63 protein-coding genes and 2 pseudogenes (1 of these 65 running past the window's edge) are annotated in these 55,600 nt (G+C 69.9%); 13 read left to right on the plus strand and 52 right to left on the minus strand.

Translation table 11 applies throughout. From position 1 onward, the window contains the following. Positions 1-419 (minus strand): hypothetical protein (locus A4R44_RS48925; RefSeq protein ID WP_198545245.1); only part of this gene is annotated, 419 nt, incomplete at its 3' end. Between the two features lie 326 nt (positions 420-745). Between A4R44_RS48925 and A4R44_RS10835 the strand changes: the two genes are divergently transcribed. Further along, positions 746-3,715: a PDZ domain-containing protein gene (locus A4R44_RS10835; protein ID WP_067578902.1), complete on the plus strand. Its 2,970-nt coding sequence runs from the start codon at positions 746-748 to the stop codon at positions 3,713-3,715. A gap of 20 nt (positions 3,716-3,735) precedes the next feature. Here A4R44_RS10835 and A4R44_RS10840 read toward each other — a convergent pair whose 3' ends face one another. From A4R44_RS10840 to A4R44_RS10865, 7 genes are all read right to left on the minus strand, one after another. After that, entirely contained in the window at positions 3,736-4,107 is a 372-nt protein-coding gene (locus A4R44_RS10840; protein WP_067578904.1) for a VOC family protein, read from the minus strand. Between the two features lie 48 nt (positions 4,108-4,155). Next, positions 4,156-4,752, minus strand: coding sequence for a GNAT family N-acetyltransferase (locus A4R44_RS10845; RefSeq protein ID WP_067580097.1), 597 nt, complete (start codon positions 4,750-4,752; stop codon positions 4,156-4,158). A 142-nt stretch (positions 4,753-4,894) separates the two neighbouring features. Next, a complete protein-coding gene (locus tag A4R44_RS47830) occupies positions 4,895-5,068 on the minus strand; it encodes a hypothetical protein (RefSeq protein ID WP_157904852.1) in 174 nt (57 codons plus the stop codon). After that, complete coding sequence (locus A4R44_RS10850) at positions 5,065-5,430, minus strand: hypothetical protein (RefSeq protein ID WP_067578907.1); 366 nt, start codon at positions 5,428-5,430, stop codon at positions 5,065-5,067. Before A4R44_RS10850 ends, A4R44_RS47830 begins: the two co-directional genes overlap by 4 nt. A 246-nt stretch (positions 5,431-5,676) precedes the next feature. After that, a complete protein-coding gene (locus A4R44_RS10855; RefSeq protein WP_067578909.1) occupies positions 5,677-6,054 on the minus strand; it encodes a hypothetical protein in 378 nt (125 codons plus the stop codon). An 88-nt stretch (positions 6,055-6,142) separates the two neighbouring features. Next, positions 6,143-6,760 carry a response regulator transcription factor gene (locus tag A4R44_RS10860; RefSeq protein ID WP_067578911.1) on the minus strand — a complete coding sequence of 206 codons (618 nt, stop codon included), beginning with the start codon at positions 6,758-6,760 and terminating at the stop codon, positions 6,143-6,145. After that, positions 6,757-7,932: a sensor histidine kinase gene (locus tag A4R44_RS10865; protein ID WP_067578913.1), complete on the minus strand. Its 1,176-nt coding sequence runs from the start codon at positions 7,930-7,932 to the stop codon at positions 6,757-6,759. Before A4R44_RS10865 ends, A4R44_RS10860 begins: the two co-directional genes overlap by 4 nt. A 170-nt stretch (positions 7,933-8,102) precedes the next feature. On the opposite strand from A4R44_RS10865, the gene A4R44_RS10870 reads away from it, so the two are divergent. From A4R44_RS10870 to A4R44_RS10900, 8 genes and pseudogenes are all read left to right on the plus strand, one after another. Further along, the gene (locus A4R44_RS10870; protein WP_067578916.1) at positions 8,103-9,119 is read left to right on the plus strand and encodes an ABC transporter permease; all 1,017 of its coding nucleotides are present in this window, start codon (positions 8,103-8,105) and stop codon (positions 9,117-9,119) included. After that, positions 9,119-9,817 carry an ABC transporter ATP-binding protein gene (locus tag A4R44_RS10875; protein WP_067578918.1) on the plus strand — a complete coding sequence of 233 codons (699 nt, stop codon included), beginning with the start codon at positions 9,119-9,121 and terminating at the stop codon, positions 9,815-9,817. Before A4R44_RS10870 ends, A4R44_RS10875 begins: the two co-directional genes overlap by 1 nt. Further along, positions 9,814-10,146, plus strand: coding sequence for a DUF2871 family protein (locus tag A4R44_RS10880; protein WP_093574257.1), 333 nt, complete (start codon positions 9,814-9,816; stop codon positions 10,144-10,146). The genes A4R44_RS10875 and A4R44_RS10880 overlap by 4 nt, the downstream gene beginning before the upstream one ends. 345 nt (positions 10,147-10,491) lie before the next feature. Then, positions 10,492-11,511: pseudogene (locus A4R44_RS10885) on the plus strand (FAD binding domain-containing protein); the annotation flags it as partial. Positions 11,512-11,726: 215 nt separating this feature from the next. Further along, on the plus strand, positions 11,727-11,924 hold the full coding sequence (locus A4R44_RS50175) for a hypothetical protein (protein ID WP_232791597.1): 198 nt from the start codon (positions 11,727-11,729) through the stop codon (positions 11,922-11,924). An 82-nt stretch (positions 11,925-12,006) separates the two neighbouring features. Then, complete coding sequence (gene xdhB, locus A4R44_RS10890) at positions 12,007-14,376, plus strand: xanthine dehydrogenase molybdopterin binding subunit (RefSeq protein ID WP_067578920.1); 2,370 nt, start codon at positions 12,007-12,009, stop codon at positions 14,374-14,376. After that, positions 14,373-15,197 carry a xanthine dehydrogenase accessory protein XdhC gene (gene xdhC / locus A4R44_RS10895; protein WP_067578922.1) on the plus strand — a complete coding sequence of 275 codons (825 nt, stop codon included), beginning with the start codon at positions 14,373-14,375 and terminating at the stop codon, positions 15,195-15,197. The genes xdhB and xdhC overlap by 4 nt, the downstream gene beginning before the upstream one ends. 71 nt (positions 15,198-15,268) lie before the next feature. Then, positions 15,269-16,462, plus strand: coding sequence for a GNAT family N-acetyltransferase (locus A4R44_RS10900; protein ID WP_067578924.1), 1,194 nt, complete (start codon positions 15,269-15,271; stop codon positions 16,460-16,462). On the opposite strand, the gene A4R44_RS10905 is transcribed toward A4R44_RS10900, so the two are convergent. The 3 genes from A4R44_RS10905 to A4R44_RS10915 are packed head-to-tail and all read right to left on the minus strand — an operon-like array spanning position 16,459 to position 18,516. Then, positions 16,459-17,013, minus strand: a complete 555-nt coding sequence (locus A4R44_RS10905) for a TetR/AcrR family transcriptional regulator (RefSeq protein WP_067578926.1) — start codon at positions 17,011-17,013, stop codon at positions 16,459-16,461. The two genes, A4R44_RS10900 and A4R44_RS10905, sit on opposite strands and share 4 nt — an antisense overlap. Next, complete coding sequence (locus tag A4R44_RS10910; RefSeq protein WP_067578929.1) at positions 17,010-18,326, minus strand: amidase; 1,317 nt, start codon at positions 18,324-18,326, stop codon at positions 17,010-17,012. Before A4R44_RS10910 ends, A4R44_RS10905 begins: the two co-directional genes overlap by 4 nt. Beyond that, complete coding sequence (locus A4R44_RS10915; protein WP_067578931.1) at positions 18,313-18,516, minus strand: hypothetical protein; 204 nt, start codon at positions 18,514-18,516, stop codon at positions 18,313-18,315. Before A4R44_RS10915 ends, A4R44_RS10910 begins: the two co-directional genes overlap by 14 nt. A gap of 87 nt (positions 18,517-18,603) precedes the next feature. On the opposite strand from A4R44_RS10915, the gene A4R44_RS10920 reads away from it, so the two are divergent. Further along, entirely contained in the window at positions 18,604-19,449 is an 846-nt protein-coding gene (locus tag A4R44_RS10920; RefSeq protein ID WP_067578933.1) for an MBL fold metallo-hydrolase, read from the plus strand. Here A4R44_RS10920 and A4R44_RS10925 read toward each other — a convergent pair. From A4R44_RS10925 to A4R44_RS10995, 15 genes are all read right to left on the minus strand, one after another. Further along, the gene (locus A4R44_RS10925) at positions 19,409-19,798 is read right to left on the minus strand and encodes an SRPBCC family protein (RefSeq protein WP_067578935.1); all 390 of its coding nucleotides are present in this window, start codon (positions 19,796-19,798) and stop codon (positions 19,409-19,411) included. The genes A4R44_RS10920 and A4R44_RS10925 overlap by 41 nt on opposite strands. Then, positions 19,798-19,983: a tautomerase family protein gene (locus tag A4R44_RS10930; RefSeq protein ID WP_067578937.1), complete on the minus strand. Its 186-nt coding sequence runs from the start codon at positions 19,981-19,983 to the stop codon at positions 19,798-19,800. Before A4R44_RS10930 ends, A4R44_RS10925 begins: the two co-directional genes overlap by 1 nt. A gap of 12 nt (positions 19,984-19,995) precedes the next feature. Next, positions 19,996-20,961, minus strand: coding sequence for a biotin-dependent carboxyltransferase family protein (locus tag A4R44_RS10935; protein WP_067578940.1), 966 nt, complete (start codon positions 20,959-20,961; stop codon positions 19,996-19,998). Further along, the gene (locus A4R44_RS10940) at positions 20,951-21,841 is read right to left on the minus strand and encodes an allophanate hydrolase subunit 1 (protein ID WP_067578942.1); all 891 of its coding nucleotides are present in this window, start codon (positions 21,839-21,841) and stop codon (positions 20,951-20,953) included. The genes A4R44_RS10935 and A4R44_RS10940 overlap by 11 nt, the downstream gene beginning before the upstream one ends. Next, positions 21,838-23,187: an acetyl/propionyl/methylcrotonyl-CoA carboxylase subunit alpha gene (locus A4R44_RS10945; protein WP_067578944.1), complete on the minus strand. Its 1,350-nt coding sequence runs from the start codon at positions 23,185-23,187 to the stop codon at positions 21,838-21,840. Before A4R44_RS10945 ends, A4R44_RS10940 begins: the two co-directional genes overlap by 4 nt. Beyond that, the gene (locus A4R44_RS10950) at positions 23,184-23,432 is read right to left on the minus strand and encodes an acetyl-CoA carboxylase (RefSeq protein WP_067580099.1); all 249 of its coding nucleotides are present in this window, start codon (positions 23,430-23,432) and stop codon (positions 23,184-23,186) included. The genes A4R44_RS10945 and A4R44_RS10950 overlap by 4 nt, the downstream gene beginning before the upstream one ends. 38 nt (positions 23,433-23,470) lie before the next feature. After that, the gene (gene pxpA, locus A4R44_RS10955) at positions 23,471-24,193 is read right to left on the minus strand and encodes a 5-oxoprolinase subunit PxpA (protein WP_067578946.1); all 723 of its coding nucleotides are present in this window, start codon (positions 24,191-24,193) and stop codon (positions 23,471-23,473) included. Positions 24,194-24,227: 34 nt separating this feature from the next. Continuing rightward, the gene (locus A4R44_RS10960; protein WP_067578948.1) at positions 24,228-24,563 is read right to left on the minus strand and encodes a Rieske 2Fe-2S domain-containing protein; all 336 of its coding nucleotides are present in this window, start codon (positions 24,561-24,563) and stop codon (positions 24,228-24,230) included. A gap of 15 nt (positions 24,564-24,578) precedes the next feature. Next, the gene (locus A4R44_RS10965) at positions 24,579-25,589 is read right to left on the minus strand and encodes a 2Fe-2S iron-sulfur cluster binding domain-containing protein (RefSeq protein WP_067578950.1); all 1,011 of its coding nucleotides are present in this window, start codon (positions 25,587-25,589) and stop codon (positions 24,579-24,581) included. A gap of 7 nt (positions 25,590-25,596) precedes the next feature. Then, on the minus strand, positions 25,597-26,583 hold the full coding sequence (locus A4R44_RS10970) for a toluene monooxygenase (protein WP_067578952.1): 987 nt from the start codon (positions 26,581-26,583) through the stop codon (positions 25,597-25,599). Continuing rightward, the gene (locus A4R44_RS10975; protein WP_043840218.1) at positions 26,580-26,903 is read right to left on the minus strand and encodes an MmoB/DmpM family protein; all 324 of its coding nucleotides are present in this window, start codon (positions 26,901-26,903) and stop codon (positions 26,580-26,582) included. Before A4R44_RS10975 ends, A4R44_RS10970 begins: the two co-directional genes overlap by 4 nt. Positions 26,904-26,913: 10 nt before the next feature. Next, a complete protein-coding gene (locus tag A4R44_RS10980; RefSeq protein WP_067578954.1) occupies positions 26,914-27,168 on the minus strand; it encodes a toluene-4-monooxygenase system B family protein in 255 nt (84 codons plus the stop codon). Positions 27,169-27,179: 11 nt separating this feature from the next. Next, complete coding sequence (locus A4R44_RS10985; protein WP_067578956.1) at positions 27,180-28,676, minus strand: YHS domain-containing protein; 1,497 nt, start codon at positions 28,674-28,676, stop codon at positions 27,180-27,182. 23 nt (positions 28,677-28,699) lie between these two features. Next, complete coding sequence (locus A4R44_RS48930) at positions 28,700-28,852, minus strand: hypothetical protein (protein WP_198545246.1); 153 nt, start codon at positions 28,850-28,852, stop codon at positions 28,700-28,702. A 1,147-nt stretch (positions 28,853-29,999) separates the two neighbouring features. After that, positions 30,000-31,523 (minus strand): PucR family transcriptional regulator, encoded by a 1,524-nt coding sequence (locus A4R44_RS10995; RefSeq protein ID WP_067578957.1) that lies wholly within the window; start codon positions 31,521-31,523, stop codon positions 30,000-30,002. A 181-nt stretch (positions 31,524-31,704) separates the two neighbouring features. Here A4R44_RS10995 and A4R44_RS11000 point away from each other — a divergent pair, with 181 nt between their 5' ends. Together A4R44_RS11000 and A4R44_RS11005 are read left to right on the plus strand one after the other, a co-directional pair. Further along, a complete protein-coding gene (locus A4R44_RS11000) occupies positions 31,705-32,658 on the plus strand; it encodes an allophanate hydrolase subunit 1 (protein ID WP_067578958.1) in 954 nt (317 codons plus the stop codon). Further along, positions 32,655-33,635 carry a biotin-dependent carboxyltransferase family protein gene (locus A4R44_RS11005; RefSeq protein WP_067578960.1) on the plus strand — a complete coding sequence of 327 codons (981 nt, stop codon included), beginning with the start codon at positions 32,655-32,657 and terminating at the stop codon, positions 33,633-33,635. Before A4R44_RS11000 ends, A4R44_RS11005 begins: the two co-directional genes overlap by 4 nt. On the opposite strand, the gene A4R44_RS11010 is transcribed toward A4R44_RS11005, so the two are convergent. The 18 genes from A4R44_RS11010 to A4R44_RS11095 all read right to left on the minus strand — a co-directional run bounded on the left by A4R44_RS11010 (position 33,601) and on the right by A4R44_RS11095 (position 48,325). Continuing rightward, positions 33,601-34,968, minus strand: a complete 1,368-nt coding sequence (locus A4R44_RS11010; protein ID WP_067578962.1) for an MFS transporter — start codon at positions 34,966-34,968, stop codon at positions 33,601-33,603. The genes A4R44_RS11005 and A4R44_RS11010 overlap by 35 nt on opposite strands. A 108-nt stretch (positions 34,969-35,076) precedes the next feature. Further along, entirely contained in the window at positions 35,077-35,595 is a 519-nt protein-coding gene (locus A4R44_RS11015; protein WP_067578964.1) for a flavin reductase family protein, read from the minus strand. A 72-nt stretch (positions 35,596-35,667) separates the two neighbouring features. Further along, positions 35,668-36,012 (minus strand): cupin domain-containing protein, encoded by a 345-nt coding sequence (locus tag A4R44_RS11020; protein ID WP_067578967.1) that lies wholly within the window; start codon positions 36,010-36,012, stop codon positions 35,668-35,670. Beyond that, a complete protein-coding gene (locus tag A4R44_RS11025) occupies positions 36,009-37,469 on the minus strand; it encodes a 4-hydroxyphenylacetate 3-hydroxylase family protein (protein WP_067578969.1) in 1,461 nt (486 codons plus the stop codon). The genes A4R44_RS11020 and A4R44_RS11025 overlap by 4 nt, the downstream gene beginning before the upstream one ends. Further along, positions 37,469-38,128: a DUF2848 family protein gene (locus A4R44_RS11030; protein ID WP_067578971.1), complete on the minus strand. Its 660-nt coding sequence runs from the start codon at positions 38,126-38,128 to the stop codon at positions 37,469-37,471. The genes A4R44_RS11025 and A4R44_RS11030 overlap by 1 nt, the downstream gene beginning before the upstream one ends. Further along, positions 38,125-38,937: a carbon-nitrogen family hydrolase gene (locus tag A4R44_RS11035; RefSeq protein ID WP_067578973.1), complete on the minus strand. Its 813-nt coding sequence runs from the start codon at positions 38,935-38,937 to the stop codon at positions 38,125-38,127. Before A4R44_RS11035 ends, A4R44_RS11030 begins: the two co-directional genes overlap by 4 nt. Continuing rightward, the gene (locus A4R44_RS11040; protein WP_067578975.1) at positions 38,934-39,593 is read right to left on the minus strand and encodes a GntR family transcriptional regulator; all 660 of its coding nucleotides are present in this window, start codon (positions 39,591-39,593) and stop codon (positions 38,934-38,936) included. The genes A4R44_RS11035 and A4R44_RS11040 overlap by 4 nt, the downstream gene beginning before the upstream one ends. 787 nt (positions 39,594-40,380) lie before the next feature. Beyond that, entirely contained in the window at positions 40,381-40,530 is a 150-nt protein-coding gene (locus tag A4R44_RS47835) for a hypothetical protein (protein ID WP_157904853.1), read from the minus strand. A gap of 103 nt (positions 40,531-40,633) precedes the next feature. Then, positions 40,634-41,338, minus strand: a complete 705-nt coding sequence (locus A4R44_RS11050) for a hypothetical protein (protein WP_067578980.1) — start codon at positions 41,336-41,338, stop codon at positions 40,634-40,636. Between the two features lie 265 nt (positions 41,339-41,603). Further along, positions 41,604-41,795 carry a hypothetical protein gene (locus A4R44_RS11055; protein ID WP_037814825.1) on the minus strand — a complete coding sequence of 64 codons (192 nt, stop codon included), beginning with the start codon at positions 41,793-41,795 and terminating at the stop codon, positions 41,604-41,606. Between the two features lie 509 nt (positions 41,796-42,304). Next, positions 42,305-42,880, minus strand: a complete 576-nt coding sequence (locus tag A4R44_RS11060) for a hypothetical protein (protein ID WP_198545248.1) — start codon at positions 42,878-42,880, stop codon at positions 42,305-42,307. Then, positions 42,880-43,179: a YbaB/EbfC family nucleoid-associated protein gene (locus A4R44_RS11065; protein WP_067578984.1), complete on the minus strand. Its 300-nt coding sequence runs from the start codon at positions 43,177-43,179 to the stop codon at positions 42,880-42,882. The genes A4R44_RS11060 and A4R44_RS11065 overlap by 1 nt, the downstream gene beginning before the upstream one ends. After that, positions 43,176-44,282 carry a CHAP domain-containing protein gene (locus A4R44_RS11070; RefSeq protein WP_095213279.1) on the minus strand — a complete coding sequence of 369 codons (1,107 nt, stop codon included), beginning with the start codon at positions 44,280-44,282 and terminating at the stop codon, positions 43,176-43,178. The genes A4R44_RS11065 and A4R44_RS11070 overlap by 4 nt, the downstream gene beginning before the upstream one ends. Positions 44,283-44,292: 10 nt before the next feature. After that, entirely contained in the window at positions 44,293-45,075 is a 783-nt protein-coding gene (locus A4R44_RS11075; protein WP_067578986.1) for a transglycosylase SLT domain-containing protein, read from the minus strand. A 36-nt stretch (positions 45,076-45,111) separates the two neighbouring features. Then, positions 45,112-45,933: an ESX secretion-associated protein EspG gene (locus A4R44_RS11080; RefSeq protein WP_067578989.1), complete on the minus strand. Its 822-nt coding sequence runs from the start codon at positions 45,931-45,933 to the stop codon at positions 45,112-45,114. 7 nt (positions 45,934-45,940) lie between these two features. Further along, positions 45,941-47,107 carry a WXG100 family type VII secretion target gene (locus A4R44_RS11085; RefSeq protein WP_067578993.1) on the minus strand — a complete coding sequence of 389 codons (1,167 nt, stop codon included), beginning with the start codon at positions 47,105-47,107 and terminating at the stop codon, positions 45,941-45,943. Beyond that, complete coding sequence (locus tag A4R44_RS11090; RefSeq protein WP_067578995.1) at positions 47,104-47,598, minus strand: hypothetical protein; 495 nt, start codon at positions 47,596-47,598, stop codon at positions 47,104-47,106. The genes A4R44_RS11085 and A4R44_RS11090 overlap by 4 nt, the downstream gene beginning before the upstream one ends. A gap of 151 nt (positions 47,599-47,749) precedes the next feature. Then, positions 47,750-48,325: a TetR/AcrR family transcriptional regulator gene (locus A4R44_RS11095; protein ID WP_067578997.1), complete on the minus strand. Its 576-nt coding sequence runs from the start codon at positions 48,323-48,325 to the stop codon at positions 47,750-47,752. An 88-nt stretch (positions 48,326-48,413) separates the two neighbouring features. On the opposite strand from A4R44_RS11095, the gene A4R44_RS11100 reads away from it, so the two are divergent. Continuing rightward, positions 48,414-48,914 (plus strand): DoxX family protein, encoded by a 501-nt coding sequence (locus tag A4R44_RS11100; RefSeq protein WP_067578999.1) that lies wholly within the window; start codon positions 48,414-48,416, stop codon positions 48,912-48,914. 86 nt (positions 48,915-49,000) lie between these two features. Here the strand turns inward: A4R44_RS11100 and A4R44_RS50180 are convergent, their stop codons facing one another. The 8 genes and pseudogenes from A4R44_RS50180 to A4R44_RS11135 form a co-directional block, all read right to left on the minus strand. Further along, on the minus strand, positions 49,001-50,119 hold the full coding sequence (locus A4R44_RS50180; protein ID WP_067579001.1) for an FAD-dependent monooxygenase: 1,119 nt from the start codon (positions 50,117-50,119) through the stop codon (positions 49,001-49,003). A 14-nt stretch (positions 50,120-50,133) separates the two neighbouring features. After that, the gene (locus tag A4R44_RS50185) at positions 50,134-50,466 is read right to left on the minus strand and encodes a hypothetical protein (RefSeq protein WP_232791565.1); all 333 of its coding nucleotides are present in this window, start codon (positions 50,464-50,466) and stop codon (positions 50,134-50,136) included. 403 nt (positions 50,467-50,869) lie between these two features. After that, positions 50,870-51,040, minus strand: a pseudogene (locus A4R44_RS52275) (MBL fold metallo-hydrolase); the annotation flags it as partial. After that, positions 51,037-52,419, minus strand: a complete 1,383-nt coding sequence (locus A4R44_RS11115) for an MFS transporter (RefSeq protein ID WP_067579003.1) — start codon at positions 52,417-52,419, stop codon at positions 51,037-51,039. The pseudogene A4R44_RS52275 and the gene A4R44_RS11115, both read right to left, overlap by 4 nt. A gap of 133 nt (positions 52,420-52,552) precedes the next feature. Then, the gene (locus tag A4R44_RS11120; RefSeq protein WP_067579005.1) at positions 52,553-53,143 is read right to left on the minus strand and encodes a dienelactone hydrolase family protein; all 591 of its coding nucleotides are present in this window, start codon (positions 53,141-53,143) and stop codon (positions 52,553-52,555) included. Positions 53,144-53,155: 12 nt separating this feature from the next. Beyond that, complete coding sequence (locus A4R44_RS11125) at positions 53,156-54,781, minus strand: thiamine pyrophosphate-binding protein (protein WP_067579007.1); 1,626 nt, start codon at positions 54,779-54,781, stop codon at positions 53,156-53,158. 13 nt (positions 54,782-54,794) lie between these two features. Continuing rightward, a complete protein-coding gene (locus tag A4R44_RS11130; RefSeq protein ID WP_067579010.1) occupies positions 54,795-55,583 on the minus strand; it encodes an SDR family oxidoreductase in 789 nt (262 codons plus the stop codon). Between the two features lie 11 nt (positions 55,584-55,594). Then, on the minus strand, positions 55,595-55,600 hold the 3' end of the coding sequence (locus A4R44_RS11135; RefSeq protein ID WP_067579012.1) for a 3-oxoacyl-ACP reductase family protein. Its footprint extends 735 nt past the window's final position; the window shows 6 of its 741 coding nt (coding positions 736-741); its start codon lies beyond the right edge, outside the window; its stop codon occupies positions 55,595-55,597.

Consider the following 55,600-nt stretch of genomic DNA (forward strand, 5'->3'; position numbering starts at 1 on the left):
GCCCGCTCCAGTCGCGGAGGGACGGCTGACGGCTGACCAGCGATGCTGGCCAGCGGCAGCAGGCCCTGCTCCCGCTCGGCGGGAACCGCGCAGGCGACAACGAACTCCGCGCGACAGCCGACCGGACCGGCCTCCGCCACGTCGTGGCCCGGATCCGCGAACTGCGCGGCAGTGCCGCCTCGGACCCGGCGACGCCACGGGTCGTTGCTCGCGGGTCTCCCGCGCAGGCCGCTCCGCAGTCTGCCGGGGTCGTGCTCGGCGCTGCCCGGGGGCACCTGGCGGGCGCCGCGGGGAGGCGCGGTGCTCAGCACGTCCAGCCGCAGTGCGGCAGCCCCCCACGACGCGGGCGGGTCTCGCCTGCCGGACCGGACCGCCGCCTCTGCCTCGCCTGCCCGCACTGCCGGTGCCGGATCGCTCATCTCGACTCCTCATGTCATCTGAGGACTTTGACCGTAACCGAGGCTGCGGCATCAGGCAACCCTGGTCAGGTCCCGCTCCGACCCGCGGCACCGACAGGCGAAAGATCAGATGTAAAGTCCGCCCGTTCACCAACCGAGATCTCGGCCGAACCGCGTGCAGCCTGGGCTGATCCACCCAGATAACGGTGATTATCAGCCAGTTTCCCACTTCCGGGCACCACCCGGAGGGCTCCTTGACGGCCGACGCACCCTCCTGCATAGTCTGCTAGACATCGGATGTCATGGCGCGCAGGACATCTGCCGATGCCTGGTCAAGGAGGACCTGAATGGCCAACCGCCGGCTTCTGAGCATCGTCCTGTCCGCCGTCGCCGGGGTGGCCGGAACGCTCGCCCTCGGCCAGCCGGCCGCCGCGAGCGGGCCGCCGCCGGTGACGGTGTATGCCGCTCCGCGCGCTGACGCGCCGCCCGGAAATCCCTGCACCCGGCCGCGCCCGTGTTCGCTTTCCCAGGCGCAGCAACGGGTTCGGCACCTTCTCCGCACCGGGGCCGGCACCCGCCGCGACATCGTGGTCAAGCTCGCCGGCGGCTCCTACTACCTCTCCGCTCCCCTGGCGTTCGGCCCGCAGGACTCCGGCCGGGGCGGCCACACCGTGACCTGGCAGCAGGCGACCGACGCCGCCGTGACGATCAGCGGCGGCCGGCCGTTGCGCCCGGCCTGGCAGCCCGCGGCTCCCGGCAGCAAGATCATGGCGGCGACCGTCCCGGCCGGGCTGGATTTCGACGGCCTGTTCGTCAACGGGCAGCGCCAGATCCTGGCCCGCTATCCGAACTACGATCCGGACGCGGCCCGGCTGCAGGGGTCGGTCTCGCTGGCCGATCTGGGGCGGGAGTCGGCGAAGTGGTCGAACCCGTCGACCGCGCTGGTGCGCGCGATGCACTGCGGCGACTGGGGTTCGGTCTCGTTCACCGTCAGCGGCCGCACCGGCGACGGGCTCGCTCTGCACTATGTCGGCGACAACAACCGGCCGCGGGACTGCGGGCTGACGAAGGGGAACGGGCCCGGCCGGATCGGACCGGCGATGGCCGAGAACGTCAAGGAGGAACTCGACGCCCCCGGCGAGTGGTTCTACGAGCGGACGAGCGGCCGGCTGCTCTACTATCCGCCGGAGGGAACCGATCTTTCCGCCGCGACGGTCGAAACCGCTGAGCAGGACCAGCTGATCACCCTCGCCGGGACCTCCCCGGCCAACCCCGTCCACGACATCACGTTGCGCGGACTGCACTTCGCCGCCACTCACCGCACGCTTTTCGACAGCACCTTCGAAGCCGACGCCAAGGGCGACTGGGCAGTGGTCCGCAAGGGCGCGGTGCATCTGAAGAACGCCGCGGACATCGCAGTCACCGGATCATTTTTCGACCAGCTCGGCGGCAACGGCGTATTCCTGGACGGCTACACCAAGCACAACACGGTCAGCGACAACAAGTTCGAGTCCGACGGAGCCACGGACGTCCAGATCGTCGGCTCGCCGAGCGCGGTACGCGACTACTCCGGCAACTATGACGACACCGTGTCCGTCTCCGACACCGCGCCCGGGCCGAAGACCGACGACTATCCCCGCGACATCGTCGTGCGGAACAACCGCATGCGGAGCATGGGCCGGTTCGAGAAGCAGTCCTCCGGGGTCAACATCTCCATGAGCGCGAATGTCACCGTCGACGGCAACACCATCTCCGACAGCCCGCGCGCGTGCCTCAACATCGAGGACGGCACCTGGGGCGGGCACGACATCAAGAACAACGACCTCTTCGACTGCGTCAAGGAAACCGGCGACAACGGCTCGGTCAACGTGTGGGGACGCGGCCGGTTCTGGGCCAGTTCCGGCAACAACACTCTCGCGCCGGGCACGAGCTTCGAAGGCTCCACCGGCACCGCGCTGACCGACGCCCAGGCCCGGCACCTGATGAAGCGCGACGTCGTCCGGCCCATCACCGTCCAGCACAACCGGTTCTGGCACGCCGGCGACTGGGCCATCGACCTCGACGACGGATCGTCGGACTTCCGGTTGCTGGACAACCTCATCCTCAAGGGCGGCATCAAACTGCGCGACGGGTACGAGCGCACGGTGCGGAACAACCTGCTCGTGGACGGCTCGATCTACGAACAGGTCAGCCACTCCGGCTGCGGCGACGTCATCGAGCACAACATCACCCTCGGGCCGCAGGCGTACAGCAACGTGCTGAACAACCCGTCCACGGCCCAGTACGGCGTCGACCGCAATCTCTTCTGGAACGACCATTACCCGGTTTACGTCAATCCCGACGGCAGCGGCAACGAGGCGCTTTCCGCGGACGGCGCCACGATCAACCCCCAGTCGGCCTGGGTTCGCGCCGGAATGGACCCGCACTCGCTCGTCGCGGACCCGGAATTCACCGCGGCCGACCCGACAGCGAGCTACGACTTCACCGTCGCCTCCGGCTCGCCCGCGGTCAGCCTCGGATACGCCAACTTCCCGATGACCGGTTTCGGGGCCGCCGGCGGACCGCTTCCGCCCAAGGCGGCCTTCGCTTACGGCCCAGGCTCGGGCGGGCCAGCCAACGGGCTGATCGTCCAGCCTGAAATGCTGATGGGAGCCACCGCGACCAATATCCCGTCGCTCGCCGTCCAGTCGTCGCTCGGCTTGACCAAGCCTTACGGCCTTTACCTGACCTCGGTGCCAGAAGGCAGCTATGCGGCTCAGCACGGGCTGCGGACCGGTGACGACATCACGGCCGTCAACGGCACCTCAGTGACCGACGATCGCAACACTTTCTGGCTCAGCTACAACAAACTCGCCCCGGGTGCGCCGATCACGCTGACCGTGCGGCGCGGGCAGGCCGACGTCACTGTCCGTCTTGGCAAGACGCTCGGATCCGAATTGCTCAACAACACCTCCGGCGTCGTCTACACCACCGCCGGAGCCCCGTCGACGGGATGGATCTGGCGCGGTAAAACGGCCGGAGGCGCGAATTCCTACCTCGACGACATCTGGGCGACGCAGAATGCCGGGGACTCGTGGAGTTTGACGTTCTCCGGAACGGGGATCGACATCATCTCCGAAACCAACACCGACGAGGGCGACGTCGACCTGACCTTGGACAGCGCCCCCGATCGGACGGTCAGTTTCGTCACGCCGGCCCGGGAGTATCAGTCGACAGTCGCGACCATCTCGGGCCTGCGGCCGGGCGTGCATACCGTTACGGGCACGATGAAGAACGGCAGTTACCTGATCGTGGATGCTTTCCGGACTCATCCGTAGCTGATGTTGAACGCGATCTTCTATTCGGTGCGCGAACCGCCCGTCAGGTGGGCGAGCACATTGACGACATTCCCGCCCGGATCCTCCACAAAAAACCGCCGCACGCCCCACGACTCGTCGGTCAACGGATAAACCACCCGCAGCCCACGCCGCACCGCCTCCGCATGGGCCGCATCGACCGCCTCCGGGTCGCCGAGGTCGATACCCCAGCGAGGAACGGGATCACCGCTTCCAGGCGGAAGCACAAGCACCTGAGCAACCGGATTGTCCCTGCTACGCAAGCCAAGAGCAGGAGAATCCATAGCAACCTCGAACCCCAGAACCTGAACATAGAAATCACGGGTCGCGACGTCGTCGGAACCTTCGGAGTAGGCAATGATGCGTTTGATCACCCGGAGAGCGTCCCAGACCAGGCGGACCGAGTCTTGGAGAAAGAGGAGCTAACCGCCAGCGGAGTAAGCGATGCGGCGGTGCCGTCCGGGACGCTGGACCCGCCAGTGCCGCCCGCGCGACGACGACCGGCCCGCGCCGCGCGCCGCGAGCGCGAGGTGACGCTCAGCGAACTGTTCGGCGGTGATGCTCATCAGAACGGGGTACTTGACCTCCCCGCGCAGCAACTCGGCGTCGCGGAGCCGGCCCTCTTCCCGAAAGCCCAGCTCGCCGTGCAGCGACAGCGAGGCGAAGTTGCTGCCATTGACGCTCACCTCGCACGCCCGGTACCGGCACCGCTCGAACATGAACGCCAGCAGCAGCGCGACCGCGTCGGCGGCGTAACCGCAGCGGCGGTGCTGCGGGCCGATCCCGACGCCGTAGCTGAACCGGCCGGAGAACGGATCCGTTTCGACCCACACGGAGCCGACCAGCGTCCGGTTGTGCAGGGTTTCGATCGCGAAGTGGAAGCCGTCCGGGGAGGAGTGCCCGCGGTGCGTCGCCCAGTGTCGGTAGCCGCCGACCTGCGGGTCGCGCGCCCGGACGGAGTCCCGGTCGAATCCGGCGAGGGTGCGCTGGTCGCCGGGGCGGACCTCGCGCAGCCGCACCTTCCGTCCGACCTCGTCGACCCGCCACGGGGCGACAGCGCCGGACCCGGCCCGCCGAGACGCATTCGTGATCATCGGGAGTGATGGTACCGGCCGCGTCCGGGCGGGTTTCAGGAGAATCCCCCATCGGCGCCGGACCCCGTCACTCCGTGCGGTTTCCCTTCACCGGAGCGGGTTTTTCCGGATCGAACCGCTCCGGTTCGGGAGCCAGCGAGGGCCCGGCGAAATCCGGGTCGGCGAACGCGGGGGCGAGCAGGCGCTTCTGGGCAGCATCGACGCGACGCCGGTGAAGTACCCGCTGGTCGTGCCCGTTCACAGGCCGCCGGGCACGATGCAGTCGGTGTCGCTCCGCACGAACGGCCCCAGGACCCGGCTGCCGGGATCGAAGGCGCAGGCCACCAGGTACGAGACGGGCGGGTACACCCCACGGTCCTCTTCGGCTGCACGGCAGGCCAGGCGGACGACGCAGTCCTGGAGATCCGCCCGGGCGTCCGGAGCGAAGAGGCTGGAATACGCACCGGCGTGATGCCGCTCGACCTTCGGCTGAACGGGGATCTTCAGCCCGGCGATGCCCTCGGACCAGTTCTGCGCCGGGGTGTCGAGAAACGGCCGGGCCAGGTCGACGCGCCCGTAGCCGGGGAGGCTGGTCGGCGCGAGTGCGGTGGCGGGCGTGCGCACGGCGGACTGCTCCCCGCGGTCCCCTGCTTCCACCGGCAGAAACCCGCCGCCCCGACGGCCGCCACCCTGCGCCGACGCGCCCGGCGCCGCAGACCGGTCCAAGCTTCTTTTTCGGCGTACCGCTGCCAATCCGGGTCCATCAGGTCCGGGTGGCTCTCGATGTCGATCTCGCAGCGAAAGATCGACAACCGCGAGCAGGCGTTACGAGCGGCCGGGCTTGGCGATCATTTCGAAATCCAGGCGGGGTCACATCAATTTGCACGGAATGTCGGCATTTTCGTCGAGATAATACGAAGCGCACACGCGGTGGTAACCGTCCGCGATGACCAGGTCGTCGACCGTCTCGAATCCGGGATGGCCGTGCCCGCGCACGAGCAGGACCGGCGAGAGCGCCTTGCCGCCCTTGACCTTCTCCAGGTCCTTCGCGACGTGCGCGTTGTCCTCGGGGAGCAGCTTCAGCCTGCTGGCCCGGAGGATGTCCTTCGCTTTGCGGTGCGTCAGTTTCGCGTCTTTCAGCTGATCGACCAGACCGGCCGCGGTGTCCTCGGGCGCGACCAGGGTGAGATAGTCGAATGCTGCCGGATAATCGTGCTCGTCCGGTTCGTCTTTCCAGTGCTCTTTCACAACGCCTCCCTCGATTCGACGGGAGTCATTGTCGTCCGGTCCGAGGCGGGCGGGCCAGGTCCGTCGCCCGTCTGCGAAGCGGAACGCGTCAGCGGCGGATCAGCCCCTGTGCCTTCCCCGCCGCCACCGCCGCGGTCCGGGAATCCACTCCGAGCTTCGGGTAAATGTGCACCAAATGCGATTTCACCGTCGCCTCGCTCAAAAACAGCCGTTTGCTGATCTCCAGGTTCGACAACCCGTCCGCGACCAGCCCCAGCACCTCGATCTCCCGGGGCGACAACGCGGCCGCCGGGGCGCGCATGCGGTTCATCAGCCGGTGCGCGACCGCGGGGGCCAGGACGGTCTGCCCGGTGGCGGCGTTGCGCACCGCGGCGGCGAGGTCTTCCGGTGGGGCGTCCTTCAGGAGATACCCGGTCGCGCCTGCTTCGATCGCGGCCAGGATGTCGCCGTCGGTGTCGTATGTCGTCAGGACCAGGACTTTCGGCGCGCCGGTCGCCGCGGTGATCTCCGCGGTTGCTTCCGAGCCGTGCGTTCCGGAGCCGAACTGGAGGTCCATCAGCACGACGTCCACGCCGGCCGCCAGCCGCACGGCCTCCTCCGCGGAGGACGCTTCGGCGACGACTTCCAGGTCCGGTTCGGTTTCCAGGACGGCGCGCAATCCGGCGCGGACGACGGGGTGGTCGTCGGCGAGCAGGAGGCGGATCATCGCGGGTCCACCGGGAAGCTCACGGCCAGCGCGGCGCCGTTGCCGGGCGACGATTCCACGGTCCACGAGCCGCCGAGGGAGCGGGCGCGGGCGCGCATCGCGGGCAGGCCGAAGCCGCTGCCGCCGCGTACTTCCCGCGGTTCGAAGCCGATGCCGTCGTCCACGGCGTCCAGGGTGATGCTCGTGTCCATGTAACTCAAGGTCAGCTCGGCCCGGCCGGCTGCGGCGTGCCGGACGGTGTTGGCCAGCGCAGACTGGGCGATCCGCAGCAAGGCGACCTCGTACGCGGTCGGCACGTCGAACGGGGCGCCGCTGAGGTGAAAGTGGACAGTCAGACCGGAACGCTGCTGCGTGGTCGCGCACAGACGTTCCAACGCCGCGGGCAAGGAAGCTCCTTCCAGTTCCACCGGGGCCAGTGCGTAGACGAGACGGCGGGCTTCGGTGAGGTTGTCTTGCGCGGCTTGCCGGGCCTGCGTGACGTGCGGGACCGCGGCGTCGGGACGGTCCGGCAGCGCGCGTTCGGCGGCGCGGAGCAGCAGGTGGATGCTCGACAGGCCCTGTGCGAGGGTGTCGTGGATTTCCCGCGCGAGGCGTTCCCGTTCGGCCAGGACGCCGGCGGAGTGTTCCATCGCGGCGAGGTCGTCGCGGGTCTCGCGCAGCTCCTCGATGAGCTGCCGTCGTTGCTCGCTTTCGCGGTAGAGCACCTGGTAGCCGAGCACGGTGGCGATCGCGACCGCGGCCCCGAGCGCCGGGCCGATGATCACGCCAACGCTGAATCCGCCTTGGTGGCGCGTGAAACCGGCGATCGCCAGGACCGCGGTCAGCGCGACGACTGCCGGACCCCAGCGCGTCGGCAGCAGGTGCATGTGCAGGAAGTACAACGGGAAAGCCAGCCACACCCCGTCGGGCGTGAGCCACAGCAGCACGAGCCACGCGACGCCCAGTACGGCCAGCCATCCGGCCGTCGCGCCCGCCAGCCGGCCGACGCGAGGCAGCAGCGGGCCCGCGGTGTAGACGCCGCCCATCACCAGCGCGCCCGCCAGCACCGCGGGCGCGTGCGGCACTCCGTCGGCGAACGCGCGCGCGACGGCGAGCACCAGCAGTCCGGCCAGCAGGAGGTGCAGGCAGACGCGCAGGACGCGCAACGGCCGGTCGAGGGTGTGCGGGTTCACGAAAGCGGCTACCTCCCCCGTCGATTGTCCGTGTCCCGGGCGGATTTCGCATCAATCGAAAGGTTGAGCGGCGTGTCACCCATCGATTCCCGGGAGACCGTCCGCGGCGCGATGTTCCCGCGCCCCGGCCGGACGAGGCTGGGAAGCACACCGAGAAGGAAGGGACGCACATGTTCGTCGCGTGGCGGGATCTGCGCTTCGCCAAGGGGCGGTTCGCGCTGATGGGGACCGTCGTCGTGCTGATGACACTGCTGGTCGGGCTGTTGTCCGGGCTGAGCGCGGGGCTGGCCGCGCAGAGCACGTCCGCGATCACCGGGTTGAAGGCCGACCACCTGGTCTTCGCCGAACCCGGCAGCGGATCGCTCTCGTTTGGACAGTCCACAGTGACCCGTGAGCAGGCCGAGCAGTACGCCCGGGTTCCGGGAGTGACCAGCGCGGAACCGATCGCGGTCAGCACGGCCAGCGCGGCGGCCGGCGAGCACACCGCGACATTGGCGGCGTTCGGAGTCCGAAACCAGCGCCCGGGCACCGTGGTGCTGTCCACAGATGCGGCCGACGCGTTGACGGCCCGCGAAGGCGACCAGCTCACCTTGCAAGGCCAGAAAGTCACCGTTTCCGCCATTTCCGGGGACGAGTCCTACAGCCATCTCCCGGTGGTGTGGACGCACCTCGCCGGTCCAAACGCGACAGTGCTCGCGGTGACCGCTGACCCGTCCACCGACATCGCCGCCGCGGACGCACGCCTCGGCACCCGTACCGTCACGAAGGACGACGCGTTGTCCGCGATCGGTTCCTACTCGGCGGAAAACGGCTCGCTCCAGCTCATGCGCGGCTTCCTGTTCGTGATCTCCGCGCTGGTGATCGGCGCGTTCTTCACCGTGTGGACGATCCAGCGCAGCCGCGACATCGCGGTGCTGAAAGCGCTCGGCGCGACCACGAAGTACCTGCTGCGGGACGCGCTCGGCCAGGTCGTCGTGCTGCTGGCCGGCGGGACCGCGCTCGGGACCGGACTCGCCGCCGCGCTCGGAGCGGTCGCGTCGGGGACGGTGCCGTTCGTGCTCAGCGCGGGCACCTTGCTCGGCCCGGCCGCGGTGCTGGTGGTGCTCGGGGTGCTCGGCGCCGCCCTCGCGGTCCGCCGCATCACCTCCGTCGACCCGCTGACCGCCCTCACCTCCGGAGCGCGCTGATGAGCCTGCACCTGTCCGGCATCACCCTCACCTACCCCGACGGCGATTCCCGCCTCACCGCCCTCGACCAGGTCGATCTCCACGTGCCCGCCGGGAGCGTCGCCGCGGTGGCCGGACCGTCCGGATCCGGCAAATCGAGCCTGCTGGCCGTCGCCGCGACGCTCGTCCGGCCCGATCGCGGACGCGTGGCCGTCGGCGGCGTCGACACCACCGGCCTGGACCGCGCCGCGCTGGCGGAACTGCGGCGCACCAAGATCGGGATCGTGTTCCAGCAACCGAATCTGCTGGCGTCGCTCACCGCGCTCGAACAACTGGAAGTCATGGCGCACCTGAGCCGAACCCCACGCCGCGAGGCGAGGAAACGAGCCGCGGAGCTGCTCGACGCCGTCGGGCTGGCCGATCGCGCGACGCACCGGCCGGGACGGCTTTCCGGCGGACAGCAGCAACGGGTGACCATCGCGCGCGCCTTGATGAACGAGCCCGCCGTGCTGCTGGTCGACGAGCCGACGAGCGCCCTGGACCAGGACCGCGGAGCGGCAGTGGTCGATCTGCTCACTACGATCACGCACCAGCAGGCGACGGCAACCGTACTGGTCACCCACGACCGCTCCCACCTCGAAGGAGTCGACTCGGTGCACGAGGTCGTCGACGGACGGATCCACCAGCCGGCCCGGGCCTGCGCCGAGGAGAACCGATGACGAAGAAGATCTGCTGGGCCGCCGCGATCTACCCGATCCTCGGCCTGCTCGGCGGGCTGTACTACCGCGAACTGACCAAGGCGGAGCACTTCGCCGGCGACACCCAGCTGTCCATTGTGCACACTCGCTTGCTCGCGCTCGGGACGCTGGTGTTCCTGATCGTCCTGGTGCTGGACAAGGTGTTCACGCTGTCGGCGACGAGGTCGTTCGCGCCGTTCTTCTGGGTTTACCACGCCGGGATGCTCGTGCACGGCACGCTCACTGTGCTGGGCAGGGAATCCGGCGCGGCGATCGCCGGCATCCGTAAGCCCGCTGACGCGAAAGCGTGACGTGAGGGGGACGGCGGGCCTTGTCCTGAGCTGAGACCGGCGTTACGCTTCGTCAACGGCGGTGCGCCCGCACCGTCCGTTCCGCTCGCTCTTGAGGAGGTGCGCGTGCTTCTGACTTCCGGACAGCTCGCCGACCTCCGTCGGCGCACGCGCCAGTCCGCCTGGAACAAGGGGCGCGTCGCGCACGGCTGGCCGACGCGGCACTGAGCGGTCTCCCCGTTCGGTACGCGCTCGCGCACGGGCCCGAGTCCCGTTGCCGCGAACTTCCCCACAGTCCCCTGACCTGCGTCGATACGGCGCGTCGGCGGCCGTGGACCCAGCCGAGAAAAGACGAGAGGAACTCCGATGGTCGACCCCGAGGTGACCGTCAACGGGAAACGCACCGCGATCGGCGCCGTCCCCGTGCACACCACGGCACTGGACTGGCTCCGCGGACAGGGCCTGACCGGCTGCAAGGAGGGCTGCGCCGAAGGCGAATGCGGCGCGTGCGCGATCCTGGTCGCGCGGCCCGGCGTCGAGTCCCCGACGGACCTGGTCGCGATCAACGCGTGCCTCGCCCCGGTCGGTTCGCTGGACGGGCAGGAAGTGTGGACGGCCGAGGGTCTCGGGTCCGCCGAGGACTTGCACCCGGTGCAGCACGAAATGGCCGTGCGCGGCGGATCCCAGTGCGGTTACTGCACTCCCGGGTTCGTCTGCAGCATGGCCGCCGAGTACTACCGCGGCGACCGGGACGCGACCGGCGACGACCACGCGCCGAACGGCTTCGACATCCACGCGCTGAGCGGAAACCTCTGCCGCTGCACCGGATACCGGCCGATCCGCGACGCCGCGCACGCGCTCGGCGCTCCCCCGGCCGAGGATCCGCTGGCGCGACGCCGAACGTGCCGCGCACCGGAACCCGTTGCGACGCAGCTGCACGGCGCTGGACAGGACTATCTCCGGCCGGCCAGCTGGACCGAAGCGCTGCGCCTGCGCCACGACCGTCCTAACGCGACCTTCGTGGCCGGGTCGACGGACTGGGGCGTCGAGGTGAACATCCGCGGCGTCCGGGCGGACTGCGTCGTCGCCATCGACCGCGTGCCGGAGCTGCAAGTGCTGAACATCGGCGCGGACACGATCGAAATCGGCGCGGGACTGAGCCTCACCGAAATGGACCGCCGCCTCGACGGCCGGGTGCCGCTGCTGAGCCAGCTGATCCCGCAGTTCGCGTCCCGGCTGATCCGGAATGCCGCGACCCTCGGCGGAAACCTCGGCACCGGTTCGCCGATCGGCGATTCCGCGCCGGTGCTGCTCGCGCTCGGCGCAAGGGTTGTCTTGTCCGCCATGGACGGAGAGCGCGAGGTGCCGCTCGACGAGTACTTCACCGGATACCGGCAGAGCGTCCGGCGCGACGACGAACTGATCCGTTCGGTGCGGATTCCCTTGCCGCTGGCCGGAACCACCGCGTTCCACAAGGTCGCCAAGCGACGGTTCGACGATATCTCCAGCGTCGCCGTCGCATTCGCGCTCGACATCGAAGACGGTCTCGTGCGCACCGCGCAGATCGGCCTCNCGGCCTCGGCGGGGTCGCCGCCACGCCGATTCGCGCCAAAGACACCGAAGCCGCGCTCGTCGGACAGTCCTGGAACGAGGAAACCGTCCGCGCCGCGGCGGAAATCCTGCGCGGCGAGGGCACGCCGATGGACGACCACCGCGCGAGCGCCGCGTACCGCACCGCGACGCTGGGCCGCAGCCTGCTGAAACTGCACGCCGACTCTCTTGAGGGAGCACGAGCATGAGCGCAGCTCGCCAGCGAATCATCACTGTTCATGCCGTCGCCTCCCCAGCGACCAGCGTGAAACTCGGCAAGGAGGCGACGGCATGAGCGCACTTTCCGAACGCCCGGAAAGCCCGTCCATCGGGATCGCCCGGCCGCACGAGGCCGCTGCCGCGCACGTCCGGGGCACCGCGCTGTACACCGACGACCTCGTCGCCCGCACGAAAGACGTCCTGCACGCCTACCCCGTGCAGGTGGCTGAGGCACACGCGAAAGTGCTCGCGATCCGCACCGAAGCGGCGGAAGCCGTACCCGGCGTGGTTCGCGTCCTCACTGCGGCGGATGTCCCTGGCGTCAACGATTCCGGGGTGCACCACGACGAACCGCTGTTCCCGTCCGAGGTGATGTTCTTCGGCCACGCGGTGTGCTGGGTGCTCGGCGAGACGCTGGAAGCGGCGCGGCTGGGCGCGGCGGCCGTCGAGGTGGACACCGAAGCGCTGCCGTCGCTGGTGACCGTCGGCGACGCGATCGCCGCGGGCAGTTTCCAGGGTGAGCCGCGAGTGGTGGCGCGCGGCGACGTCGACCCGGCGATGGCCGGTTCGGCGCACGTTTTCCGCGGCGAGTTCGACTTCGCCGGCCAGGAGCACTTCTACCTGGAAACCCAGTGCGCGCTGGCGCACGTGGACGAGTCCGACCAGATTTTCGTGCAGAGCAGCACGCAGCATCCGTCGGAAACGCAGGACATCGTGGCGCACGTGCTGGGCAAGCACAGCCACGAGGTCACCGTGCAGAGCCTGCGGATGGGCGGCGGGTTCGGCGGCAAGGAATGGCAGCCGCACGGGTTCGCCGCGGTCGCCGCGCTCGGCGCGACACTCACCGGACGTCCGGTGCGGCTGCGGCTGACCCGCACCCAGGACATGACGATGACCGGCAAACGGCACGGTTTCCACGCCGAATGGAGCGTCGGCTTCGACGCCGAGGGCAAGCTTCAGGCGCTGGACGTCGTGCTGACCGCGGACGGCGGCTGGAGCCTCGACCTGTCCGAGCCGGTGCTCGCCCGCGCGCTGTGCCACGTCGACAACGCGTACTGGATCCCGCACGTCCGTGCACTGGGGCGGATCGCGAAGACCAACAAGACGTCGCAGACCGCGTTCCGCGGCTTCGGCGGGCCGCAGGGCATGCTGGTGATCGAGGACATCCTCGGCCGCTGCGCACCGCTGCTCGGCATCGACCCGACCGAACTGCGGCGGCGCAACTTCTACTCCGAAGGCCAGGACACGCCCTACGGGATGCCGGTGCGGCACCCGGAACGCATCCACCGGATCTGGCGGCAACTGCTGGATTTGGGCGACGCCGAGAAGCGGCAGGCCGAGATCGCGGCGTACAACGCGAAGCACGCGCATTCCAAGCGCGGCCTCGCGATCACGCCGGTGAAGTTCGGGATCTCGTTCAACCTCACCGCGTTCAACCAGGCCGGCGCACTGGTGCACGTCTACAAGGACGGCTCGGTGCTGATCAACCACGGCGGCACCGAAATGGGCCAGGGCCTGCACACGAAGATGCTGCAGGTGGCCGCGACCGCGCTGGGCGTGCCGCCGGAGAAGGTGCGGCTGGCCCCGACCCGGACCGACAAGGTGCCGAACACCTCGGCCACCGCGGCGAGTTCCGGCGCGGACCTCAACGGCGGCGCGGTCAAGAACGCCTGCGAGCAGATCCGCGATCGGCTGCTCACCGTCGCGGCGGGCAAGCTCGGCGTGCCGGAAAACGACGTCCGGATCGTCCGCGGGGCCGCGCGCACCCCGTCCGGCGAGGAGATCGGCTGGGACGAACTCGTGCACGCGGCTTACTTCGACCGGGTGCACCTGTCGGCGGCCGGGTACTACCGGACCGAGGGTCTGAGCTGGGATTCCGCGAGGATGAGCGGCACCCCGTTCAAGTACTTCGCCTATGGCGCGGCGCTGGCCGAGGTCGAGGTGGACGACTTCACCGGCGCGTACCGCACGCGGCGGGTCGACATCGTGCACGACGTCGGCGACAGCCTGTCCCCGCTGATCGACATCGGCCAGATCGAGGGCGGGTTCGTGCAGGGCATGGGCTGGCTGACCCTGGAAGACCTGCGCTGGGACGAGTCCGACCGGCCCTCCCGAGGGCGGCTCGCCACCCAGGCGGCGAGCACGTACAAGCTGCCGAGCCTGTCGGAGATGCCGGAGGTCTTCAACGTCACGCTGCTCGCCAACGCCGCGGAAGACGGCGCGGTCTACGGCTCGAAGGCGGTCGGCGAACCGCCGTTGATGCTGGCCTTCGCGGTGCGGGAAGCGTTGCGGCAGGCGGTCGCCGCGTTCGGCGAGCCCGGGCACAGCGTCGACCTCGCTTCCCCGGCGACGCCGGAGGCCGTGTTCTGGGCGATCGACCGCGCCGTCACCGCAGCTCCGGCGGTCGAGGCGCAGGTGCCGGATCTGGTGGGCCAGCCATGAACTGGCTCAGCGCGGTCCAGCGCTTGCGGGACGCGGGGCTGCCGGGCGTGCTTGTCACCGTGACGTCCTCGCGCGGGCACACCCCGCGCGAAGGCGGCGCGAAAATGGTGGTCGGCGCTTCGGAATGCCACGGCACGATCGGCGGTGGCAACGCCGAGGCGGTCGCGGTCGAGCGGGCCCAGGAGTTGTTGCGGGACAATGCGACCGCACCGGTGCTGCAAACGCTTTCGTTGTCCGACAAGGCTCCCTACCAGCACGGCGTGCAATGCTGCGGAGGAACGATGACGCTGTTGTTCGAGCCGCTTCCGGTGCGTCCGGCGGTGGCGGTCTTCGGGATCGGGCACGTCGGCCTTGAGCTGGCGCGGGTGCTCGCCCGGCACGAGGTTTCGCTGCACCTGATCGACAGCCGCCCGGCGCAGCTGACCGCGGAACGGCTGGCTGTGCTCGACGACGCCGTGGCCAGCGTGCACGTCCACCAGGTCCCGCTGCTGCCGGAGACGGTGCTGTCGGAGCTGCCCGCGGGCACGCACGTGCTGATCATGACGCACGACCACGCCGAGGACATCGCGCTGTGCGACGCGGCGCTGCGCAGCGGCAGGTGCGGGTCGATCGGGCTGATCGGATCCGCCGGGAAATGGTCGCGGTTCCGGAAGCGGCTGACCGGTCTCGGGCACGACGAGGCGGCGCTGTCCCGGATCACCACCCCGATCGGCCTTCCCGACCTGGACGGGAAGGAACCGGCGGTGATCGCGGTGAGCGTCGCGGCCGCGTTGCTGCGGAAATTCCAGACGCGCGTCCAGCCGGGAGCCCTTCAGGCGTAAATCGCTTGCCTGCCCCCGGGAGCACGACTGGGATACGGGGAGACACCGTCAGCTCCTGGGGGCCTCCTGCCATGGAAATCCGGCACAACAACGACTACGAACTCTTCTTCAGCACCGTCCAAGCCGCGTTCGGCCGGTACTGGCCCGATTCGGCGGGCAGCGGAGTCCTCGGGGCCTTCGAGAGCGAACGGAGCTTGATCGCCCACGCGCCGGACGGGAAACCGGTCGGCACCGCCGGCGCGTACTCCTTCGAACTCACGCTTCCGGGCGAGGTGCTCGCCTCCGCCGCCGGGGTCACGGCCGTCGGTGTGCTGCCGACGCACCGGCGCCAAGGCGTGCTCCGCGCGATGATGCGGGAACACCTCGCCGACGTCCGCGCCCGCGGGGAGTTCCTGTCCGTCCTGCTCTGCTCCGAAGCGGTGATCTACCGGCGATTCGGCTACGGACCGGCGACCTGCACGGAGCAGATGACCGTCGAACGGCACCGCTCCGCGTTCGGTGCCCCGCGCGGAGGTACGGCGGTCGCGACCGGTTCCGTCGAGCTGCACCGGCGCGTCGACTGCGGTGAGCTGCTGGAAGAGATCTACGACCGCTACCGCCGCGTCCAGCCCGGCGCGTTGTCGCGGCCGCACCGCTGGTGGGCGCTGGGCGCGGGACACCCGCCGACCGGGCCGGAACCGCGGTACCTCGTCGTGCACCGGGACGCGGACGGCACCGCGGACGGGTACGCGAGCTACCTGGTCAACGACGCCGTCCTGACCGTCGACGAGGTCATCGCCGTCGACGACGCCGCTTTCACCTCGCTCACCCAGTACCTGCTGGGACACGATCTGGTGAAGAAGATCGACTTCAGGCACCTCCCGCCGGGGAACCCGCTGCGCTGGCAGCTGGCGGACCTGCGCGCGGCCGAGCCCACCACGACGGACTGGCTCTGGGTGCGGCTGCTGGACATCCCGCGCGCCCTGACCAGCCGAGGCTGGTTCACGGACGGTTCGCTGGTCCTCGACGTGACGGACCCGTTCCTGGCGGAGGACGGCCGGTACCGGCTGACAGTGCGGGACGGGAAGGCGGAGTGCGTGCGGACGGATCGCGCGCCGGACCTGTCGCTGGACGTGAGCGATCTGGGCTCGATCTATCTCGGCGGGACGTTGCCGAGCGTGCTGGTCCGGGCCGGACATGTCCAGGCGCACACCGGAGAAGCGGCGGGGCTGGCGGACGCGTTGTTCCGGCCGGATCGCGCGCCGCACTGCGTGCACTGGTTCTAAGCCAGCACCTCCGCCGCCAACCGGCGGGCATACGCGGCGTCGAGGCCGTCGGGACGGAACAGGATCCGGTACATGATCGGGGCCACCACCCGGTCCATCACCGTCTCCGCCGCCGGCGCGGCCTCGCCCCGGGCGACCGCCCTGGCCAGCACGACTTCCACCTGGTCGGCGGCGTACGCCGAGCACTGGCCGGCGTTGCTCCCGTCCGGATCGCCGAGCAGCGCGTCGCGGAGGTAGGCCCGGCCCGCCGGCGAGGACATTTCGTCCAGGAACAGTTCGGTCCACGCCGCCAGGTCCGCGGCCAGCGAACCGCGGTCCTCCGGCGGCGTTTCCGGGCGCAGCCGCTCGACCGCGACGTCCGACAGGAGTTCTTGCAGATCGCCCCAGCGCCGGTAGACCGTCGACGGCGTGACGCCCGCGCGGGCGGCGACCTGCGGCACGGTCAGCGCGTCCCGGCCCGATTCGGCGATCAGGTCGCGGACGGCGGCGTGCACCGATTCCTGGACTCGCGCACTGCGCCCGCCCGGGCGCACCATCCGCTTCTGGCTCACCGTGCCACTTTAAGCCGCGTCCGTTCCAGTGCGTGTCCGGTCCGCAGCAGCACCGGCTCGCCGTGCGGCCGGGCGAGCAGTTGCAGGCCGATCGGCATTCCGTCGAGATCGTCGCCGATCGGGAGCGTCAAGGCGGGTACTCCGGTGACGTTCGCGGGGGCCGAGAGCCGTACGTACGCGTCCGAGACCGCTTCGACGCTCCCGTCGGACCAGGTGACCGTCTCCTGTCCGGCCGGGACGGCGGTCATCGGGACGGTCGGCGCGGCGAGGACGTCGATCTTGTCGAACAGGCGCGTCCACTCCTGGCGCATGAGGGTGCGGGCGCGTTGGGCGCGAAGGTAATCCCCCGCGCTCATCAGCTCGCCGGCTTCGAGCAGGACGCGGACGTCGGCGGCGTACTGATCGGGCACGGTTCGCAGGCTTCGCTCGTGATACGCCGTGGCCTCGGGGACCATCAAGCCCCAGTGCGTCGCCGGGAGGTAGCGGGCCAGCGGGATTTCGACGTCGACCAGCTCGGCGCCCAGGTCGGCGAGGTGGTCGACGGCTTCGCGGACGGAGGCTTCCACCGTCGGGTCGACGTGGTCGAAGTAGTAGTTGCCCGGGACTCCGACGCGGAGGCCGGTCAGGTCCCCGCCGACGGGGAATGACTGTCCGCTGAGGACGGACAGGACGAGCGCGGCGTCCTCGACGGTGCGGGTGATCGGTCCGACGTGGTCCAGCGACCAGGACAGCGAGGTCACGCCGTTGCGCGGGATGAGGCCGTAAGTCGGTTTGAGGCCGACGACTCCGTTCAGCGCGGCCGGGACCCGGATCGAGCCGCCGGTGTCGGTACCGAGGGCGAACGTCGCCGCGCCGGCGGCGACTGCCACTGCCGAACCTCCGCTGGATCCTCCGGCGACGCGGGACGGGTTGCGGGCGTTGTGCGTCTGCGGAGTCGTGAGGCCGTAAGCGAATTCGTGCGTGTGGGTTTTGCCGAGGAGGACCGCTCCGGCCGCCTTGAGCTGAGCGGCGACGGCGCTGTCCCGCTCGGCGCGATGTCCGGCGCGGACCTGGGAGCTGGCGGTGGTCGCGGTTCCGGCGACGTCGATCAGGTCCTTCAAACCCATGGGAATGCCGTGCAGCGGGCTACGGACCCGGCCCAGCGCCGCGGCTTCCGCACGGGCACGATCGGCCTCCACCGTGACGTACGCGTGCAGCCGGGGTTCTGCCTCGTCGATGCGCGCCAGGACGTCTTCGACCAGCTCTGTCGGCGACACCTGCTGCTCCCGGATCGCGGCGGAGGCTTCGGCGAGAGTGAGGTCAGCCAGCGACATGACAACCGCCCTCCTCCGCGCGGTAGAGGGAGGCCGGTGGGGTGTCGCCGAAATCCAGGTCGCGCAGGACGGTGACCACGGAGTGGATGTGGTTGGCGACGGCGGCCACGTCGGGATGCCTGGCGGCATCCAGCGGCAATCCGGCTCGGGCGGCCAGGCTCGCCGCCTCGCCGGGGGTCAACTCGGACATCAGGGCTCCTAAAAGCTAGGCGTTTGCTTTAAGCGACGGTAGCGGCTACTGTCGCTTAAAGCAAACATGTTGCGTTAAGGAGGGCCTGTGACCTGGACCATCGGCGAAGTCGACGTGCACCGCATCGACGAGATCGAGCTGCCCGCCGCCACCGGATCGTGGCTGCTTCCCGGCGCGACAGGCGAAATTCGGCTGCACAGCCACAGTTTCGCGTTCGAGAAGGAGGGGACGAAGATCCTTGTCGACACCGGGATCGGCAACGGGAAGACCCGCGCCAACCCGGCGTGGCATGACCTGGACACGGGATATCTGGACGCGCTGGCCGCCGCCGGGTTCGCGCCGGACGAGGTGGACCTGGTGCTGCTCACCCACCTGCACGCCGACCACGTCGGCTGGAACACCCGGGAGCAGGACGGCGTGTGGGTGCCGACGTTCGCCTCCGCCCGGCACGTCACCGCCCGCGCCGAGCGCGAGTTCTGGGCGGGCTACGACATGGACGGCCCGCGACGGCAGATGTTCGAGGATTCCGTGCTGCCGGTGGAACGCGCGGGCCTGCTGGACCTGGTCGACGTCCCCGCGGACGGGGCGGAAATCGTGCCCGGCGTGCGATTGCTGCCGACGCCCGGCCACACCCCGGGGCACGTCTCGGTCGAAGTGTCCAGCCGCGGCGAGACCGCGCTGATCACCGGGGACGCGGTGCACCATCCCGTGCAGCTCGCGCACCCGGAGATCGGCGCGTCGGTGGACATCGACCCGGCCGAAGCCGAGAAGACCCGCCGCCGTCTCCTCGCCGGACTCGCTGATTCGGGCACGCTCGTGCTGGGCACGCACTTCACCCCGCCCACCGGCGGCCGCCTAGTCTCCCAGGGCTCCGGCTACCGGCTCGCGGACTTCAGGACAGGTGAGCGGGCAGGGCTGCGACGGCCTCGCTGATGGCGGCGTCGAAGGCGCCGGCGAGCGAGTCCGGCGAGATTTCCGTGCTGTATACGACGATCGACCGGCCCGCGTCGATCTCCAGCACGTCTACGGTGCCGAGGTGGCCGGCGACGGGGAGGTCCCCGCCGGTCACCCGGTACTGCAGCCGTCGCCGGGCCGGGTCGTGCGTGACGACGGCTTCTTCCAGGACCGAGCCGTCCCCCAGGACCACGGTGCGGTGCCGCGTGTCGCCGGTGGAGGACTTCATCGACGGGAACCAGTCGGCGACCGCCGCGGGGTCGCCGATCACCCGCCATACCGCGTCGGCGGGCGCGTCGAGCAGGACGTGGGAGCGCAGGGCGGCCATCAGCTGTCCGAGAAAAGCTTGCCCGCCCGCGCCCAGTTCGCGGTGTCGACGTCGGTGAACACGATGCCGACCGATTCCGGCGCGCAGTCGCCGATCCGGCAGATCTCGCGGGTCAGCACCTCGGCCAGCTCGCGTTTCTGCTCGGTGGTGCGACCGGGGAACCAGTCGACCTGGACGTGGGGCATGAGAACTCCTTGTCAGCTCAGGGAATCAGCGGCTTGCTGAGTGCAGGCCCGGTAATCGCGGCGGATGGCGAGCGCTTCGTCCAGATCGACCGCCACGAAACGGGTTTTGGTGTTCGGCGCGGACTGCGCCACCAGGTCCAGGTCTCCGCTGAGGACAGTGCCGACCATCAGGTAACCGCCGCCGGACACCGCGTCACGGTGCAGGATGATCGGTTCGACACCACCGGGAACCTGGATCGAGCCGATCGGATAAGGCGCGTCCACGATGTTCGACGGATCCTGTCCGGCGCCGAACGGCGGAGTACGCGGCTTGGTCTCCAATTGTGCGCCCTGGTAACGGAAACCGACGCGGTCGGCGACCGGGGTGAGCGTCCAGTCGGTGTCCAGGAACGTCGCGCGGCCCGCGTCGGTGAGCACGTGGTCGTAAAGACCCATCACCACGCGGACTTCGATCTCCTTCGACAAAGCCGGGCGCAAGGATTCCGGCAGAAAACGCCCTGGCACACCAGCGCCCGCGCCCACCGCAATGAAGTCTCCGGCGACGAGCGGCGCACCGCTGATCCCGCCGAGTTTACCCAGCCCGTAGGTGGATCGGCTGCCCAGCACCAACGGGACGTCGACGCCGCCGCTCACCGCGAGGTATGCGCGAGCCCCGCGTTTGCAGAACCCGAAGGTGAGGACATCGCCCGCTTGCACCGCGAACGCCTCCCACAGCGGCCGGTCCTCGCCGTTGAGTTTCGGCGGAAGCTCGGCACCGGCGATCGCCACGACGGTGTCCTCGGTGAAGCGCAGTTCCGGTCCCAGGTAGACACATTCGAGCGCGGCCGCACCGGGATCGTTGCCCACCAGTCGGTTGGCGACCGAGTACGAGTACTGGTCGAGCGCGCCGGAGGGCGGGATGCCGACGTCGTAATAGCCGGTGCGGCCGGCGTCCTGGATCGTCGTGGCCAGTCCGGGCTGGCGGACCTCAATCGGCACGGAGCACCTCCATCAGTCCCGCGGTGAAGCCGTCCGGGTCGTCGAGGTACTCGCGCAGCCCGAATTCGACCGGGCGCGAACGGATCCGGAACGTCCCGGCCTCGACCTCCTTGACGTGGTCGTCGTAGGCATCCCGGTCGATCGGCTTGAACCGCACGATGTCGCCGGGCCGGAAGAACACCAGGAAATCCCCGAAGTCCGGGAGTTCCTGCGCCGGATCGTAAATCGGCGCCGGAGTGATGCCGAACATCTGGTACCCGCCCGCGCCGCGCACCGAGTAAACACAGCTGAAGCAGCCGCCGTAGCCGACTGTCTGCTTGGGAGTGTCCGTGCGCGGCCGCAGGTATTTCGGCACGACGATCTGCCGTTCCCGGGGCACCATCTGGTACATGAACGGCAGCCCCGCGACGAACCCCACCATCGAGACGAACCACGGGGAGCCGCTGTGCGCCGCGATGAATTCCCCGGCCCCGGCGTATCCGTTGATCCGGGCGGCGTACTCGATGTCGGTGGCGTCCGGGTCCTGATGCCGGTCGCGGAACCGCATCAGCGTTTCGGTGGTCCACGGATCCTGGTACAGCACCGGGATCTCGACCACCCGGGTCGAAAGGCTGAAGTCCGCGGCGTCGCCGACCTTGTCCTCGATGTCGCGCAGCCGCGCCATCAGGGTGCGCGGTTCGATGACGTCCGGGTCGTACCGGACCTGGTAGGACGCGTTCGCCGGACAGATCTCCACGACGCCGTCCGGCCGGTTCTCGCGCAGCGAGGTGGTGATCGCCATCGCGCGGAAGTTGGCTTGCAGGCTCATTTCCTCGGCCAGTTCGACGAAAATGTGCTCGTCGCCGCCCCAGCTGTACCGCGCCGGAGTCGCGCCGCTCATGCGCCCGCCTCCGCTCGCCGCGCAAGCCACTCTTCGAGCGTCCCGGTGGTGAACGCGCCGTCGGCGAACCATTGCCGCCCGAGAAGTTCGATGAGCAGCGTCGTGGTGGTGGGAACGCCTTCGACGACCAGTTCGGACAGTGCCCGCTTCGCCCGGCGCAACGCGATCGGCCGGTCGTCACCCCACACGATCACCTTGGCCACCAACGAATCGTAGAACGGCGGGACCTGGCTGCCCGGCGCGAGCCAGGTGTCGGTACGGACCCACGGACCGCCCGGCAACCGGACTTCGCCGATTTTTCCGGGACCGGGAAGGAAATCGCGCTCCGGGTCTTCCGCGCAGACCCGGAATTCGACGGCGTGCCCGCGCCTGGTCACCTCCGATTGCCGGAACCGCAACGGTTCCCCGGCCGCGATCCGCAGCTGCTCGGCGACCAGGTCGATCCCGGTGATCAGCTCGGTGACCGGATGCTCGACCTGGATCCGGGTGTTCATCTCGATGAAGAAGAACTCGCCGGTCTCGTCGTCCACGAGGAACTCGCAGGTGCCCGCGCTGCGGTAGCCGACCTCCTTGCACAGCCGCACGGCCGCCGCCGTCATCGCGGTCCGGATCCGTTCGTCGATTCCCGGCGACGGAGCCTCCTCGACCACCTTCTGCCGCCGCCGTTGCAGCGAACACTCGCGCTCGAAGACGTGCACCGTCTCGGAACCGTCGCCGAGCACCTGCACCTCGACGTGCCGCGCGGCCCGCACGAACCGCTCCAGGTACATCTGCCCGTCGCCGAAGGCACTCGCGGCCTCGCCGGAAGCCTGCGGAAACGCGACCTTCAGTTCGGCCTCGTTCCCGGCCACCCGGATCCCCCGGCCGCCTCCGCCCGCCGCGGCCTTGAGCATGATCGGATACCCGATCTCGCCCGCGGCGGCGACCGCTTCGGACACTCCGCCGGGCGTCCCGGGCACCGTCGGCACCCCGGCCGCCTGCGCGACCTGCCGCGCCCGGACCTTGTCCCCCATCTGCTCGATGACCGAAGCCTCCGGACCGACGAACGTCAGCCCCGCGTTCGCCGCCGCGGCGGCGAACGACGCGCGCTCGGACAGGAATCCGTAGCCCGGGTGCACCGCGTCCGCGCCGGTTTCCTTCGCCGCGGCGAGGATCGCGTCCGCCACCAGATAGCTCTTCGCCGCCGGAGCCGGGCCGATCGGGACGACCTGGTCGGCGAGCAGCGCGTGCGCGGCGTTGCGATCGGCCTCGCTGACGACCGCGACCGTCTCGATCCCGAGGTCGTTCGCCGCGCGGATGATCCGGACCGCGATCTCGCCGCGATTGGCGATCAGCAACCGTTTCACGCGTCCACCTCCAGCACTACCAGCGGCTGGCCCGCATCGACGACCGCCTCCGCGCCGGCGGCGAACTCCACGACGGTCCCCGCCGCGCCGGCGGGCACCGGATAGAAGGACTTCATCACCTCGACCAGCCCGACCGTGTCGTCCGCGCCGACCTGCTGGCCGGGCTTCACGAAATCCGGGCTCTCCGGATCGGGCCTGCGGTAAAAGACCCCGGGAATGGGCGAAACCACTTCGAGACGGGACATCAGCGTCACCTCGCACTCGGTAGGGACAGGTACGGAGTTCAGGCCAGGTAGGGCGTCAGCGCATCATGCACGCTTTTCGCCAGGTCCACCGCGCCAGGAGTGTCGGAGTGCACGCAGACGCAGTCCGCGCGCATCGGGATGTCCTGACCGTCCACAGAGGTCGCGAGCCGCTCAGTCACCGCCCGCACGGACCGCTCGGCGGCGATCGCCGGGTCGTAGGCGACGTGCTCGCGGGTGATGATGAGCGAACCGTCGGCGCGGTAGTCCAGGTCGGTGTAGTACTCGGCGATGAAGCCTCGGCCGCGCTTCCCCCACACCTTTTCGTGCATGGTGTTCGCCATGCCCATCAGCGGCACGTCGAAGACGTCGGCCGCCTCCGCGATGGCCCGCGCGACCGTCTCGTCCTGCGACGCCAGACCGTACAGCGCGCCGTGCGGTTTGATGTGGTTGAGCGGCATGCCGTGCTCGGCCAGGAATCCGGTCAGCGCGCCGACCTGGTACACCACCGCTGCGGTGAGTTCCCCGGGCTCCATCTTCAGCTCCCGCCTGCCGAACCCGTCGCGGTCCGGGAACGACGGGTGGGCGCCCACCTTCACCGAATGCTCGTGCGCCAGCGCGACTGTCCGCCGCATGACGACCGGATCGGCGGCGTGGAAACCGCAGGCGACGTTCGCGACCGTGATGTAGGGCATGATGCCCTCGTCGTCGCCGCAACGGTAGATGCTGTAGGCCTCGCCCATGTCGCAGTTGATGGCAACCATGAGTGCTGTTCCTTGTCTTTTTCCGGAATTCTTCTCAGGAATGCGCGATCTTCGGGGTGTCCCCGTCGGGGTCGACGAAGACGTCGTCGCCCTCCAGCCGCACCGGGTACCGGGCGAGCTGCGCATGGCCGGGGTTGATGCCCTGGCACGTGGTGAGGTCGAACGTCCACAGGTGGCTTGTGCACATGAGGGTCTTCTTGTCCAGTTCGCCCTCGACCAGTTCGACCTGCTGGTGCGGGCAGATCGCCTGGGTCGCGACGACCTCGCCGCCGTCGAGGTGGGCGATCAGCACTTCCTTGTCCCCCACCTCGAACGACTCCATGTCGCCTTCCCAGACGTCGTCGATGCTGCACACCCGCACGAAACCCATGCGGAAGCTCCTTTCTCAGCTGAACCGGTCGAAATGGAGCCGGTCGGCGGCGAGCCCGCCCTCCAGCACCAGCGCCCTGGCGAGCGCGTCGGTCATCGCGGGCGGCCCGGCGGCGTAGTAGGTGAAGTCCGTCAGCGCTTCGCCCAGTTTCGCGACCACAGCCTCGTGCACGAACCCTTGGTGCGATCCGGAATCCGCCGAGCCGGGTTCGGAAACCGCGGTGTGCACGTGGAGTGCGCGCAATCGGCGCCCCGCCATCGCCATCGCTTCCGGAATGTGCAAATCGCGCGGAGCACGGCCGCCGCAGAACAAATGGACCGTGCGCTCGGCGGCGTCGGCCTGCGCGGCCGCGCCGAGCACGACACTCGCCATCGCGCCGAGCCCGGAACCGCCTGCGACGCAAACGATGTCGCGGTCGTCGCCGGCACGGTAGTACGCCTGGCCGTACGGGCCGTCCAGTTCGATCGTCTCGCCGAGGTCGAGCCCGTCGAACAGGATCGACGTCGCTTTCCCGCCCGGGGACCGCTTGACGACGAATTTCCATTCCCGCCGGCAGTTCCCGAGATTGCTCATCGAGTACGCGCGTTCGATGCCGCTGGGGAACCCGAGCATCGCGTACTGCCCGGCGCTGAACGCGGCGTGCTTTTCCGCGACGAACACGAATTCGGCCATGTCGTGGGTGAGCCGGTGCACCTCGCGCAGCCGGGCGCGCTGCCGGATCGGCCGGTGCGGCGCGGGTTCCGGCACCGAACTCAGGTCGACCACGCAGTCGCTGGCGGGTTCGCTCTGGCAGGCCAGCCTGCGGCCTTTGCGCCGGTCGCGGGCGCTGAGCCCGGGCGCGTCCGCCCAGCGTGTGCGGACGTCGCCTTCCAGCAGCTCGTACCGGCAGCTTCCGCAGGCTCCGCTGTTGCACTCGTAGCTGAGGCCGACCCCCGCGCGGAGGGCGGCACGCAGCAGCGTGTCGCCCTCCGCGCAAGGAAAGCGAACGCCGGTCCCCCGCAGGAGGACGTGGTGTTCGGTCGTCATCGCCGGTTCAGCCTCCGATGCCGAGCTGCCGCTGGAACGCCCGGAGCGCGCCGATCGCGTTCTGGCCCGCTTCGGCGTTTTCCGCCACTTCGGCGCCGTACGCCTCGATCGCGGCGACCGCGAGCGGCTGCCACTTCGCGACCCACTCGCGCAGCTGCGGCACGTTCGAGTCCACTTCGGACATCTGCTTGACCAGCGCCTCGGTCCAGCGCCGCGACCGCTCGCTGTCCCGCAACGCCGATTCGGCCAGCAGCGCGTGCAGCACGTCGCCGTGCCGCCGGGCGCTGACGCCGAGCTGGCGCAGCACGATCTCGTCGAGCGCCGGCTTGGCCACCACGTTCAGCGCGACGAACGCCTCCGCCCAGTCGAACGTGGTCAGCTGGCGTTCCATCAGCTCGCGGAATCCCTGCCAGGCGGGAAGTTCCTCCCACAGCTCGCGTTCGCGCTCGCCGAACCCGGCGGCCGGATGCGCCTGGCGCAGCTGTGCGGTGCGATAGGCCACATTGGACAGCCAGCGCAGCGAATCGGCCGCCTGGAACGCCGCGCAGTTGGCGATCGTGCTGGCCGGGGCCATGTGCACGAGGTACGCGCTGGCCATCTGCACGGTGTGCAGCAGGTACCGGCTCGGCGTGTACAGCTGGGCCAGCACCGCGACCCACTCCGGCGACAGACCGCGGTCGTGGCCCTCGGCGTCGTGCTGGTCGAGCAGGCCGTCCACATAGGACTCTTGGCCGTCCTGCAGGATGTTGTACGTGCGGTACACCAGCTCGTCCGGATCGCGGAAGGCGTTCCAGTCCGGGTGCGTGATCGGGCTCTGGTTGCGGTAGCGGCGGTAGAAATCCGCCATGAACCCGGTGTGCCCGACGTCCCACGGCTGCTCGGGATCGCGGGTGTGCCACAGCAGGTTGGTGGAGACGATCTCGTACTCGCTCGGCTTGCGCCGGCGGGCGGCGAGGTGCCCCCAGGTCTTGAGCGGCTTGAGCGGGGTGCTCACGAGCTGGCCTCCTTGCGGGCGGAAGTGCCCAGGTAGAAGCGGAAGACGTCGCCGCCGGTCTCGATCCGGCCCACGAACGAGGGCATGATCAGCTCCAGCTCGGACATCTTGAACGGGCGGCCGAGCTCCTCGGCGATGGTCTCGCGGCGCAGAACGCATTCACCGCCCTCGACCTCGACCCGCACGTACGAACCGCGGTCGCGGATGTCGACCCGGCAGCCGGGGTTGTCGGTCACCGCGGCGTCGGCGACGGCGCGCGCCACCTCGCCGACCTGGAGGACCGGGCCGACCGGGTCGGCGATGGGTTCAGCGGTGCTCATCCGGTCCTCCTCACTCGAAATAGACTTCGACGCATTCGGTCGGCCCGAGACCGGCCGCCGCGACGGTGCTGGCGCGCTCGAACGGCCGCGCGTCGCCCTGGCGGCGCACCCGCAGCGTCCGGCCGGGCTGGTCGGGCACGTGGACGCCGACCGAGTTCTGGGCCGCCGCGGCGGCGAGTTCGTCCATCGTGTGCTCGCTGTCCGCGGGGAGCAGCTTGAGCACGAAGTCGCCGTCGAAGTGCACGGCGAGCGGAATGGTGGCCATCAGCGTTCCTTTCAGCCTGCCTTGACGAGCTGCTTGCGGTAGGTGTCGACCCAGGAGAAGCCGTGCGCGTCGTCGCCGCCGGGGCCGACCGAGCCGAGGCCCATGTACTCCAGGACGCCGCCGAGGTCCGCGGGCTGGATCTCGCCGCCGAGGAACCGGTCGACCAGGTTCTTGTGGTGCCGGTAGCGCTCCGGGTCGTCCTCGAAGATCCACTTGTCCACTTCGGACGCGAAGTGGTAGCGCCGTCCTTCGTGGACCAGCGAAATGTCGCGCAGTGTCCGGGAAGGCGTGCCGACGATCGGCAGCTGCGAGACGTTGCAGATGATCGGCAGCGTGCCCGGCACCGTCTTTTCCGGACGGTCGTGGGCGAAGTTGTCGATCAGGACGTCCCACACCTTGCCGAAGGTGCCGTTCCAGCCCGGGTACTTCTCCTCCAGCCAGTCGCGCTCCTCCGGGCTGACGCCCGCCGCCGGGTCCCACCACAGCGTCGGCCGCCACGAGTAGGTGCCGAGGTGCTGGCCGTGGTGGTGCTCGGAGATGTCGCGCAGGAAGATGTCCCAGTACCACGGCTTGGACAGGCCGAGGTCCTCCAGCGAGCGCATGAACTGGGTGACGATCCATTCCTCCATGAATTCCTTGAAGGACGCCTCGCGCACGTCCAGCGGGACGTAGTAGTCCATCGGAATCCCGGAGAGGATGGTGAACAGCCGGTACGAGCGCCAGAACGCGATGTCGATCTTTTTCTGCGCCTCGCCGGACTGGCCGTTCTCGATCAGCATCTGCAGCAGCGGCGTGCCGAGCTGCGCGTGCCGGGCCTCGTCGGACTGGATGCTCTGGATGAGTTTGGAGAACGTGAAGTCGCCTGCCTTCGCGGCGTCGCCGGAAAGCCCGATGAACTGCAGGTTCGTGAATCCGGTCTCGAAGGAGAAGTTCGCGAAAATCGAGGTGGAGACGGCGTCGCGGGTCATCATCACGTCGTCGAAGAAGTGCCGTGCGCCGAGCGTGACCCAGTTGTCGGTGAACATCGCCGCGTGCGACCACTCGAACTGGCGGTCCTTGTTCACGTACTCGTGCGGGAAGTACAGCTGGATCTGCCCGTGCCGGATCTCGTCCAGCATCCCGAAGGTCGCCATGTTGCGCATGCCAGGAGCCTTCGACCAGCGCACGAACCGGGATTCCTGGAACGACGCGCCGTACTCGACGAGCGCGACGGCCGCGTAGTGCTCCTTGAGAATGGAAATCCAGCCCGGGTCGGCTTTGTTGTACAAATCCGCACGCTCCAGCGCGGCCTTCACCGAATACGCCCCGGCGTCCTTCTGCCGCTGAATGTCGACGTATTCGCGATAGCTCACCTTGTACGGCTCGTCATAGGTCGCCCACACCTCGTCGGGCAACCCCTCGCCGCCGGACAATTCCGGCGGGAACAACTCCGCTTCGGTGACGTAGCGCGGAGTCCATTGCGTGTCGCGGGCGATGTCGTACCACTGTGCTCGGTCCAGCAGAGCCATGCGGGTCGCTCCTTGTGGTTTCTTTAGCTGCCGTGCTCGGAACCCAGCGGCCCCTCGCCGCCGGGGTAGACGAAGGACATGGACGGGGCGTAGAACCCGAACGTCACCTGCAAGGGGTGGGCAGGCCGCAACCGGTAGGCGGGATGCTCTTTGTCAAGGAATTCGAAGGCTTCCACCGCGAATTCCTCGGCAATGTCAGCGACATAGGCATACCGCCCGCTGACGAATTCACCGCCGCGGCTCGTGATGTACCGCAACTGCCCGGTAACCCGCCGCGGCGTGCCGATCGCGAGACGCGCGACAGTGCGAATAACCGGCCGCCGCTCGACCGACGTCGTGGCGACCAGCCNCCAGCCGGTCCCCGTCGAGATCGAGCGTCGTCTCCCCCGCAGCCCCCGCCGGGACGCCGTGCTCCCGGGCGTAACGAATCATCGGCTCGGAACTGTTGTGGTAATCGGTCCACCATCGTCCCGGAACCCCCGCCTCGGTGTCCAAGCCGGACAGATTCACGCCGAGATAGGTCAGCGAATAAGCACCGAACGCGTCGTCCCCTTCGCTGGCCGACGTCTGAGCGTCCCCCTCGACCACGTACTGGTTGAGGTAGCACGACCGATCAGCGGCCGGCGTGAGTCCCGCCGGAACGAGCTGCGCGACGCCGTCGGGATCCTCAGGTACCCAAACCAGGTAGAGAGTCCGCGACCCGGTCACCAGCTGCGGCGGATGCAGCGACGTGCCCATAGGGGTTGCCTCCAGGTTCACCGTTGAACTTCCCGCCCCATCAGCTCGAAGCGGTGCCCCAAAGACTGCGCGACCCACCCGTGCCCGGGTAGTGCGCACGTTGGACAACAACCGGGCCAGGGATGCCAAACCGGAGCACCCGCCCGCATCAACGCAGGTCAGCCACCCGCACAATGATCACCACCAACGGATTCTGAATCCGTCAAGCCCCGCCAGTACATGAGGGCCACCCTCATTGACTCTGATTCCCTCACGACCCTCCACCGGCCCGCGAGGGGCCCCTTCACGGACGCGGATCCCCTCAATGAGCCTTCACAGCCCCACCCACAAACCGCCGCCGCCGCACCCGGCGATCGAGGCACCCAGCCCTTCCCCCGCACCCCGATACGAAGCCTCCCTGCGGTCTGGGGTTGCTTGTCAAGGCATCTTTCCCGCCTTGACAAGCACCTCCGNCCCTGCGGACTGGGGTTTCTTGTCAAGGCATCTTTCCCGCCTTGACAAGCAACCCCAGACCGTCAGCACACTCGGGCTTCGGGGTGCCCCACGCCAGCCCACAAGCGATGTCGCCCCCGGCGACGAGCCGCCTCACAACTGATCATCCAACTGCAACGCGATCCACAACTCCGCCCGGACCGCCGGATCGTCCACCTCCCTCCCCAGCGCCTCCGCCACCTTCCCCATCCGGTACCGCAACGTATGCCGGTGAATCCCCAATGCGTTGGCCGACGCGTCCGACTGCCCGTTGTGCGCCAGAAACGTCCGCAACGTATGCCGCAAATCGATCTTCGCCGCCCCGGTCTTGTCCGTGACCGGTTCCAGCAACGCCCGAGCCCACCCCCGCACCTCGTCGTTGTCGAGAAACCGCATCAGCCCGCTGGTAGCCACATCCCCGGCACAGGTCAGCACCCCAGCACCCCCGCGAGAACTGGTGAACACCGACCGGACCTGCTCCCAGGCAGCAGCCAGCTCCCCAGGCGGAGTCGGATCGCTGACCGCCCCCCGGGCCAGCGGAATCCTCCGCAACAAGGCTTCCAACGTCCGCGTATCCCCTTCGGCGGGCGGCATCAACACCACCACCCGCCCCCGCTCCCACTCGGCAACCAGCGCACGCAAACTCCGCAACCCGTGATCCCCCTCGGCATGTTCGAGCAATTCCCGCTCGTGCCCAGACGGAACCCCCAGTATCGCGACCCGAAGATCCCCCTCCGGGAAGTCCGTGTCCAGCGCCTCCCCAATCGCCGTAGCCAGCCCGACGTCCCCGGCCACCGCGGCCTTGAACACCGCCAGCCGATGCTGCCGCTCGCTGTCGAGGACCCCGCGCGCACTGTGCAGCTCAGCGCACAACAACGACACCGCGGTGGTGACAATCGCCTGCTCGGCGGCAGTAAGCGGGGTAGACCGCCCCACCACGAGAAACCCCTGCACCCGCCCCCGTACGGCGAGCGGGAGCACCACCACGGACTCCCCCGCGATCGTCATGCTCAGGCTCGCCGAGTTGGCCCGGTCCCGCAGCCGAGGCAACTCGATCCGCACCCGCGCCACGTGCATCCGCGCCGCAGGCATCCCCGCCCGGAACCCGCCGGCGGCGTCCAGCAGCAACGTCCACCCCCGCACCGCCTTCGCCAGCCGCTCCGCGATCGCCCGAGCCGAGTACGGCGACAACGAAGCCCGGGTCAAATCCCGCTGCGCCGAAACCGCGTAATTCAGCTCCCGCTGCCGCTCATCGGAAAGATGCCCGGCGACAAGCCGGCTCAACGCGGCGAACCGGGTCGTCGCAGGCACCGCCAGCAGCGGCAACCCAGCCTCGCCGGCAGCCTCGACCAGCGGCCGCGGCACATTCTGATAGAACGAACTGGCCCCGAACCCGAGCGCCACCGCACCACCGGCCACGAGCCGGTCGACGTACTCCCGGCTGGCCGCTTCGCCCAGCGCGAGCCGAGACCCAGTGGTAAGCACGAGTTCGCCGCCCTCCAGGTACGGCGACGGGTCGGGCAGTTCGCTGATCAACGCCCAAGTGACCGCCCGGTCCACCGCTCCGGGCGAGCCTTCGGCGGCGAGTTCGAGACCGTGTTCGCCGCGTTCGAGCAGCATCTGGACCGTAAGCGGCATGGTGTCTCCCGGGGACGGATCCGGCGGCCGGAAGTGTAACCGGCGCTCCGCCCGGCCGCCGGGCGATCGCCACCCGGACGAACCAACGTTCTGGACAAAACCCGGTTCTGGTGGGTAGAAACCGTCCCAATCGGACTTGCCCGCCCGCGGATGTCCGGCGGCACAACGGAAAGAGTTCTCGATGCCCGCAGCTGCCCCGTCCCGCCCGGACGTCACGTACCGGACCGCGGGCGATCGCGCGCTGCTCGTCGAGTACGGACCACCGCTGCCGGTCGACCTCGGGCTCAACTTCTTCGCCCACGCCTCGGCCCGGCGGCTGGAGGAAAACCCGGTGCGCGGCGTGCTGGAACTCGCGCCGGGACTGCGTTCGCTGCTCGTGCACTACGACCCGGAAACGATCCAGCACGACGCCGTGATCGCCGCGATGGACCGGCTGCACCGAGAAATCCCCGAGCCCGGCTCGCTCGTGTTGCCGAGCCGCCGGGTGAAACTCCCGATCGCGTTCGACGATTCGACGTCGCGGGAAGCCGTGGAGCGCTACCAGATCACCACGCGCCCGGACGCGCCGAACGTCGTCGAGGGCACCAACGTCGACTACCTGGTGCGCTCGAACGGCCTGCCGAACCGCGAGGCGCTGTACTCGCGGATCCTGGAATCCGAGTGGTGGAACGCGTTCACCGGCTTCTACCCGGGCCTGCCGTCGCTGCTCCCCCTCGACCCGCGCTCCGAACTCGTCGCCCCGAAATACAACCCGGCGCGCTCCTGGACCCCCGAAGGCGCCGTCGCCTTCGGCGGCCCGTGCCTGGTGATCCACCCGATCGAATCGCCGGGTTCGTACCAGCTTTTCGGCCGGACGCTGCCGATCTGCGACCTCGTCCGCCGCCCGCGCGCGCACCGCGCGGACCCGATCCTGATCCATCCCGGCGACCGGATCTCCTTCTACCGCGTCGAAGAGGCGGAGCTGATCGAATTGCGCAGGCAGGTTTTCGAGGGCCGCTACGACTACGACATCGAACCCGGCCGGTACGCGGTCGCCGACCACCTCGCCGTCCAAGCCGACCCGGCGGTCGCGGCGGAGGCGGCCAAACGGCGCGCGGACCGGGTCGCCGCACAGGAACTGGTGAGAATCCCGTGACTCAGACCGCGGCGCTCGAAGTACTGGAACCCGGCCTGCAGACGACCGTGCAGGACTATCCGGGCCGACGCGGCAGGCAGTCACTGGGCTTCTTCCCTTCCGGCCCGGTCGATTCGCTCGCCTTCCGCCTGGCGAACCTCCTGGCCGGCAACCGTCCCGGCGCGGCCGCCCTGGAAATCCCGCTGGGCCGGTTCCAGGCAGGCGTCCTGGCCCCCGGCCGGATCGCCGTCACCGGCCCGGAAACCACGGTCACCCTCAACGGATCCCGTGTCCCGCAATGGGAATCGGTACCCGTGGACACCGGCGACGTCCTGGCGTGCGAGGTTCTGCGCGGCCCTGGCCACCGCCTCTACCTGGCGCTGTCCGGCGGCATCGCGGTACCGGAGGTTTTCGGTTCCCGCTCGACGTTCCTGCTCGCCGGCATCGGCGGCCTCGACGGCCGGGCCCTGGAACGCGCGGACATCCTGGACACCTTCCCCGCCGCTCCTTCCCGGCCGCGCCGTCTCCCGGCGTCCTTGCGCCCGACCTACCCGACCGCCTGGGAAATCGAGATCCTCCGGGGCCCGCACGCCGACCCGGATTTCCTGACCGCCGAGGATTTCGCCGGCTTCCTCGCCGCGTCCTGGCGCTGCGATCTGAGCTCGGACCGCGTCGGCATCCGGTTCAACCCGCACCGTTTCCGCTGGGCCCGCCCGTCCGGCGACGTGGCGGGCGGGCACCCGTCGAACCTCCTGGACTCCAGCTACCCGCCCGGCGGCATCCTGGCCTACGGCGACGTGCTCACCGTGCTGGGCCCGGACAGCAACACCTCCGGCGGGTTCGCGGTGATCGCCACCGTCGCCTCGGCCTCGCTGTGGAAAGTCGGCCAGCTCCGGCCCGGCCGGGATACCGTGACGTTCCGGGAGATCGACCTGGAGCAGGCGGCGGCGCTCACCGCACACGTCAATCAGCTGCTGGACGTGAAGGCGCTGTCCTGAGTTCCGCTTCGGCTTCCTCCTCAGCCTTTCCCGCCACCGAACCAAGATCGACCGACTTCGTCTCCTTCGCGATCAGCGAGGCCACCAAAGAAATCAAGCCCATCACCGCCAGATAGACCCCGATCGCATACCCGGTGCCGAACTTCGCGTACAACCCGATCGCGATGATCGGCGCGAGCGAACCAGCCAGCACCGAGGCCAGGTTGTACGCCAGCGAAACCCCGGAATACCGCACCTCGGTCGGGAACAGCTCCGCGAAAAACGCCCCGATCACCGAGCTGTACGCGGCGAAAATGAGCAATCCGCCGGCCACCGCGACCATGATCAATCCAGGACTGCGCGTGTCGACCAGTGCGAAGAACACGAAGGCCCACACGATCGTCGCCACCGAAGCGACCACGTAGATCGGCCGCCGTCCGATCCGGTCGGCCAGCAGGGCGAACAGCGGAATCGTCACCACCGCACAAGCCTGCCCGACCAGCACCGCCGTCAACCCGACCGAACTGTCCATTTTGAGCACAGTTGTGACATAAGTGATCACGAACAACGAGAACAGGTAAAACCCGGCATTCTCGCCGAAACGCGTTGCCGCGGCGAGCAACACGCTCCGCCAGTGCTTGCGAACCACCACGCCGGCAGGCAGTCCTTCGGGCTTCGGCGCGTCCTTGAACAACGGAGTTTCCGCGACATAAAGCCGCAGCCACAACCCGATCAAAACCAGCACCGCGGACAACCCGAACGCGAGCCGCCAGCCCCAAGACAGGAACTGCGCCGACGGCATCACCGCGCCGAGCACCGCCAGCACACCAGCGGCGAGCAGATTGCCCAGCGGCGGCCCGACATTCGGCCACGAAGACCAGAACGCCCGACGCGCACTGCCGCCGTGCTCGGACACCAGCAGCACCGCCCCTCCCCATTCGCCGCCGAGCGCGAACCCTTGCACCAGACGGCAGACGACGAGCAGCAACGGCGCGAGCACGCCGACCGCCTCGTAAGTGGGCAGCAGAGCGATCAAGAACGTCGAAGCACCCATCAAAAGCAAACTGGCGATGAGTGTCGACCGTCGTCCTTTGCGGTCGCCGAGATGGCCGAGCACGACCGCGCCCAGCGGCCGGGCGAGGAATCCGACGGCGTAGGTGGCGAAAGCGAGCACCGTGCCGACCAACGGATCGTGCGACGGGAAATACAGTTTGTTGAAGACCAAAGTGGACGCGGTGCCGTACAGAAAGAAGTCGTACCATTCGACGGCGGTGCCGGCGAGGCTCGACGCCGCCACCACCCCCAGCCGCGTGTGCGGGCGTTTTCTGTTACGTTCGCGAGAGGTATCGGCCATTTCGGCTCCTGTGGTCGGAGGGTCCGTGACGCGGATGAAGTGCTGATGCCGGAAGCCTCGGTGGCTGTTGGCGCAGCCACCGAGGCGTGCTCCCCCCTGGGAACTGCCTCAGAAGAACCAGTGCACCGGCTCGTTGGCCCGGTCGGCGAGGTCCGCGAACCGTCCCCCGTGGAATGCCAGCGGGTCGCCGTCGCGCTCGCACACGCTGCGCACGTGCCCGAACACGACCACGTGGTCGCCGGCGACCAGATGCCGTTCGACGTCGCATTCGAGGTGCGCGAAGGCGTCCGGGATCACCGGAACGCGGTGGCGGCCCTCGGTCACCTCCAGCCCCGCGAAATGGTCCTCGCCGCGGCGAGCGAAGCGGAGCGCGAGCTGTTCCTGCCGCGCGGACAGGATGTTGACCGCGAACCGGCCCGCCTCGACGACCGCGTCGGTGCTGCGCGCGCCGGTCGTCAGGCACACCAGCAGCAGCGGCGGGTCGAGCGAAACCGACGTCAGCGAGTTGACGGTCATCCCGTGCGGCACCCCCGCCGCCCGGGTGGTGACCACCGCGACGCCGGTGGCGAAACGCCCCATCGTGCGGCGCATCGTCATCGGGCCGACCTCGGCCGAGGAAGTGAGCATGGCGTTCTCCTTGCGCAGGGGCTCGTGAGTGCTGATCCCGGTTCCCACCGTGATCAGCGCTCACGAGCGGATTCAGGCGGGGTAGCGGACCTCGAACGTGACGACCCCCTCGCCGGTCCGCCACGGGCCGTGCGGCATGCCCGGCGGACGGCAGGCGTACATCCCCGCGGTGAACGTCCGGCCGAGCGTGAGGTCGGTGAACGAGCCCTCGAGAATGTAGACCTCCTCCCAGAAATCGTGTTTCTGCACGCCCATCGGCGTCGAATCGGCACCCGGCTCGTAGCGCAGGATCCGCGTCGCCACCCCGGTTTCCGGGTCCTTGGCGAGAATCCGTTCGGTGATCTTCGGGTCGTCGCCGGGGCAGACCGTGAAGGCGACGTCGGCCACCGGGAAGAACTCGTGTTCCGGTTTGCTCATCGGGTGATCGCTCCGTCGAGGTCGTAGCTGGAAAGGAAGGCGTCGATGTCGCCGAGCGCGCCGTCGAAGCCGTAATTGCGGAAGGCGTAGCCCTTCACCACGAACGGCGCTCCGGCGTAGAACATCTCGTATTGGTGGTGGCGTCCGGCGAATTCGCTGCCGACGACGTCCCAGGCGAGCTTGAACAGCTTCACCCGCTCCTCGGCGGGCGCGGACGGGCTGTAGATGTATTTGTCGATATCGGCGCGGGTCTGCGGGTTCGTCAGGTCCGCGACGCTGGAGGGCACCTGCAGCACGCCGCCGCCGACCAGGTCGCGCAGGATCGCCAGCAGCCGCGGGTACAACTCGGCCTGCAGTCCCATCGCGCCGTACACCGCGCGGGAGCCGGGCCGCCACATTCCGTGCTCATCCGGTTCCGCGGTGTATTCCGCCGCCAGCACCGCCGATTCCACAATGGATGCGAGACTCGCCAGCTCGCCGAGCTTCTCGATCACGCCGGGGAACTTGTCGACCCCGTTGACCGCCGCGACCTTGCGCGCGAGCCCGGCGATGAACTGCGTCTTCACCATGAACCGGATCTGGGCCTGCCAGTTCCCGAACACATGCGCCCCGGTGTCGAAGAACTGCCGCCGCAGTCCCGCGATGTCGCGGTAGACGAAGACTCGGTCCCACGGAATGAAGACGTCGTCGAAGACCACCAGCGCGTCGGTTTCGTCGTAGCGCGAGGTGAGCGGGTAGTCGTATTCGCTCGTGGCGGCCGGTGCGTACGGACGGCGGCAGTAGAGCTTAAGTCCTTCCGCGTCGACGGGAACCGCGAAGCCGAGCGCGAAGTCGGCATCCTCCGGCCCGAGCGGCTTGATGCAGGACACAAAGATCTCGTCTGCCACCGCGCCACCGGTCGCGAGCATCTGCGCACCACGGATCACGATGCCGTCCTCGCGCTCTTCCGCGACTCCCGCCTGGATCAGGTCGCCTTCCCAGGCGTGCGCGGTGGTCGCCCGCGAGACCTGCGGCGGAATGATCGCGTAGGAGACGTACAGATTCTCCTCCAGCACGCGCTTGTGGTACGCGGCGATGTTGGCCGAAAAGTCCCGCTCCCCCTGCGAAAACGCCTCCGGATGCGCGGAGAACGCCGCGACGAACGCGCCGACGTGGTCCGGGCTGCGGCCGACCCAGCCGTGCGTGTGCCGCGCCCACGTGGTCGCCGCTTCGCGGTACGCCTTCAGCTCTTCCCGGCTGCGCGGCGGCGTGAACAGACGGTTCACTGTGGACCCGGTCTCCGGGTCGGTGACCGAGATGCCGGAGTCGGGGTCGGCCGCGAGGTCGAACAGTTCCGCGATGGTCTTCGCGATCGGCGCGAACGCCGGGTGGTGGGCGACGTCCTCGACCGGCGCGCCGTCGAGGTAGATCCGCCGGGGGCCTTTCAGTGCGGCCAGATAGTCGGCTCCGCTGCGCATCACTCGCTCCTCTGTTTCGTTTCGTACGCGTGGGTCAGGGTCGGGCCGCCGGGCAGCTCCAGGTGGATGCGCCAGTACGCGCCATAGGCGAATTCGCCGCCGAGCAACGGCAAAGTGCCGCAGTACAGCGCGAAATCGCCGTCGACCGGACCGAGCCGGTCCAGCAGATCCGCCGGATGCCGCAGCGCGGCCAGTTCCCCCTTCTGGTACGGGCATCCGTCCACACTGGAGTCCGCGACGACGTGGTCCCAGTCCGGAATGGACACTTCGGTCCCGAGCGCGGCGACCACTTCCCCGAGCGGCTTCGGACAGGCCGCTTTGGACCGTGCCACCCCGTCCCGCTCCAGGTCACGGTCAGTGTGATCGGATCCGACGCCCAGGAAATACCGCCCCTGGTGCCGGATCAGCACCGGTTCGACCTCCCCGGACGTCCCCGGCGCGCTCACCCCGACCACCGGCTCCGTCGTCAGCAATCCCGTATCCAGGTGATAGAACGCGGGCACCGTTTCCGGCCGCGGCACCCCGATCGCCGCCAATTCGGCGATGTGCTCCTCGACCGCGGCCTCGTCGCTTCCGGTGTACCCGGCCACCACCAGCCGCGCCGGGGCGAACACCAGTTCCTCCCCGGTTCCCGCGACGTGCAGGGCAATCGTGCTCATACTCCCGCTCCCGTGAAGTCTGCTGTGGACACCGGCCACCGCCGATCGGCCAGCACCGGGAACTCCGCCCGCACCGTGTCCACAATGGATTGGTCTATTTCGCAGCGCAGCACTTCCTCGCCGGCGCCCGCCTCGGCCAGCACGGTGCCCCACGGATCGACGATCCGGCTGGCACCGGCCAGCTCGACGCCGCCGTGCTGGGTGCCTGCCGCGTTGACCGCGAGCACCAGCACCTGCTCTTCCACCGCACGGCACGAGGTGAACATCCGCCAGTGCTCGCGCCGCGCCGCCGGCCACGCGGCCGGAACCACGACCGTCTTCGCACCGCGATCCACCAGCCCGCGCCACAATTCGGGAAACCTCAGGTCGTAACAGGTCGTGGCCCCGATCGGCCCGAGTTCCGTTTCCGCGACGCTGAGCGTTTCGCCCGGCGTGAGCAATTCCGCCTCACGCGAGGCATATCCGAACACGTGCACCTTGCGATAGGTATGCGCGATCGTGCCGTCGGGCGCGAGCAACACCGCGGTATTGAACAACCGCCCGGCCGCGTCCTTCTCGACCAAACTGCCCAAATGCACATACGCACCAAGGCTTCGCGCCCATTCGCGCCCCGCCGCGACCGTCGGCCCGTCCAGCGATTCCGCTTCGTCCGGATACGCCTCGAACGAGAAATACCCGGCCGCCCACAGCTCCGGCAGCACCACCAGCTCGGCCCCGCGCGCGGACTCCACCAACCGCCCGGCCCGCACCCGGCGATCCGCGGCCGGCTCGTCCGGCGGGCTGGCCAGCTGCACCAGCGCGACCTTCACAGCCGCTCCTCGACCCGCAACGCCGTCATCGTGCTGGACAGGTGCTTCGCCAGCGCCTCCCCAGCCGCCTCCGGCTCGCCGCCGCGCAACGCTTCGACAATCGCCGCGTGCTCGGACAGCACCGTTCCCGCCCGGGTCTCGCTGCCCGCGACCGCGCGCAACCCCATCCGGACCTGCCGCTCCCGCAACGATTCGTAGAACTCGGCCAGCACCGGATTCCCCGCGCGCCGCACGATCGCGCGATGGAAAGCGCGGTCGAACTCGATGAACCGCACCGGCTCGTCCACCACTTCGCGCTGCTTCGCGAGAAGGTCGTCCAACTCGCCGAGGAACGCCTCGTCGACGCGCTCGGCGAGCTTGCGGACGCACCAGTCCTCGACCAGCTCGCGCGCCTCCATCACCGCCCGGACCTCCGCGTCGGAGATCGGCGGCACGAACGCGCCCTTCTTCGGCACGATCTCGAGGAACCCCTCGGCTTCGAGCCGCAGCAGAGCCTCCCGCACCGGCGTACGAGACGTCCCCGCCGCCTCGGCGACCTCCGATTCGGTGAGGAACGTCCCGCCGTCGCGGGGCAGCTCGGCGATGCGCTGCTTGAGGAACCGATAGGTGACGTCCTGCGCGGACCCGGGCCGCCCAGCCTGTCGTACACTGCTCATGGACAAGATGTATACATCACGCATGGCAGGTCGGCAAGAGGTGTTTGCCGAGGTTGAGCGGTTGCGACGAGCGAAGGGACGCCTCGTGGCCGCTGCGGAAGAACACCTGCGCCGCCCGGAACGCCCCGTGGCCCGGTCGCCGTGCGGCGTCGTTTCCCGGGCGTGCCCCGGTCTTCCCGGGCGGGCCCCGGTCTTGCCGGGCAGGCCCCGGTCTTGCCGGGCAGGCCCCGGTCTTGCCGGGCAAGCCCCGGCCTTGCCGGGGCCTGGCGCGCGATGCAGAGGAAGCGAAGCCGCCGCGCGCTGCGCTACCGAGAAAACCTCAGTGCGCCGCCCGCGTCCTCCCGGACCCCGTGCCCGGACGAGACAGAAAGCCGGTCAAGCGGCCGCGGCCCGGTTGACGAATCACCCGCCGTCTTCACGCTGGCAATCACGGCGGGCAGCGGAATGGTCTCCACTATCGCGCTTCCTCCGCGGCCATCCGGCATCCACAGTGGATTCTTCGAGGAAAGAACGCACGCAACATCCCCACGAGAGTGCGATGTCCCCGCCAGCACGCAACGCCCAGGCGATACGCAGCATTCCCGTGACCGCACGGCACCAGGCGACACCCCACATCCCCGCGATCACGCAACGCCCAGACGACACGCCACATCCCCGCAACCGCACAGCACCAGGCGACACCCCACATCCCCGCAACGCCCGGACGACACGCCATCCCCGCGACCGCACAGCACACAGCAACCACGCAGCATTCCCATGACCGCGCGCCATCCCGGCCACCGCGGAGCTACTGCGCGGCGGCGGCGATCAACGCCTCCAGCCCCGGAGCCTGTGTCCGCCAATCCACCGCGTTCGGGGTGCCGCCAGCCCGCCGTCCGCCGATCCGGTTCAGCGAGTCCCGGTCTCGCAGCCACACCGAATCCGCTTGGCGCCGCACGAAGTCTCGGTATCTCTGTTCGCCGGCAGCCGTCGCGAGATCGCCGAAGTAGCGCAGGAAGATGCCCTTGAATTGCTTCTGATTGTCATCGCACGAGCCGCTCTCACACGATTCTGCCAGCACACCCCCCGCGGTAAGTGTCCTGGGACCACGCCAAAGCGTCGACGTCGGCGGCGACCCGGGATCGCGCGGGACGCGCCCACCCGGTGCAGGCGTCCTCTTGGTGTGCAGATTCCCGGCCGCATGCTCGAACGGTGCCTCCGTTCAGCCGTCCGCGTGGATCTTGAGCGGCGAACGTCGCGGTCTGTGCCGCGGTCGCACCGGCGGGGACGCTGGTGCGACCGAGCGACGAGCCGTCGGGCCAGGTCGTGCCTGCGTCCCACGAAAGGTCCAGCCAGGTTTCGTCGCCGGGACCGCCGGAATCGATGCTGGCCCAGGCCATTCCGCGGTCGTCGAAGTGGAGCCGGACGGCGCGGCCGAAGATCGTCGCGGACGATACTGGCTGGGTGTCGCCGGCACCGGGTGCGGAACCGTCGCAGGCAGCGGCGCAGACGGTCGGGTAGATCCAGGCTGTGCAGGCGACCGCTTGCGCGTCTCCGCAGGCCCGGAGCAGGCCGCGGCGGTGGCCGACGGGGTCGGTGAGGTTGTAGATGAGCGTGCGGGTGCCGGTCCACGTGTCCGGGACGCTCGCTTTGCCCAGCAGGCCGTCCCAGGTGCTGCCGCCGTCCCAGGACCGGTCGAGCCACACCGTGTCGCCGGTGCGGCCGTTGTCGATGCTGGCCCAGGCCATCCCGTCCTGGCCGGACACGTGCAGGCGCAGCAGCCGGCCGTTGATGTCCTTGCCGGGCAGGGGAAAACTCTCTTCCGCGGCCCGCGACGGGTCGAGCGTGTCGCACGAGAGCGCGCAGACGGCGGCGGCCGCGCGCGGGGACGGTCAACGAGGCGGACACGAGCACGGTCCGCATGGACTCCTCTCGCCTGGGTGAATTTCCGCCCAGAATAGAAACTCGCGCGAGCGCCGGTGAAGGCCCGCGCGAGGTTCTGTCCCGTACCGGACAGGCGGGTTAACCCGATCAGCCGCCGCTGCCCTGGCGGCGTCCGACCGAACGGCCGATGAAGTACCCGAGGATGAGCCCGACGATCAGGCCGATGGCGATGAAGAAGATGACGGTGGCGGCGGCGATCTTGCCGACCGTGCCGAGGAACCCCTTGGCCTCGAGGTCGGTCGCGATCGCCACGGACTGGGTCAATGCGTAGTGGGTCATGCCTCCCAGGATGGCATCGGCGGCGGGCGGGCGCTCGGGGGACGCACCGGGGAGGCGGGTGCCGCGCGGTGTACGGGTCTTGTCCGGGTTGAGGCACGAACCCTTCGTCGACCAAGGCGCCCCGCTGCGGGACCGGGGCAAGCCCACGGGCGGGCACTCGGAGACACACCCGGGGAGAGGCGGGTGCCGCAGTGTACGGGTCTTGTCCGGGTTGAGGCACGAACCCTTCGTCGACCGCGGCGCCCCGCAGCGGGACCGGGGCAAGCCCACGGGCGGGCACTCGGAGATACACCGAGCGCCCGGTGTTCGGGTCTTGGCCGGCTTCAGCGCTTCGCAGACACCGTCGAGCGTTGCGGAGAGCAGCAGGCGCTGGCCTCCTTCGGAGGTCGCTGCCATGATGCGACGGGCCCCGGGCAGGAAACCTGGGTGCCCCTTCGCCGTCTCGATCATCGACCAGCACCGCGAGACCGGAGCCGGGTCAAGACCCTCAGGTGAGGCCCGCGCGCCGCTCAGTCCTTGACCGGCTTGAGCACAAACCCTCCGTCGTCCTGCTCCTCGACTGGAGCCCGGCGCCGCGCGACCGGAGCCGGTTCAGGCTCGTGCGGGGCTTCCTGGTCGGGCGTTGGAGCTGGCTCCGGAACGTCGTCCAGCGCCAGCGCGTCTTCGACCGCCGTCGCGACCGCCGGGACGCACCCCGCGCGGACGGCACGCAGGCCCTGGTGCAACGCCTGCGTGCCTGCCTCGGTGCTGAGTCGCGAGATCTCCGCGGCCAGTGCGTCCGGGCCCAGTTCGAGGGCGGCTTCGCCGATGTCCAGGTGGACGAGCATGCCGTGCATGTTCACCGTGACGCTCAGTCCCTCGCGGCCGGCCGTCGCGCGGAGGGCGGCGAGGCCTTCGGACAGACCTAGCTGGTCCGGGATTTCCTCGGCGATCTCGATGAGTTCGTCGATCCCTCGTTCGTCCCCGGCGGGATCGCCGGGATGCTCGTGCGACTCCCCCGCGGGGTCTCCGCGCCCGAACCGCTCGGCCGGATCCGCGTCCGGGTGCCGGCCGTCGGCCGCGTTCTCCTGTTCCGCCTCCGCCATCACACCCTCCAGGTGTCCGGTGTGGTGTCTTCGGCGCGGTCCGCCAGGTCCTTCTCCGAGCCGAGGCCGAGGCTGCTCAGCTCGGCGCCGCCGAGATCGCCCAGTTCGGCTTCCACGGCGCGGCGGGCGCGTTCATTCGCCTCCGCGGCCGCTTCCCGCACCGCGTGCAGGATCGCGGCCGCCAGCCGGGGGCCGCCGGCGCGGAGGGCGTCCGCGGTCAGTTCCAGGGTGCGCACAGCTCCGCCGGGGGCGACCTCGACGGTCACCCCCGCGTGCCGCGCGGTGCCGGTGATGCTCACTTCGGGTGCACTCCGCCGTAGAACTTGTGCAGGTCGCGCGGCAGCGTGTACGTGAGGCGCTCGACCTGGTCGTTCGCGTTGCCCTCGATCGTGGTGATCTTGCTGCCCTCGACCTTTTCGATGATCCCGATGTGCTGGCTGTGCCCCCACGACGGACCGTCGCCGAAAAGGATGGTGTCGCCGGGGCGGGCGTTGTGCGCGAGCGCGCCGCGGTCGTAGGCGAGGTGGTGGCGCTGGCCCCATTTGTAGACGTCGCCGGTGAAACCGTACTTCGGGATGTCCACCCCGGCCGAACGCCACATCGACGTCGCGAAGTACGCGCACCACGGCTGTCCGGTCGGGCCCCATTTGTTCCGGTTGTTCGGGCCCTCGTGGTAGCCGAGGTTGTGCCGCGCGTGATCGAGGATCTTGTCGACCTTCTTGCTGTGGCTCGCGTGCGTCTTGCCGTGCTGCTGCTTGTGCTTTTTGTGCGCTTCGTGCTTCTTGTGCTGCTCGTGCTTACGGTGGTCGCCAGGCTTGGCGCGGTGCGTTCCGCCCGGGTCGGCGACGCCGTCGTGGTTCAGGTCCTTCTGCAGCGCACGCAGCTTGCGCGCCGCCTCTTCCATCTCCGCGCGGGCGTTCTTCAGGTGCCCGCCGGATTCCTTGAGGTACTTGCCCGCGAGGTCGGCTACGTCGCCGATCGCCATCAGCAGCGCGGCCGGGCTTCCGTTGCGCGCCAGGACGTATCCGGCGTCGATGATCTTGCGCGCCTTCGCGACGAACTCGTCGATCAGTTTGCCGGTGGCCTGGTGCCGCCCGGCGAGCGCGTCGGTGACCTCGCTGACCACTTTGGCCCCGTGCGTGCTCGCCTGCGCGGTGACCTTGAGATCGCGGCCGAACTTGCCGGTGTCGTGCTCGAAGGCCGGATTCGCCTTGCTGTGCCAGGTGTTCAACAGGGCGTGCGCGGCTTTGCGCTGCGCCTCGTACTGTTCGGTGATCTCGTGCGCCGCCTGCCGCAGCGCGTGCTGCACGGCCTGCGAGTCCGCGGCCTTGCCCCGGAGCTTGCCGTGGTGCGTTTTCATCTCGTCCGCGAACAGCGTCGCGACCCCTGCGGTGTCCAGCACGGATTCCCCCTCAGCCCAGAATGCCCTTGATGTCGTGTTCGCTGATCGCCGCGCTCGCGTCGGAATCCGCGCCCGCGTACGCCTGCCGGGCCCGGAAAACCGACGCGCTCAGCGTGCGCGCGTGCGCTCCGGTGGCCCGCACCTGCGATTCCAGCGAACGGCTGAAATCACCCAGCGCGTCGGAGAATCCGGTTTCCTGGCCGACCTTCCCGAAGCTGTCCTTCGCGATCCCGGTGACCCGGTGCACCGTCTTCCTGCCGACCGAGGCCAGTTCGCCCGCGACGTGCTCGGTGGTGCGCTCGTAGGCGAGGAACTGTTCGAGATCGGCCTTGAACCCGCCGTCCTTGCCGCCCTTGCCGTGGTGCGGTTTGTGCGGATGACGGTCGGGTTTGTGCGGGTGGTGCCCGCCCTTGCCGTGGTGGCGGGCGACATCCTCGGCGGCCTTGCGCGCGGCGGCGAGATGGCTCTTGTACGCGCCGTTGGTGTAGGTGGACCACGGCTGGAAGCTCTTGCCGTGCCCCGAAATCGCCCAGGCCGCCTTGGCGTTCTCGTCCGCGTTGAACAGTTCGTCGTTGGAGCGCAGATGGAACTCGTGGCGGCGGGCGGGCCCGAGCGAGCCGAGCATGTTGACCTGCCACAGCCCGTACGAGTTGTCCGGCGGGGTCCCGTTGTGCGCACGGGTGTTCCCGCCCGATTCCGCCAGCGCCACCGCGACCGCGGTGGTCAGCGCGTGCCCGCGGAACCCGGCCCGGTACGCGTGCTGGGCGATTTCCTCGGCCGACAACTTGCTCATTTCCTGCCCCCTTCAGCAGGGCGCCTCGCCGCTGCCCTAAGTGAGACGGAACTCTTCGTCTTCAGGTTCCCTTGTCCCCCGAACGGACGACACCCCGCGTCCGAGTTCCTGCATCCGGTCGGCGAGCCACGCGTGGTCCGCGGGCGCGACAGTGACCCACTTCGTGCCCGCGGACTCCCGCACGACCGCGCCGTACCGCCCGGCCTCCGTGTCGTACCAAGCGACTACCGGCGAACGACCGCCCGGACCGTTCACCGCGAACTGTCCGTACGCGACCCGCGGCGTGGTGACGAGCGTCGAAATCGCCCGCAGGTCCCGACCGGTGAGACCGGCCCGGCCGAGCACCCGCTCGAACGCGGCGTGCCCGCTGTCCGCAAACGCTTGCATCGCCTCGGAAAACACCGAGCGCGGCAACCGCACCGCGTTGCCCGGCCCGGGTTCGGCGGGGCCGACGACGCTCGCGGCGAGCTGCGGGACGTCGTCGGGCAGGCACGGCCGCAGCGCGAGCTCGTCCGCGTCGAGAACGGCCAGCACGCCCAGTTTGCGCCCGGCCGCGGCCAGCGCGCGCAGCGGCGGATCGCGGAACACCAGCAGGTCGACCGAAAACACCGGTTCGGCCAGCACCGCGAACACCTGGCCGAGCCGCGGATGCGGTTCGTCGTCCTCGTCGAGCAGCCCGGCCGCCGCCAGGCTTTCCGCGACCTGGGCGCCGAGCTGGTCGCGTTCGTCCATCGTGGCGCCGTGCGAGGGCACGTCGAGCGGATACGGCGCGGGACCGAGGTCGAAATCGGACCACAGCAGGTCGAATTCCCGGTGCGAGAGCGCTACGCCGTCGACCGCCGGGAGATGTCTGGCCATCCCCGCCTCACTCGCCCAGCACGGGCGGGTACGCGTCCGGCAGGTCCTCGAGGAAGTCGAAGGAACTGCCCTTGGTGTAGCGGTTCTGGTGGTCGTCGGAGCCGTCGCCGCGCTGACCCGCCATCGGCGGGAAGAACCCGCCGGACATCGGACTGCCGCCGCGCATGCCTGCCGCGGCGCCAGCCGCACCGGCCGCCGCGCCGCCGGCACCGGCTCCGGCCGAGCCGCCCAGCAGCCCGCCCGGCATCGCGCTCCCGCTTCCGGCGCCCGCTCCGGAACCGAGCGCGCCGCCCGGCCCGCCGCCCAGCGATCCCGGCATCCCGGCGGTTCCGCCCGGACCGCTCGCCCCCGGCAGCAGCCCGGCGCCTCCCGCCGGAGCGGACGAAGCCGTGGTGAGGCCCGCGTCCGGGGAACCGGAAGCATCCCTGGAGCCGCGCGATTCGCTCCGCGAGCGGCCCTCCGGGTCGACGTTCGTGACCGCCGGCGCGTCGGTGAAATGCGGCAGCTTGTCGTGCACGCCCTTGCTGGAGGTCTCGTAGCCTTCCATCACGCGGACCGCCTCGGCCTTGGCGTGCGAGGCCGCGCGTTTGGCGGGCAGGTGGTCGTCGAGGAGCTGATCGACCATCACCGCGCCGCTGGGACCGCTGGCCGCGTTGAGGTCGTAGCCGTCGCGGAACTGGTTTTCCGCCGCGTAGAACACCGGTTCGGGCATCTTGTGCTTCGCCGTTTCGACCGCGCTCGTGTAGTGGTCGAGCTTGTCGCCGACCGTGCGCATCGTCTCGCTCGCGCCCGTGCCCCAGGACGTCAGCTTCGACGCCGACTGCGCCGCGTTCCCGGCCGCGCCGCCGCGCCAGGACAGCAGCAGCTTCTGCACCGTCTTGTGCACCGCGGAGGTCGCCGAGTCGACGTCGTACGCCAGCTTCCCCCATTGGTGCGCCGACGCGCCCATTTCGACCGGGTCCGCGGTCATGATCATGTCGTAGAGCGTGGTGTGCGCCCAGGCGTTCCAGTTGATCTTGCCGAAGGACGCGTCCTTCAGGTTGGCCCGCTGGGCGAGCTTGGTGCGCCGCAGGACCCTGCGCTGCCTGGCGGTGGGCGGGTGGTCCTCGCTCCACAACCGGCGTTTGCGGTGCTTCTCGTACGGCAGCCGTTCGTAACCCGGTGTCCGGCTCATGCCGGCGTCCCTCCCCCGTCGTCCGCCCGGCGGCCCAGCGCGTCGAGCGAATCCTTCGCGTCGCTTTCCTGCTGGACGTGCCCCGCGCCGGCCCGGCGGATGGCCTCCCGCAGGGACGACAGCTCGTCGAGGTACTGCTGCAGGATCGCCTGCGCACCGCCGTCGGCGGATCCGCGCACGCCGAACGCCTGCCGCAGGTGCGCGGCGACCGGACTGGTGCCGTCCTTGAGCGGATGCGCGAGCTGCTTGGCCTGTTCGAGGCAGGCGGTCAGCTCCTGCTGGCGCTTCTCCAGCTCCGCGTCGGCCGCCGCGATCTCGGCCGGGTCCAGCTCGATGACGCCGGTGTCGGCGACGATCTCGGCGGTGCCCGCCCCGGACGGGTCCCGCACGGAATCCGACGTCTCCGGCCGCCCGGACCGGTGCGTCTCCTTGGCCTGTTTCTTGTGCAGCGCACGGACGTCCGACCAGTCCGTAACCCGGTGCGAACTCACCCCAGTCCACCTCCCAGCAGGCGTCCTCGGCGGACGCGCGCACCAGTATGTCAGCCGTCCGGACCGCGGGCATCCGGTCCGGGAAAGTCGGCGATGAGACGACCGCGGCGCGACCGCGGTTCCGTCGATCACCCGGACGGGGGCGCGCGGGTCAGCCAGCAGGCGGGTTCGCACCCCGGACAAGCAGTTCCGCCACCGCGCGGGCGGCCGCCCGAACGTCGTCGCCGAGGTCCGCGGGCAGCGCCCGCTGCAGCCAGAGCGTCGCGAACCCGTGCACGAGCGACCAGGCCGCCGCGCCGGCGACCACCGGATCGACGCTTCCGTCCCGGAACCCGGCGATGGCCCAGTCCAGCGCCTGGCCGCTGCGCTGCCGCGCGGCCCGCAGGTCCGGATCGTCGCCGCGGAGCAGGTCCGCACGGAACATCACCTCGAAATGCGCCCGGTGCGCGACCGCGAACGAGACGTAGGCGACGCCGGCCTCGAGCAGGTCCGACGAGGGCGACATTTCCGCGAGGGTATCCGCGAGGAGGTCGAATCCCTGCGCGGCCACAGCGGTGAGCAAGCCGGTGCGATCGCCGAAATGGTGTGCCGGGGCGGCGTGCGAGACCCCGACCCGGCGGGCCAGATCGCGCAGGTTGACCGCGGCCGGACCGGATTCGCCGAGCACCTCGACGGCCGCGGTCAGCACCGCCTGCCGCAGGTCGCCGTGGTGATAACGCCGTGCCATGCCCCGAGTATGCCATGAACTTGTCAGTGACTAGACGAAGCGGCTAACCTGCGTCTAGTCACTGACAAGATTAACGGAGGGCCCTGCCATGGAACCGCTCGTCACGCTCGTCGCGGTCGGCGTCGCCGCGTTCGTCGTCTGCCTGGTCCGGGGCACGCCCGCCGCTCCGCTGCAGGCCGCGGTGCGCACCGGCCTCGCGGCGATGTTCCTGCTCACCGGATTCGTCCACTTCGCGTTCCTGCGCGCGGACCTGGTGGCGATGGTGCCGCCGTGGCTGCCCGCGCCCGAACTGCTCGTCACGCTCACCGGACTGGCCGAATGGGCGGGCGCGATCGGGCTGCTGATCCCTCGTCTGAGACTGCTCGCCGCGGGCGGGCTCGCCCTGCTCCTCGCGGTGATGTTCCCGGCCAACGTCCACTTGGCGCTGACCGGCGAGAACCTTCCGTGGTGGGACGAGCTGCCGTGGCGCACAGCCATGCAGGCGGTCTTCTTCGCGGCGGCCGTGACGGTGCTGGTCGGCGAAGTCCGCCGCAGGTCGGTGCAGCGGGAGAGCGGCGGTGTGAAGCAGGAGAGCAGCGGTGCGAAGTGAAGCGGGAGAGCGGCGGTGTGCCGGGGGCTGGGGTCTCGTGAGCGGCAATGCCGGTTCTCACCGGCATTGCCACTCGCGACCCCGGGTCACACCGGCGCGTGCCAGGCATCGTATCCGTAGATGGCGTCCGCCGCGGCCGAGTTCGTCCCGCTCTGCTTGAGCCAGCTGTTGCCCCGCGAGGCAAGCTGCACTTCGCGGGTCCGGTCCAGCCGGGCCGCCTGGTATGCCTTCAGCGCGACCTCGATGTTCGGGTACGCCGCCAGCGCTCGCGCCAGCACGACACTGTCCTCGACGGCCATTCCCGCGCCCTGCGCCATGAACGGCATCATCGGGTGGCACGCGTCGCCCAGCAGCGTCGCCAGGCCGGAAGACCAGTTCGGCAGCGGATCGCGGACGTACAGCGCGGATTGCAGCACCGAATCGCACGCCTCCAGCAACGCGCGGGCCTCGGGGTGGAAGCCCCGATACGCCTCGCGCAGCTCGTCGACATCCCCCGGGGCGGTCCAGGATTCGTGCCGCCATTGGCTTTGCCTCGTCGTGGCGAAGACGAACACGTCCTCGCCGCGGTTGAGCGGGAAAGTCACCAGCTGCGTGTCCGGATCCGGACCCCACCATTTGGTGAAACAGTCCAGGTTCGGCACGTCCACCGAGCCCGCGGGCAGCACCGCGCGGTACGCGACCACACCGGTGAACTCCGGGTGTTCCGCCCCGAACAACGCGGTGCGGACGGCGGAGTGGATGCCGTCGGCGCCGATCACGATATCGGCGGAAACGCTGGTGCCGCTGAAGTCCAGCTCGACTCGGTCCGTTGTGGACAGTCCGGTCAGCTTGTGTCCCAAGCGGACGACGCCGTCCGGCAGCGCGCGTTCCAAGGCGGCCAGCAGATCCGCGCGGTGCATGGTGAGCTGCGGCGAGCCGTAGCGGCGTTCGGCCTCGTCGCCCATCGGCAGCCGCGAGGTTTCTTCGCCGGTGTCCCAGGTGCGGCTGATCCGGAACTTCGGCCGCGCGGCGGTTTCGCGCAGTTCGCCGCCGACGCCGAGGCCGTCGAGGGCGCGGACGGCGTTGGGCGTCAGGTTGATGTCCGCGCCGACCCGGCCGAATCCGGCCGCCTGTTCGTGCACGACCGGCGAGAATCCGGCCTTCCGCAGGGCGGCAGCGGCGGCCAGGCCGCCGATCCCGCCGCCGACGATCGCGATTTCCGGCACAGCGCAAGCTCCTTTCAGACAGTGAGGTCGAGCAGATCGTGGCCCACGACGACCGGGCCGGAGTAGTGCGGGCGGACCCGCGTGAGCCAGCCCTCGTCGTCGAGGCGGGCGGGATCGGCCGGGCCGAGGTGCGACAGCGCGACCCGCCGGGCCCCGGCCGCCGCGGCGACCCGGCCGACGTCCGCCGGCGAGGTGTGCGAGGCGGCGAGGAAGTCCAGCAGCTTCGGCGAATAGCCGATGCTGCGGTAGAAATCGGGCTCCATCGCTTCGTGCACCAGCAAGCCGGCGCCCGCGGCCAGCTCGCCGACCGCGTCGCTGCGGGCGGTGTCGCCGGAGAAGGCGACCACNGACCACGCCGTGTTCGGTCTCGAACCGGTAGCCCAGCGCCAGCCGCAACGGCGGATGCGGGACAGCCCGAGCCGTCACGCGCACCCGATCGTCCTCGTGCACCACGATTTCCGCACCCGCCGCCACCGAGAGGTCGGCGGGGCGGATGAGCCCGGCCAGCCGCGGCCGGTCGCTGGTCCGCTGCCGCACCGCGACGTCCTGTCCGAACGCGGCGAGACTGCCTGCGACCAGACCCTCGGTGCCCGCGGCGGGCGGACCGGGATCGCTCGGGTCCGGCCCGGGGCCGTAGACCGGCACCGGATCGATGACGCCCTGGTTGGCCGGGCCCCAGCCGAGCAGGAAAAGCGTGAACAGTTCGGCGACGTGGTCGGAGTGCAGGTGCGTCACGAACACCGCGGCCAGATCGCGCAGGGACAGCCCGGCGGCGACGCACTTGCCGAGCGTCCCGTAGCCCGCGTCGACCAGGTAGACGCGTCCGCCGACCACCACCGCGTTCGCGCAGCCCTGCCGGCCCGGCGCCGGGTACGGCCCGGCCGCCGTGCCGAGCAGGACCACGCGCAGCGCGTCCGTCACGGCGAAACCTCTTCCAGCGTGCGGCCCTTGGTCTCCTCGGCGAAGAACCCGGCGACCAGCGCACCGGCCAGGCAGATCCCGCCGAGCACCAGGAACACCGAGGCGAGCCCGCCGCCGCCCGCGTACAGCGCGCCGACCAGGATCGGACCGAGGATCAGGCCGAACCGGTTCAGCACGCCGCCGAGGCTGACGCCCAGCGCGCGGCTGCGGGTCGGGTACAGCTCCGGCGTGTACAGGTACAGGCAGACGTTCACCGCGAAGTTGAACATCGCCGCGAGCGACGACCACACCAGCAGCTGCAACGGGGTCCCGGCGCCGAGCGCGCCCAGCACGACCAGCATCGCGGTCGTCCCGCCCAAGCCCGCCGCCAGCACGATCCGGCGGCCGAGCTTGTCCACGACCAGCGCGGCGATCAGGCAGCCGACGAGACCGGCGACCGACGTGGCGGTGCTGTACCAGAGCGCCTGGCCGATCGAGAGGTGGAACGAGCCCTTGTACAGCGTCGGCAGCCACGAGGTGATGCCGTAGTTGGCGAGGTAGCCGACGAACCAGATCGTCCACACCATCAGCGTGCGCCGCCGGTAGCGACCGGCGAACAGGTCGCGGAACGAACTGCGCTTCGCGGGCGCCGCCGCCGGCGCCGCGGTGGTCACGGCGGGCGGAGGCAGCGGTCGGCCGAGCGACTCCTCGACCCGGCGCTCGATCAGCGACATCGTCGCCTCGGCCTTCTCGGTGTGCCCGTGGGCGGCGAGCCAGCGCGGCGATTCCGGGATCCGCAGCTGCAGCAGCACGGCGGCGAGACCGGGAACGGCGGCCAGCGCGAACAGCGGACGCCAGCCCCAGTGCGGGATGACCCAGGCCGCGACCAGCGCGCCGACCGCGAGCCCGGCCGGGAAGACGATCTCGTACATCAACACGAAACGGCCGCGACGGCGAGCCCGGCTGATCTCCGCGATGTACGCGGCCGCGGTCGGCACTTCACCGCCGATCGCCAGGCCTTGGACGAACCGCAGGATCAGGAACGGCAGCAGCGCGGTGCACAACGTCATCGCCAGGCTGCACAACGCCGTGACGGCGACGCACAGGGTGATCACCTTGACGCGGCCGATCCGGTCGGCGGCCCAGCCGGAGGCGAGCGCGCCGAGCAGCATGCCGATCGAGCCGATGGTCAGCGTCGCGGTGCTGGCGGCGGTCGTCATGTGCCATTCGCGGCCGATGACCGGCAGGGTGTAGGCGATCAGCAGCTGGTCGAACGCCTCGAAGAACGTGACGATGCCGATGATCAGGCGAATCGAGACCTGCCATCGCGACATCGGGAGCCGTTCCAGCCGGGCGGCGATGTCCCGCTGGGTCACCTCGGGGGTGGCGGCGATACTCATGGGCCCTCCTCGGAGCCGGAGCGTGCAGTCGATCGTCGGGGGTTCGGGAGCGATGCCACGAACTCAAGGCCTCGCGGCGGGTGCGTGTCGGTGCGGGGAACCCTGCGGGAATCGGAGTCCGTCCGGGTTCCCCTCACGGACTTGACGCGGGGCCGCAGGAAAGTCCGGCGTCCAGGAACCGGACCAGGTCGTCCGCGGCGGAAGGTCCGGCGGGCAGCACGAGCCGATCGGGTGCGTGCGGGTCGAATCCGGGCGTGCCGGGCCACGGTGGCGGCGCGGGCCCGAGAGCGGCGGCGAGGTCCACCGAGGCCAGTTCGGCGAGGTGGGCGGCGGAGCCGAAACCGGCGGCGGCCACGCGGTGGCGCGGCATTCCCAGCCGGGTCCCGAGGTAGTCGAGCGCGCCGGCGAGGTCGGCTTCGAGGTCGGAAAGCGCGAGCGCGGCGAACGCGGCCTCCGCTTTGTCCTGGCCGAAGGTGTGGCCGCCGGTCTCGTAGTAGAACAGCGGCGCGACAGTGACGTATCCGCAGCTTGCGAGCGTGCGGCAGCAGTTCTCGACGGGTTCGTCGAGCCCGGCGGCGCCGTGCAGCACGAGCACCGCGCCGCGCACGCGGCCGGGCGGATGCCGTACCAGCAGCGGCGCGGACGTCCGCACCACCCGGCGGCGGCGATTCGCGGGTCCGTGCCCGTGATGGCGGACTTCGGCAGCTTCGATGGTGCCTCCCACGTCTGGTCTCCCTCAGCTCTCCGGAACCGGCACCGGCGGCACGAACGGCCGCGGCGTCGCGGGCAAAGCGGTCACGTCCACCTCGATCACCGACGGACCGTGCTGGGCCACCGCTTTCGCCAGCGCGTCGGCGAACTGGCCCGGCTTCGACACCAGCGTGTGCGGCAGGTCCAGCGACTGCGCCAGGCGCGCGAAATCGGGGGTGAACAGGTCGACGCCGGCGCGCTGTCCGCGGTGGTGGTCCTGCATGTTGCGCAGCACGCCGTATCCGCCGTCGTTGAACACGACCAGCGCGAGCCACGGCCGTTCCTGCGCCAGCGTGCACAGCTCGCCGAGATGCACCGCGAGGCCGCCGTCGCCGACCATCACCACGGTCGGCGCGTCCGGCGTCGCGAGCGCGGCCCCGATGCCGGTCGCCAGGCCCTGTCCGATGCCGCCGCCGGCCGGGAACACGTTGGTGCGCGGGTCGTGGATGTCCAGCAGCCGGTTGCCCCACTGGCTGGACGGGATGGTCACGTCGCGGGCGATCACGGACTCGGCCGGGAGGCCCTCGCGCAGTGCGGCGCAGATCTCCGCGTACGGGCCGATCGCCTCGTTCAGCTTGTCCCGCACGGCTTTCCGGGTCTCGATGACGCGGTCGCGCCAGCCCGGTTCGGTGTTGGCTTCCACAGTGGACAGACCGGCGAGCACGGTCGCGGCATCGCCTCGCACTCCGACGGTGGCCGGGTAGACGCGGCCCAGCGCTTCGGCGTCGACGTCGATCTGCAGGTGCCGCTCGGGCAACGCGAGGTGGTAGTGCTTGGTTTCGTTCGAGCGGAAGTGCGTGCCGATCGAGACGAGCAGGTCGGCGTCGGCGAGGAGCCGGGCCGACTGCTCGTGCGCGGCGAAGTTCCCGACGACCAGTTCGTGGTTCTCCGGCACCGTGCCGCGGCCGGAGTTGCTGGTGAACACCGCCGCACCGAACCGTTCCGCGAGCGCGCGCACCTCGTCGCGCGCGCCGGTCGCTCCCCCGCCGAGCCAGAACACCGGACGGCGTGCGGCAGCGAGCAATTCGGCGGCTTCCGCGAGCACAGCGGCGTCGGGCGGCGGGATCGGCGCCGGCTCAAGCGAGCCAGGACGGAACTCGTGTCGCGAGTACTGCAGATCGATAGGCCATTCGACGCTCGCCGGGCCGCTCGGCACCGACAGCGCGTGCCGGATCGCCGCGCGCAGCGTCTCCTCGGCGGTCTCCACCGACGTCACCGTGGCCGCGTGCTTGGAAATCGCGGTCAGCATGCCGATCTGGTCACGCGTCTCGTGGATCACGCCGCGGCCGCTGCCGAGGAATTCGGAGTCGATCTGGCCGGTCACGTGCAGCACGCGACTGCCCGCCGTGAGCGCCTCGACCAGCGCACCCGCCGCGTTGCCCGCGCCGGTGCCGGTGCTGGTGATCGCGACGCCGAGGCCGCCGCTGGCGCGTGCGTATCCGTCGGCGGCGTTCACCGCGGCTGCCTCGTGCCGCACGGGCACGAACCGCGAATGCCGCGCGACCGCTTCCACCAGCGGCAGGTTGTGCACACTCACCACGCCGAAGGCGGTGTCCGCGCCGGCTTCGGACAGCAGGCGAACGAGAAGCTCGCCTCCGTGACCGTGATTCATGGGTCCGTCCCTTCTAGACGTAACGGGCGATGCCGCCGCCGACGTCGATCGTCGCGCCGGTCACGTAGGAGGCACGCGGCGAAAGCAGCGTGACGATGGGGAAAGCGACCTCTTCCGCGGTGCCGAGCCTGCCAAGCGGAATCCCCCGGCCGGCAGCCAGCTCCGCTGACCAGTCCACAAAGGACAGCCCGCTGCCGGAAGCCTCGTACCTGCGTCGCCACTGTCCGGTGTCGACCAGGCCGAGGCAGACCGAGTTGACCCGCACGCCGTCCCCGGCCAATTCGGCCGCCAGAGTCGTGGAGAGATTGAGCAGCGCCGCCCTCGCCGCCGAAGTGGCCGCCAACCGGGGTTCGGGCTGCCGCGCGAGGATCGCGTTCACGTTCACCACAGCCGGATTCGCCGCCGTCCGCAGCCACGGCAACGCGGCCCGGACGACGTGCAGCACTGAGAAGATCTTGAGGTGCAGCTCGGCGCGCCACTGGCCGTCGGTGGTCTCGGCGAGCCGCGCCATCAGCGACCGGCCCGCGTTGTTCACGACCCCGGCCAGGCCGCCCAGCTCACGGGCGGCCTCGGCGACGAACGTTTCCACCTGCGCCTGGTCGAGCACGTCGCAGGACGCGGTGTACAGCCGGGCTCCCTCGGCGCGGGGCAGATCGGCGAGGGCCTTTTCCAGCCGGACGCCGTCGCGGGCGCAGGCGGCGACGTGCGCGCCCTCGGCCAGCAGCGCGGCCGCGGTCGCGAGCCCGACGCCGGAGCTGGCCCCGGTCACGAGCACCGCCGCGCCCTTCAATCCCAAATCCACGGGTTTTCCCTTCAGCT

The sequence above is a fragment of the Amycolatopsis sp. M39 genome, assembly GCF_001651785.1.
Classification (GTDB): domain Bacteria; phylum Actinomycetota; class Actinomycetes; order Mycobacteriales; family Pseudonocardiaceae; genus Amycolatopsis; species Amycolatopsis rubida.

Coding starts and splice junctions, on each gene's coding strand:
- A4R44_RS10965 (WP_067578950.1), bottom strand. CDS start 25,589: ATGACGACCGAACACCACGTCCTCCTGCGGGGGACCGGCGTTCGCTTT.
- A4R44_RS11020 (WP_067578967.1), bottom strand. CDS start 36,012: ATGAGCAAACCGGAACACGAGTTCTTCCCGGTGGCCGACGTCGCCTTC.
- A4R44_RS10980 (WP_067578954.1), bottom strand. CDS start 27,168: ATGGCCACCATTCCGCTCGCCGTGCACTTCGACGGCGACTTCGTGCTC.
- A4R44_RS11115 (WP_067579003.1), bottom strand. CDS start 52,419: ATGAGTATCGCCGCCACCCCCGAGGTGACCCAGCGGGACATCGCCGCC.
- A4R44_RS11010 (WP_067578962.1), bottom strand. CDS start 34,968: ATGGCCGATACCTCTCGCGAACGTAACAGAAAACGCCCGCACACGCGG.
- A4R44_RS11100 (WP_067578999.1), top strand. CDS start 48,414: ATGGAACCGCTCGTCACGCTCGTCGCGGTCGGCGTCGCCGCGTTCGTC.
- A4R44_RS11085 (WP_067578993.1), bottom strand. CDS start 47,107: ATGAGCCGGACACCGGGTTACGAACGGCTGCCGTACGAGAAGCACCGC.
- A4R44_RS11000 (WP_067578958.1), top strand. CDS start 31,705: ATGCCCGCAGCTGCCCCGTCCCGCCCGGACGTCACGTACCGGACCGCG.
- A4R44_RS11075 (WP_067578986.1), bottom strand. CDS start 45,075: ATGAGCAAGTTGTCGGCCGAGGAAATCGCCCAGCACGCGTACCGGGCC.
- A4R44_RS11095 (WP_067578997.1), bottom strand. CDS start 48,325: ATGGCACGGCGTTATCACCACGGCGACCTGCGGCAGGCGGTGCTGACC.
- xdhC (WP_067578922.1), top strand. CDS start 14,373: ATGAACTGGCTCAGCGCGGTCCAGCGCTTGCGGGACGCGGGGCTGCCG.
- A4R44_RS10910 (WP_067578929.1), bottom strand. CDS start 18,326: ATGTCGCTGGCTGACCTCACTCTCGCCGAAGCCTCCGCCGCGATCCGG.
- A4R44_RS11040 (WP_067578975.1), bottom strand. CDS start 39,593: ATGAGCAGTGTACGACAGGCTGGGCGGCCCGGGTCCGCGCAGGACGTC.
- A4R44_RS10950 (WP_067580099.1), bottom strand. CDS start 23,432: ATGTCCCGTCTCGAAGTGGTTTCGCCCATTCCCGGGGTCTTTTACCGC.
- A4R44_RS10900 (WP_067578924.1), top strand. CDS start 15,269: ATGGAAATCCGGCACAACAACGACTACGAACTCTTCTTCAGCACCGTC.
- A4R44_RS11030 (WP_067578971.1), bottom strand. CDS start 38,128: ATGAGCACGATTGCCCTGCACGTCGCGGGAACCGGGGAGGAACTGGTG.
- A4R44_RS11125 (WP_067579007.1), bottom strand. CDS start 54,781: ATGAATCACGGTCACGGAGGCGAGCTTCTCGTTCGCCTGCTGTCCGAA.
- A4R44_RS10940 (WP_067578942.1), bottom strand. CDS start 21,841: ATGAGCGGCGCGACTCCGGCGCGGTACAGCTGGGGCGGCGACGAGCAC.
- A4R44_RS10985 (WP_067578956.1), bottom strand. CDS start 28,676: ATGGCTCTGCTGGACCGAGCACAGTGGTACGACATCGCCCGCGACACG.
- pxpA (WP_067578946.1), bottom strand. CDS start 24,193: ATGGTTGCCATCAACTGCGACATGGGCGAGGCCTACAGCATCTACCGT.
- A4R44_RS10930 (WP_067578937.1), bottom strand. CDS start 19,983: ATGCCCCACGTCCAGGTCGACTGGTTCCCCGGTCGCACCACCGAGCAG.
- A4R44_RS11060 (WP_198545248.1), bottom strand. CDS start 42,880: ATGGCGGAGGCGGAACAGGAGAACGCGGCCGACGGCCGGCACCCGGAC.
- A4R44_RS10960 (WP_067578948.1), bottom strand. CDS start 24,563: ATGGGTTTCGTGCGGGTGTGCAGCATCGACGACGTCTGGGAAGGCGAC.
- A4R44_RS10995 (WP_067578957.1), bottom strand. CDS start 31,523: ATGCCGCTTACGGTCCAGATGCTGCTCGAACGCGGCGAACACGGTCTC.
- A4R44_RS11015 (WP_067578964.1), bottom strand. CDS start 35,595: ATGCTCACTTCCTCGGCCGAGGTCGGCCCGATGACGATGCGCCGCACG.
- A4R44_RS11080 (WP_067578989.1), bottom strand. CDS start 45,933: ATGGCCAGACATCTCCCGGCGGTCGACGGCGTAGCGCTCTCGCACCGG.
- A4R44_RS11055 (WP_037814825.1), bottom strand. CDS start 41,795: ATGACCCACTACGCATTGACCCAGTCCGTGGCGATCGCGACCGACCTC.
- A4R44_RS10975 (WP_043840218.1), bottom strand. CDS start 26,903: ATGAGCACCGCTGAACCCATCGCCGACCCGGTCGGCCCGGTCCTCCAG.
- A4R44_RS10875 (WP_067578918.1), top strand. CDS start 9,119: ATGAGCCTGCACCTGTCCGGCATCACCCTCACCTACCCCGACGGCGAT.
- A4R44_RS10915 (WP_067578931.1), bottom strand. CDS start 18,516: ATGTCCGAGTTGACCCCCGGCGAGGCGGCGAGCCTGGCCGCCCGAGCC.
- A4R44_RS10880 (WP_093574257.1), top strand. CDS start 9,814: ATGACGAAGAAGATCTGCTGGGCCGCCGCGATCTACCCGATCCTCGGC.
- A4R44_RS10860 (WP_067578911.1), bottom strand. CDS start 6,760: ATGATCCGCCTCCTGCTCGCCGACGACCACCCCGTCGTCCGCGCCGGA.
- xdhB (WP_067578920.1), top strand. CDS start 12,007: ATGAGCGCACTTTCCGAACGCCCGGAAAGCCCGTCCATCGGGATCGCC.
- A4R44_RS10925 (WP_067578935.1), bottom strand. CDS start 19,798: ATGGCCGCCCTGCGCTCCCACGTCCTGCTCGACGCGCCCGCCGACGCG.
- A4R44_RS11025 (WP_067578969.1), bottom strand. CDS start 37,469: ATGCGCAGCGGAGCCGACTATCTGGCCGCACTGAAAGGCCCCCGGCGG.
- A4R44_RS10835 (WP_067578902.1), top strand. CDS start 746: ATGGCCAACCGCCGGCTTCTGAGCATCGTCCTGTCCGCCGTCGCCGGG.
- A4R44_RS10870 (WP_067578916.1), top strand. CDS start 8,103: ATGTTCGTCGCGTGGCGGGATCTGCGCTTCGCCAAGGGGCGGTTCGCG.